Raw genomic sequence first — 55624 nt, forward strand, 5'->3', positions numbered from 1 at the left:
ACATCAGACCAGAGAGCCGCATGCCTCGATGACTGGACACATCGATACAACTTCCATCGACCCCATGGCGGCATTAAATATCAAACACCCATCAGTCGCCTCGCCCTCGCCGGGGACAACCTGTTGAGAGTCCACACCTAGTGCTCCACTTTCCGCCAGATGCGCTTGTAGGAGAACCAGAGCAGGATCGTCAGGATGCCGAGATAGACCATCGTGGCAAGGCCGACTTCCTTGCGGGCTTTCAGCTTCGGATCACCGGCCCAGGCCAGGAACTGCGCCACATCGTGCGCCATCTGCTCGACCGTCGCTTCGGTGCCGTCGGTAAACTCGACGCGTCCCGGCGTCAGCTGCGGACCCATGGCGAGGAAGCCGCCCGGCGGCGCGTGACGCGGATCGCCGAGATAGTTCGGCTTCGTGTCACCGGCCATGAAGGGGTTGTAGTACTGGCCAGCCGGCTGGATCAGGTAAGCGGGGCCGTGATGCGGCATGTCTTCGCCGAGCTTCTCAAACTTCGCCATGTCGATGACCGTCTGATAGACGGTTTCGCCGTCCTCCTCGATCACGCGGTCTTCGTACATTTCGAAGTCCGGATAGCCGGTCAGCAGGCTGTAGACATAAGAGGCGCCGCCAGGGCGGGCTTTGGTGATCACCGACAGGTCCGGCGGCAGGGCGCCGCCATTGGCTGCCCGGGCCGCTGCGTCATTCGGGAACGGCGAGCGGAAACGGTCCGCCGGCGTCGCCGTGCGCAGATCGTATTCACCCGCATCGTTCGGCGTCGGGCTGACGATCTCGTTTTCAGCCGCCAGCGCTTTCACGAACGGGTTGTCGTTCGGGTTCGGATAGGCCGGATCGTAGAACGGGCCGCCCTTTTCGCCGAGATTGCGGTAGCTGAGCAGCTTCATCGAGTGGCAGCTCGAGCAGACCTGCTTGTAGACTTGGTAGCCGCGCTGGACCGAGGCCAGGTCGTACTGGCCGGTTGCGCCTTCGAACGGCCAACCGCCTTCTGGCTCATGCGGATGCTTTGCGCCGCCAGCGGCCTGGGCGAGACCCGCAAAAGCGAGCCCGGCGAGACTGATGGCGAGGATGCGGAAGGTTTTCATCGAGTCTGTCCTCTCCAGTCTCATTCGGCCGGAACGGCGGTGCCGGTCTGCGGCTTGTGGGCCCGCAGCACGGATTTGTGGATCGACTCCGGCAGGGGCTTGGTCTTCTCGCCGAGGCCGATGAAGAACAGCATCACGAAGTAGCCGAAGTACATGAAGGTCAGGATCAGCGACAGGTGCCGGAACTGGAAGGTCGGCGCCGGGACAGCCTCAAGGCTCGGTGCCGCAGAAGCCGGCAGCGATTCCATGAAGGCCTTGGCCGCTTCGAAGGCTTCGTCACCGCCCTTGTAGGTCGACGTCGCAAGCGCGCCGTCCGCCGTGTAGCTGACCACCAGGCTCGATTCGCCCTGCAGCGACTTGATCACAGCGTCGTCCGGGTTGGCCGCGCCGCACCAGCCGAGCATTAGGCAGACTGCGACAAAGCCGAGGAAGAACTGACGGGCGACCGGACGGTAGCGCATCGACTTCACTTTCGACGTGTCGAGCCAGGGAAGCACGAACAGGATGGCGATGGCGGCGAACATGAATATCACGCCCAGCAGCTTCGCATCGATCGGGCCGAGGTCGAACGTGATGGCCCGCAGGATGGCGTAGAAGGGCAGCATGTACCACTCGGGCACGATGTGCGCCGGCGTCACCAGCGGGTTGGCCTCGATCGACTGGTCCGCGTGGCCCAGCGCGTTAGGCGCGTAGAACACGAAGTAGGCGAACAGGATCAGGAAGACCGCGATCGCGAAGCCGTCCTTGATCGTGTAGTAGGGGTGGAAGGGCACGGTGTCCTTTTCCACGTCCTGGACTTCAACCCCGGTCGGGTTGTTGTTGCCCGGCACGTGCAGCGCCCAGATGTGCAGGATCACCACACCGGCGATCACGAAGGGCAGCAGGTAGTGCAGCGAGAAGAAGCGCTGGAGCGTCTGGTTGCCGATCGACGGGCCGCCGAGCAGCCAGGTCTGGAGGCTTTCACCAACCAGCGGGATGGCGCCGAACAGCGACGTGATCACGTTCGCGCCGTGATACGACATCTGACCCCAGGGCAGCATGTAGCCCAGGAAGGCGGTGGCAATCATCAGCAGGAAGATCACGCAGCCCAGGATCCACAGCACTTCGCGCGGGGCCTTGTACGATCCGTAGTAAAGACCGCGGAACATGTGAATGTAGACCGCGAAGAAGAACATCGAGGCGCCGTTGGCGTGGATGTTGCGAAGCAGCCAGCCATACGGCACGTCGCGCATAATGCGCTCGACCGACGCGAAGGCGCCAGTGACGCTCGGCTCATAGTGCATCGCGAGGATGACGCCGGTCAGGATCTGCACGACGAGGCAGACCGCGAGGATGCCGCCGAAGACGTACCAGTAGTTCAGGTTTTTCGGCGTCGGGAAATTGATCGCCGTGTCGTTGGCAAACCGGATGATCGGCAGGCGCTTGTCGAGCCAGCGTTCGAAAGCCGAGTTCGGCGTGTAGGAGGATTCATGTCCGCTCATTTAAAGGTATCCTTCTCAGAGGGAGATGTTGACGACCGAGTCGGAGACCCAGCGATAATTGGGAACGGGCAGGTTGCGCGGCGCGGGACCCTTCCGGATGCGGCCCGACGTGTCATAGTGCGAGCCGTGGCAGGGGCAGAACCAGCCGCCAAAGTCGCCGGTATTGCCCTGCGACGGGCCGACCGGGACGCAGCCGAGGTGGGTGCACGAACCGGAGGTGACCAGGATGGCCCTGTTCAGCGTGCCGTCTGCGCGGGGGCGAAGGCGCGAATCATCGGTTTCCGGATCGCGCAGCGTGTCGACGTTGACCGCTTCGGCCGACGCAATTTCTGCCTCAGTGCGGTGGCGGATGAAGAACGGCTTGCCGCCGATCAGCACGCGAATCTCGCCGCCCAGAGGGACTTTCGACACGTCGACTTCCAGCGAGGAGGCCGCTTTCGTGTCCGCAGCCGGGTTCCACTGGTCCACAGCAGCCCAGGCAAACATGCCCGCCCCGCCGAGTGCCACAGCACCGGTCGCGATGTGAATGAAATTGCGACGGTCGTCATCGACCGTCTCTGTATTCGGATGTGTGGTCTCAGCGGTCACGCGTGACTCCGTCCCTGATGTCGAGGCGATTAGCGCCTGTCTTTACTAAAGCTGCCCTGCCCGCACATTGCGGCAAGTAGGCGCGGGCGCGGCAATTCTTGCGCGCGCGAGCCTCCCCGTTGCGCCAGCGCGTTAGCCTGCTCTGACGCATGTGACAACAGCCCTCTTGCGAGACCCGCTCGCGCCGGTCCAGTGTCCGGGGATGACAAGCACCGCAAAAACACCGCCCCTGACCGATCATCAAGCCCGCGCCAGCGCGTGGTTCCGGGCCTTGCAGGCCGATATCTGTGCTCGGTTCGAGGCGCTGGAAGACGCGGCCGGCCCGCCACTTTATCGCGGCCCGGCCGGGCGATTCGTGCTGACAGAATGGTCACGCGGCGATGGCAGCGAAGACCTCGGCGGCGGCCGGATGGGTCTGATGCGAGGAAAGGTCTTCGAAAAAGTCGGCGTGCATTTCTCGATGGTGCACGGCACGTTTTCGGAAGCTTTCGCTGCCCAGATCCCCGGCGCGGACAAATCCGAAGGCCGATTCTGGGCGAGCGGCGTGTCGCTGATCGCGCATCCGCGCAATCCGCGCGTGCCGGCGGCGCACATGAACACGCGCATGCTGGTCACAAGCGAGGCCTGGTTCGGCGGCGGCGGTGACCTCAATCCCCTGCTCGAATACCAGCGCGATCAGGCGTTCGAGGACACGGTCGACTTCCACGCGGCCATGAAAGCCGCGTGCGATACCCATGACGGGGTCGATCATGCCGAACTGAAGGACCATTGCGACACCTATTTCCATCTCGCCCATCGCAATGAACCACGCGGCACCGGAGGCATCTTCTACGACCGGTTCAACACCGGCGACTGGGAGAAGGATTTCGCGTTCACCCAGGAGGTGGGCCGGCAATTCGCCTCGATTTACCCGCAACTCGTGGCGCGGCGGATGAACGAACCCTGGAGCGAGGCCGAGCGCGAGGAACAGCTGATCCGGCGCGGCCGGTATGTGGAATACAACCTGCTCTATGACCGGGGCACGACCTTCGGCCTGAAAACCGGCGGCAATGTCGAGAGCATCCTCTCGTCGATGCCACCGGTGGTCAAATGGCCCTGAACCCGTCCACAAACTGTCCACACGGGCGTGTGGACGTATCAGACGATTCAGGCGTCATTGGGCGTCGAATTTTCGCGGAGCCAGAGGGCACAGGCGTCGTCTGATATCTCACTTGCCGCGAGAGCAATCGTCTTCAGGGTCGCGTCGGCTTCTCCCGCCCGCAAAGTGAACCCGTTAATCTCAAGGAACACTGCGGCGGCGAGAAAGCCGGTTCGCTTGTTACCATCGACGAAGGGATGGTTCTTCACGATGCCGGCAGCGTAGACGCCTGCGAGATCGAAGATATCCGGCTCGCCGTAAGCAAACAGGTTCTCAGGCCGGGCGAGCGCGCTTTCGAGCAGCCCTGGATCCCGAATGCCAATAGCGCCACCATGCTCGGCGAGGCTTTCGTCATGCAGGATCAGGATTGCTTCGCGCCTCAGCCACTTGGGCGGCTTTTGCAAACTCATTTAGCCAGTTCACGCAAGGTATTGCGGTAACGACGTGCCACTTCGCGGCCGGCTTCGACTTGCTCGGCAACAGCTTCGTCATAAACGTCGAGTCTGAAGCCTTCAGGCGTATCACTGAGGATGAGCGTATCGCCTTGCACGACCTTGTGGCGAGCGAGCGCGTCGGCGGGCAGCACCACGCCGAGGGAGTTGCCGATCTTGCGGATTTTCAGACGGGTCATGGGCGGACTCCTGTAGCTACGCATGTTATAACATGGGCGGCCGCATTGCGGAAGATGGATGCTCCGATGCTGCTTGTTTGCACCTCACCGCGCCTTCATCAGGCGGGTTTGGCGTTGAATCGCCTTTGATTGAAGGGGCTGCAGGGCGTATTCTGCCCCGATGGGGACGACATGGCGAAACGTGGACTGGCCGGGGGCAGCCCTGGTCACGGCGGCGACGCTGGGCGCGCTGGCGCTCGGCGCCTGGCTCAGCCCCGGCAGTGACGATCCTTGGTATGCGGCCCTCGACAAGGCGCCGCTCAACCCGCCCGATATCGCCTTCGCCATCATCTGGCCGGTCCTGTTCGCCCTGATGCTGGCGGGCGCATTGATGGTGCTGAACGATGCCGGCAATTTCAAACGCGCCAGCGCGGCCATGGGTCTCTACTTCACCATGCTGGCCGCAAATGTCTGCTGGAGCCTGTTCTTCTTCGGCTTCCGGGACCCGGCGGTCGCGCTGGGCGTGCTCGCCGCGCTCTGGCTGCTGATCGTCACCATGATGCTGCGCTTCGCCATCCACTCGCCGCGCGCTGCGATGCTGCAGCTGCCCTATCTCGGCTGGGTCAGCTTTGCTGCCTACCTGAACTTCCACGTCTGGGCGTTCAATTGAATGTGTTGAGCTTTGAAACGAGCGTGCGCCGGTCGAGGGTGAAGCCGGAGCCGATCCAGTCTTCTTCCAGTGCGGCGAGCGCCGTCCCGATTCCGGGGCCTTCCAGCCCTGCGGCAAGGGCGTCGGCGCCGCCGACCGGAAATTTCGGGCGTTGCCAGACGGCCGCCCGGCTGGCCAGCGCGGCAAGATCGCCCGCCGCGCCCTCGGCGGCTTCGATTGCAGCACGGTCGACCACGGCGGCGGGACCGTGGCGATAGAAGGCTTCGGCCATCGCCGCATCCCCCGCCCCCAGGACATGCGGCAAGGCCGGTGCGGCCCAACTGGCGAGGCGGCCGGATTCCTCGTTCGAGAGTTTCAGACGGGCCGCCAGCTCGCCCGCCTCACGCAGACGGCGCGGCACCATCGCCATTAGGCGGCGCATCGGATCGGCCGTCAGGCCTGCGCTGGTTTCGGCGGCAACCAGCGCCGGCAGCAGCGATATGCTGGCGCCGGGCAGCACTTCGGCCAGTACACCCGCCTCATCCATCGCCTCCATTGCGGGCGCCGGATCCGGCGCAGCGAGCGTGCGTTTCAGTTCCTTCCAGATCCGCTCGGCCGCGATCCGCCGGAGGCCTTCGCGCTGGCGGGCGCAGGCATCCTGTCCCTCTGCGTCGATGCCCGCGCCGTACCAGGCATTGAACCGGTAGAAGCGCAGGATGCGCAGATAGTCTTCGCGCAGGCGCTGGTCCGCATCCCCGATGAAGATCACGCGGCCGGCATGGGCGTCGTCGATCGAGCCGGGGATGACCTCGTGGAGCACGCCGTCCGGGCCGGCATAGATGGCGTTGAGGCGGAAATCGCGGCGGCTCGCATCCTCGGCCCAGTCTTCGGTGAAGGCGACAACCGCTCGGCGGCCATCGGTTTCGACATCGCGGCGCAGGGTCGTGATCTCCACCGGCTGGCTTTCGAAGACGGCGGTGACGGTGCCGTGCTCGATGCCGGTGGGCACGGCGCGCACGCCTGCAGCCTTCAGCGCGGCGATCACGTCGGGGGGCGTCAGCTGCGTGGCGACGTCAAAATCGTCTGAAGGCAGGCCGCGCAGCGTGTTGCGCACGCAGCCGCCGACATAGCGCGACCCGCCGGGGCGGGCGGCGTCGAGCGCGTTCATCACCGCGCGATTGGCCGGTGCGTTGAGCCAGGCCGCCTTCAGCCGGTCAGGCGGGGTCATCGGCGGGCGCCGTTTCGCGCGGCCGGGGCACACCCACATCGGCCGGATTGTGCTCGCAAGGATAGGTGCGGGCCGGGATCACCACGCCATTCTCGACACGCTCCGGCTCGATACAGGTGCCCCGGTCGCGCGGCTCCAGCGCGATCATCACGAACCATGCCGCGGTCGCCAGCCCGATCCCGATGAGGAACAGGAGCTGGATCGGCCATTTACGCTTGCCCGCCTCCTCGGCGGACTGGGTCGCCAGTAGGAACAGGCCGAACACGAGGAACGGAAGGGAAAAGATGACGAGTTCGAGGAGAAGGCGTCCAGCCACGCGCGCACAGTCCTGTTCTGGTTACGGGCTGATCCGGTGGAAGCCCCTGTTCCTACATAAGGGCCTGCAGGCCCTTGAGGAACCCTGAATGCACCTGTTCCGGGCCGTCGCGGCTCAATCGCTCTCGTACAGCGTCTGGTAGAGGCGGCGGATGATGCCGGCGGTGACGCCCCAGATGCGGTAGCCGTTGTGGGGCATCTCGTAATAGCGCCGGTGCTTGCCCTTGTAGAATGTCTCGGCGGCGGTGTGGTTTGCCGTGTTCATCAGGAACTCGAGCGGCGTTTCGAACACGGCCGCGACTTCACCGGGCTCCGGTACGGGCACGAAATCGTGCGGCAGGAGGCCGACCACCGGCGTGATCCGGTAGCGCGTGCCGGTCACGTAAGGCGCGCCCTTGCCGAGCACATCGACATCTTGGGGCGCGATGCCGACCTCCTCATGCGCCTCGCGCAGGGCGGCGGCGACCTCGTCGAGGTCCAGCGGATCGACCTTGCCGCCGGGCAGTGCCACCTGGCCGGCATGGTCCGACATTGTTTCCGGGCGAAGCGTCAGCAGCGCAGTCGCCCCTTCCCGGCGCGGGATGACCCCGAACAGGACCGCCGCCGGGCGGATGATCGCCACTTCGTCCGGCGTCAGGAAATCCATGTCGCCGCCTTCCGCGAGACGGGCATCGCCCGCCGGCGGATCAAGCCGGTCGTGCACGCGCGCAATGAAGTCGTCGAGACCTTGCCAGGACATGCGGTTCCTCAGTCGGCCGGACCGAGCGGGAAGAATACACCCTTGCTCCAGACACCGAGACGGTTCGTACCGTCCTCGGCAGGAACCGCAAGTTCCACAAGCTCATAAAAGGCCGGCCGGGTGAGTTTCGCTTCAAGGCGCCCGCGCACCAGCACATAGGGCGCCGGTTCACCCGTCTCGACGTCCGTTTCGACGCGGATGGGCGCCTGCGGGCCGGCGGCGGTCTCGTAGCCCAGATTGGTGGCGAAGGTGAGCACCTGATCAGGCCCCGGCTTGCCCGACCGGTCAACGCGCACGGCCAGGAACGGTGCGTCTTCGACGTGAACGAGGACCTTCTCATAGGGTGTGACGAGCCAGGTCGAGCCGTCCTCATCCTTGCGCAGGATGCGGGAGAAGAGCTTCACCAGCCGTTCCCGGTTGATCCGCCCTCCTTCGTGCCACCAGCTGCCATCGGCGCGGATTTCCATGCCGATATCGCCGCATTTCTCCGGATTCCAGAGATGCACCGGCGGAAGCGGCCCCGCGAACTTGCCTTCCGGCAGGATGGCCTTAAGCGTGTCTTCAAGGCCAAAACTGCTGTCGGGGCTGGATGTCACATCTATCTCCGCCAAATTCACGCCTTACAAATAGGCTTGTAAACCACTCAGGTGAAGCCGGAGAACCGAGGCAACATGGCCGACACGACGACAAGACCCGAAACCGTGGTTGCAGATGCCGAGGCGGCAACCGAAGCCCTCGCCCAGGTTAAGGCCGAGATCGGCCGGGCCATCTTCGGCCAGGAACGGGTGATCGAACTGGCGCTGGCGGCGGTTCTGGCGGGAGGCCACGCGCTGCTGATCGGCGCGCCGGGCCTTGCCAAAACCCGTCTCGTGGAAGCGATGGGCACCGCGCTCGGCCTCGCCAACCAGCGTATCCAGTTCACGCCGGACCTGATGCCGTCCGACATCCTCGGCTCCGAGGTTCTGGATGAAACGCCCGGCGGACAGCGCTCGTTCCGCTTCCTCAAGGGGCCGGTCTTCACGCAACTGCTGATGGCCGACGAGATCAACCGCGCCAGCCCGCGCACGCAATCGGCCCTCCTGCAAGCGATGCAGGAAAAGCATGTGACCGTGGCCGGCGTGCGCCATGACCTGCCGGCGCCGTTCCATGTGCTGGCGACGCAGAACCCGATCGAGCAGGAAGGCACCTATCCGCTGCCGGAAGCCCAGCTCGACCGTTTCCTGCTCAAGATCGATGTCGGCTATCCGGACCTCGACACCGAACGCCGCATCCTGATCGAGACAACGCGCGGCGCCGATGCGCCGGTGCGCCCGGCGCTGGATGCGGGGCGGCTGATGGCAATCCAGGCGCTGGTGCGCCAGATGCCGGTCGGCGAGAAGATCGTGGCCGCGATCCTGAACCTGATCCGCGAAGCGCGGCCGGAACAGACGAGCGATGCGCGCGTCAGGCGGCTGGTCGACTGGGGCCCCTCCCCGCGCGCCGGTCAAGCCCTGATGCTGGCCGCCCGCTCGCGCGCCCTGCTGCGCGGGCGCCTTGCCCCGTCGATGGAAGATGTCGAGGCGCTGGCCGAGCCCTGCCTCGGTCACAGGATGGCGATGCGCTATGACCCGACGGGCGAGGCGCCGATGCTCAGTGACCTGATCAATGACCTTGCACGGAAGGTGGCGTAAGCCGCGAAGACCGAACGGATGACCCCCGCCGCAGATCTTCGCGCTGAAGCCGAACGCCTTGCCCGGCAGTTGCCGGGGCTGAGCTTCAAGGCCGAAGCCTCCGAAGCGGCGCATATCGGGTCGGCCGGACGCCGGCGTGCCGGGAATGGCGAAACCTTCTGGCAGTACCGGCGCTATGCGCAGGAAGACGATGCCGCGCGGATTGACTGGCGCCGCTCGGCCAAGGGCAACGACCTCTATGTGCGCGAGACCGAACTCGAGACCGCGCGCACGGTGTTGTTCTGGGCCGACGACCATCCCGGCTTCCGTTGGAAGGGCGAGGGCGACCTGCGCACCAAGGCCGAAGAAGCAATCCTCCTGATGCTGACGATGGCGATTCCGATGTCGCGCGAAGGCGAGCGGATCGGATCGCTGGGGTCCGGGCGCCGGCCGAGTTTCGGCAAACGGGCGGTCGACCGCCTGGCCACGGACCTGCTGCGCGGAACGGGCAGGCAGTTTCCCGCCCCGCCGCGCGCCGCCGCGACGCTGATCGTCGCCTCTGATTTCTATGATCCGATCCCGGAATGGACGGCGCGGCTCGCGCCGCTCGCCGCGAAATGCCCAGAAGGCGTGCTGCTGGCCGTGTCGGCCCCGGTCGAACTCGATTTTCCCTTCCAGGGCCGCGTGAAATTCTCCCGGCCCGGCGCCGCGATTGACCGGATCCTCGGCCGCGCTGAAACGATGCGCGAAGAATACCAGCAGCGCTTCACGGCGCAGCGCGCCGGCCTCGAAACGCTGGCGCGGCGCATGGGCTGGGGCTTTGCCACGCATGTGACGGGCGCCCCTGCCCTCCAGAGCGCCGCCCGGCTCAAGGCCGAGCTGGAACAGTTCGGAGCGGCGCGGTGACTGCTTTCGGTCCGTTCCTTCTGGGTGCCCCCTGGGCGCTCGCCGCGCTTGTGGCGCTGCCGATCATCTGGTGGGTGCTGCGCGCCACGCCGCCCGTGCCGAAGGCGGCGGAGCTGCCGTCGCTGCGATTGCTGGACGGCGCACAGCCGCGTGAGGAGACCCCGGCCCGCACGCCCTGGTGGGTGTGGCTGATCCGGACGCTCGCCGTGCTCGCCGCCATCGTCGGCCTGTCGCAACCTGTCTATGCGCCCGGCGCGCAGAGCACGGAGGCCGGCGAACAGGGACCGGTGTTGATCGTCATCGACAATGGCTGGCCGTCGGCGCCGCGCTGGAATGAACTGACCAACGCGGCCAGCGCAACGTTGGATGCCGGCAGCCGCGATACGCCGGTGCACCTTCTACTGACGGCGCCGCAGCAACTGAACGCCGATCCGGCTGAGCGCTTGTCCAAGTCTGATCTTGGCAAGCGGATCAGTACGCTGCAGCCCCAACCCTGGAACACGGACCGCGCCGACGCGCTGCAGCGGCTGGACGAGTCCGGGCTGAAACCGGCGCGCATCTTCTGGGCCAGCGACGGCATGGAATCTGTCGCCGGCACCGCCTTTGCGGCCGATCTTGGCGCCCGCGCGCCGCTGACCGTGTTTGCCGCGCCGGCCATCGGGCCCGCTGCGATCACCGGCCTTTCCGCCGAAACCGATGCGGTCACCGTGCGCCTTGCGCGCGCGGATCCGAGCGGCGAAGCCCGCGCCTTCGTCTCCGCCCAGACGCGCGACGGCTCCGCCATCGGCTCAGCGGAGGCAACCTTCGCGGCTGGCGAGCTGACGACGACCGCCGAATTCAAGATTCCCGCCGCCGCGCTAGCCCGCGTCGCGCGGTTCAATGTGACCGGACGTTCGGGGGCCGGCACCGTCTGGCTCTGGGACTCGGTGGACCGCACGCGCCGCGTCAGCCTCGTCGATTCCGGCACTGAGGCGCAGCCTCTGCTCTCGGACATGCATTATATCCGCAAGGCGCTCGAACCCTTCGCGTCGATCTCCACCGGCGACATCGACACGGTGGTGGCGACCTCGCCCGACGCGATCATCCTGTCCGATGTCGGACAGATCCCGGCGGCCGAAGTCGAGACGCTGACCAAATGGGTTGAGGAAGGCGGCGCGCTGATCCGGTTTGCCGGACCGCGCCTCGCCGCGCAGGGCGACGAGCTGTTGCCGGTTGGCCTGCGCCGCTCGTCGCGCGCGCTCGGCGGCACGCTGGCCTGGGAAGAGCCGCAAGGCCTGGCCGCTTTTCCTGAAACCTCGCCCTTCTCCGGCCTGCCGGTTCCGAAGGACATCAAGGTGCGCCAGCAGGTTCTCGCCCGTCCGGACCCGGAGCTTTCGCACAAGACCTGGGCGCGGCTCGATGACGGCTCGCCGCTGGTGACCGCCGACGCGCGCGGCGCCGGCATGCTGATCTTGTTCCATGTCACAGCGGGACCGGACTGGGCAGACCTTGCCTATTCGGGCCTGTTCGAACAGATGCTGCGCCGGGCCATCACGGCCGGGCGCGGCGAAGCCATCGAAGACACCGAAGGCACCTACACGCCCCAGCTTACGCTGGACGGTTTCGGCCGGTTGTCCGGCGCGAGCACCAATGCCGCGCCGATCAAGGCGACGGAGTTTGCCACGACGGTGCCGTCGGAAATCCATCCGCCCGGCCTCTATCAAGGCCCGGCCGGCACACGCGCGCTGAATGCCGGCGCCGGCGCGAAGCCGGAACTGATCCGCGATTGGCCGCCAGCGGCGCGCCTTCTGGGCGACGCCGAAGCGCGCTCGCTGCGCCTGGCCGGCCCCCTGCTCGCCCTCGCCGCAGGCTTGCTCGCGCTGGACCTCTTCATCGCCTTGTTCGTAGCCGGACGGTTGCGGATGTTCATGCCCCGGCCGAAGACGGCGAACCTGGCGGCCGCCTTCGCAGCTCTGGCTGCCTTTGCGCTGATGACCCCCGAGCGGGCGCTGGCGCAGTATGACTACCAGCTCATGCCCGATGGCAGCTACCGGGCAGTGTCCACCGAATCGCGCGTGGTGCCCCTGCCCGGCAATGATACGCCCCAGAAGCAGATCGACGCCGCCCTCGAAATGCGCCTCGGCTATGTCGAGACTTCGGACAGCGCGCTGAACGCCCGCACCCGCGCCGGGCTGATTGGTCTGTCCAACATCCTCCTGATGCGGACGTCTGTCGAGCCAGCCGAACCGCACGCGCTGGACCTCGAAGCAGACGCGCTGGAACTCTACCCGCTGATCTATTTCAACGTGCCCGGCAATGCCTCGCCACTGTCGGACAAAGCCGTGCAGCGGCTCAACGCCTACCTGCGCTCCGGCGGCGCGCTGCTGATCGACACGCGTGCAGGCGAAACCGTCGGGACGCAGACCGATGTCACGCCTCTTGAGACACTTCTGGAAGGCCTTGATGTGCCGCCGCTTCAGCCGGTGCCCCCGAACCATGTTCTCTCGCGCAGCTTCTACTTGATCAACGACTTTCCCGGCCGCTTCGCCGGGCGGCGGCTCTGGATCGAGCAGGCTGGCCAGCCGGGCGCGCCGCGCGGGGATGGCGTGTCCCGCCTGTTCATTGGTGACGCGGACTGGGCCTCGGCCTGGGCGGTCGACAAGAACGGACGCGATCTTTACTCCGTCGACGGAGGCGCCGAGCAGCGCGAGACGGCCCGCCGGTTCGGCGTGAACCTCGTGATGTACGTGCTGACCGGCAGCTACAAGGACGATCAGGTCCACGTTCCCGCGTTGCTGGAGCGTCTGGGCGAACGCGATGACGGCACGCGAGACCCGCGTCTGCCGGACACGGAAGGCGCCCCGGAATGAACGAGGCTGTCCGACTGAGTTTCGAGCCGTTCCTCGGCTGGCCACTGTTCTGGGCGCTTGCTGGCCTGACGGCGGCGGCCTGGATCGCCTACATCGCCCTGCGCGGACGCGCCTGGCTGACCCGCGCGCTAGGTCTGCTGCTGCTTTGCGCCGCGCTACTGAACCCGTCGCTGGTGCATGAGGAGCGCGAGCCCCTTCCCTCCGTGGCAGCCGTGATCCTTGACCGGTCCGAAAGCATGCAGTTCGGCGACCGGCAGAAAGCCGCCCAAGCGGCCTACAATGCGCTCACCGCCAAACTGGCGGAAGACAAGACGCTGGAAGTGCGTACGCTGGAAACCAATCCCGGCGATGACGGCACCTACCTCCACGGCGCGCTGGAAGGCTTGATGTCGGATGTCCCGCGCGACCGGATCGCCGGCGCGATCTTCATCACCGATGGCCAGATCCACGATCTTCCGGACCCGGAACAGACCGACTCCCTGATCGGCCCCCTGCACGGCCTCATCGCGGGCGATGAAGACCGCGGCGACCGCAGCGTGCGCATCGTCAACGCCCCGAATTTCGGCATCGTCGGCGAAGGCGCAGACCTCGTCGTGCGCGTGGAAGATCCGCGTGGCGGCGATGTGGACCTCGACGTCTCCGTAAACGGCGGCACGCCGGAGCGCGTGCGCGTGAAGGCCGGCGAAGACACCACACTGCCGATCGAGATCGAGCGGCGCGGCGAAAACATGGTGGTGATCGAAGCGCCGCCCGGGCCCGAAGAACTGACCCTCGCCAACAACCGCACCGCGATGACCATCGCCGGCGTGCGCGACCGTCTGCGAGTGTTGCTGGTAACCGGCAAGCCGAACCAGGCCGGGCGTGTCTGGCGCGACCTTCTGAAATCCGACCCGTCGGTTGATCTCGTCCACTTCACCATCCTGCGCCCGCCTTTCAAGACCGACTATGCTCGGCCCGAAGAACTGGCCCTGATCGCCTTCCCGACCGAGGAATTGTTCGAAGAGAAGCTGACCGAATTCGACCTGATCATCTTCGACCAGTATGAACGTCAGGGCGTCATCACGCAGGCCTATCTCGCCAACATGTCACGCTATGTGGCCGATGGCGGCGCGCTGCTGATCGTGGCGGGCGAACAATTCGCCGGGCCGGCCAGCCTTGCGCGTTCCCCGCTCGCATCGGTCCTGCCCGCAACGCCTACAGGCGTGATCCGTACCGGGAGCTTCAAGCCGAAACTGACTGGCCCAGGCAAACGCCATTCCGTCACCGCACCGCTGGACGACAGCCATTGGGGCGAATGGATGCGCTATATCGAAGCCGACGCCGTGGCCGGCGATGTGCTGATCAGCGGCCCGGAAGACCGCCCGCTGCTGATCGTCGACCGCGTCGACAAGGGCCGTGTCGGCATGCTGATGTCGGACCAGATCTGGCTATGGGCGAGCGGCCATGATGGCGGCGGCCCCTTTGCCGAACTGATCCGGCGCATGGTGCACTGGATGATGAAGGAACCCGAACTGGAAGAGCGGCGGCTGTCGATCCAGGCAGACAGCGGCAAGGCCAGCGTGGAACTGCGCACCCTGCTCGATACCGCGCCGCCGCTGGAAATCCAGACACCGGAAGGCGACGTCATCAAGCCGCGCTGGACCAATCGCAGCCCCGGCGTATTCACCGCCGAAACGCCCATCGACCAGCTCGGCATCTACCGCGCACGTTCCGGCGGGCTGGAAGCGATTGCCCTGAACGGGCCTGCAAATCCGAAGGAATATGCGGACCTCACCTCTACGGCAGACGTGCTCGAACCGGTTGCCAAAGCGACCGGTGGCGGTGTGTTCAGGCTCAATGAGGCGGGTACGAACCTTCCGGAGATCCGGCGCATCGGAAACCAGCGCACCGCTTCGGGCAGTGGCTGGCTCGGCCTGCGCGAACGCAATGCCTATGCGGTACGCTCGTCCACCAGCCAGCCACTCCTGCCAGGCATCCTGGCGGCCGCTGCGCTGATCCTGATGCTGCTGCTTGCCTGGCGGCGCGAAGGCCGCTGAAACGCTATTCGCCGAGCACGTCGACCGGATCGACCAGCTGAACATCGCTCAGCTGGTCCAGATAGGCCTCGTAATGGACCTTGTGCGAGGCGCCGACCACATTGAGCACGCGCGCGCCCGGATGGTTGGCCATGGCCGCGCGGATGTTCGAGACCATGCGCAGGTTGCGCGTCTCGTACCAGGCCACGTATTGCCGGCCGAAGTAATCCGGCCCGCCCAGCGTGAGCGCGCGGCGGAAATCGTTCTCCACGAACGCGCGCGCGGTGGCGGGCGTATTCATCAGCCGGTAATAGGCCAGCAGGTCGTCGCCCGTGGTGATCGACTTCTCCAGCGCTTCGAGCGCAGCCATTTCCGGAATGTCGGCCGCGCGCGCTTCCTCCCAAATCCCGAGGATCGCGGCATCGAACCCCTCGCCTGTGCCTCCAAAGACGATGTCCGATGTGTGGTCATCCACCGCGTAGACGCGCTGCAGCCCGAGGCGCGCCGCGAGCACGGCGGCCACGTCATAGCTTTCGTTGGAATACTTCCGTGTACGGTTGAGTACGCCGAGCATCCAGTCATCGACGCCGTCCCCCTTGGTCCGCTCGGCGTCCGGCAATTGCAGCCACTGGACCATGGCCGAAGCGCGGTCACCGCTGGCAACAAACAGGGAGGCCAGACGCCGCCGCTCGGCGGCCGACGGCTCATCCGGCCAATCGGCCAGCATTTGCTCCGCCGCAGCCCGCGCCGCCGGCTGATCGAGCCCCGCGGATGCGGCCGCCTCGGTCAGGTCGATGCAATAATCGTTGAAGACGCTGCCATAGGTGTCCGGATTGATCCGGATCAATTCGCACTGCTCGCCGCTCAGGCCTTCATGAGTGATGATGTCCGGACCGAATGCCGCCAGCCGCGCGAGCAGTGGCTCCAGCAGCGTGCGGTCGAACCCTTCCCCGAGCCCGGAGAGATGCGTGCTGGCGAGCACAAAGACCTGCGTCTTCGGGCCCGCCACATTCTCGCGCCAGGCGCTGGGCAGGAAGGTCGCGCCATAGGCGGCTTTTTCCGCGACAATCGGATCTGCGGGGGTAATGTCGGGCGTCGCGGCGCAGCTTGCGAGCGCGATCAGGCTCAAGCCGGCGAAAAGTTTCTGCATCATGTGAAGGCTCCGCAGCGGTGTGGACGGTGCCGGACGCGGAATACACCGCCGCCGGCCCAGGCTGCTGCCTCAAGACGACGAGGGCCTACCCGCTGTCAAGGCGCGGTGACGAGGCCTTCCAGCGCACTGGCATCGCCCGCAAGATCGCGCACCATCACCCGGCCCTGATCCTGCGGACCTGGAAAGGTCAGCTTGTTGCGCGGCGCCACGACGAAGCCGGCCTTGCCGAACAGGCTGTGCGCACCGATCAGTATGGCCGCTGGCCAGCCCGCCTGCTTGCCCGCCTCAAGCGCCGCCTCGGTGATGCGAAGGCTGAGGAAATTGCCGCGGTGTGCGGGATCGACCGCGACGGGGCCGCAGAAAAGCGCCGGCCGGCGCGCCTCCCCTACAACCAGCGGCCAGACGCGGCACACGCCGACGACCTTCCCGTCTTCGACCGCAACGCGATTGATGTACGGCAGCGACGCCGAAAACTCGCGCAGGCGCTCGGCCGTCTTGGCAAAGTGGCCCGGGCCGAACGTGCGGTCGAAGAGGTCTTCGATCGCATCGGCATGCAGCGCAGGGGTTTCGGGGACAATCTCGATCATGGCGGGCGCCTCTAGGGCGCATTCGGCGCGCCTGCAAGGGCCGCCCCTCCGCCGCGGGCCTTCAGGGCGCGAAATTCGCGTCGGGATCAGTCAGCAGGGCATAGGAGACATGGTGCTTGAGCTTCTCGGTGACCGTCGCCGGCTCGCCTTGCAGCCGGTCGGGATGGATCATCTCGCCGAAGGTCATGCGGATCTTCGAGCCGCGCTTGTTCAAGAGTTCATGGAACAGCGTGATGTCGCGCAGCTCGTTCGAGAGATCGCAGAAGAGGTAATATAGCGCCGAATTGCGTGCATCGAGGTTCAGCGGCACGACCGGGGCGGCCTGTTTGCGGGCGAGCCCCACAACCGTCGGGAACCAGTCCTTCTCTTCCATCTGGCCGCCTACCTTCCGGGCGAGACGCCCGGACGGGAAAATCACAACGCACTTCTCCTGGGCGAACGCCTCGGCCGCGCGCTTCAGGGTCTCGCGGGCCTTGGCCGGCGACCGCTTGGCCACAACCCATTCCACCGGAATGATCACGTCCTCGAAGCGCGGGTTCACCCGGATCGCATCTGCGTTCGCAAAAAAGACGATGTCGTCACGCTTTTTCTTCAGCAGGTCCCAGACGGCCACGCCGTCCGCCAGGCCCGTCGGGTGATTCGCGGCCACGACGCAGCGGCCCGTCTCCGGCAGCCGGTCGAGGCCGGAGACCGTCATGTCGAAGGACAGCTGCCGGGACAGGCGGTCAAACGACTCGCGCCCCGTCAGCTCGACGAGTTCATCCGCCATGGCCCGGGCCTTGCCATAGCCCAGGATCGCGTAAAGCAGCGGCCGGGCCACGGGCCAGGCGGGGCTGGCGCGCAGCTTCGGGCAGCGCTCCTCGATCAGGACGTCCACGATATGGGCGTCCGTGCGCTCCTCGGCTGGAAGGAAGGCGTCCAGTGAACGGCTCTTGGCTGGCGGAACGACCGTATCGTCAGTCATTGTGGCCTCTTTTCCCTCCCGAATGCCCGTCTCGCGGGCTTCAGGGAAGCATAAGCTGGCCCCGGCGGGCTGCATAGGGACCCCCGCAGACCGGCCGCGCCAAAAAAGTTCGATTCAGGGCCATTTTAAAGACTTCGGAAAGTTTCGATTTACCAAGGCGCAAGACGCGCGTGGCATGGTGAACCCATCACGGGCCCCGGCTTAACGCTTCCGGCCCGCCAGCCAGTTCCTAGACGGGGTAGATGTATATGAAAGTTCTGTGGGTTGAGGATCATGAGCCGGTGCGCGACATGCTGGCGATTGCTGCCGACAAGGCAGCGCGCGCACGCGTTCAGGTTGACCTCGTGATGGCGCCGACACTGATGGCGGCCGAGATGCGCCTGCGCCTGGAGCGTTTCGACCTCGTCGTGCTCGACCTCGGCCTGCCTGACAGCATGGACCCCGACATGACGATCGCCCGCGTGGCCAATATGGGCAAATACCGCATTGCCGTCGTCTCCTCGATGGAAAATCGCGACCAGGCCGTCGCGTCGGCGGTCCGCTGCGGCGCCAACATCCACCCGCAGGCCGTGTTCAAGGCCAACCTGCCCTTCAACCGGTTCATCCAGCGCCCGGAGTCTTTCGAGGACTTCTTCATGGAACTGATGCCCGCCGCCGGCATTGCTGCCCCGACCGGACGTCCGGCACGCGCCGCCTGATCGCGCGCGCTTGCCGCCACCTGCCTCTGATTGCTAAGCCGCCCGGGAGACTGCTTCCGGGCGGCTTGCCGTTCCGGCCCACACACCCCAAGGTATCTTGATGGACAGCCTCCTCGCTTCGCCCGTGACCCTGGGCCTCCTGGCATTGAACATCGCTGCCAGCCTGATCGCATTCTCCAATCCGGTCTTCATGCAGCAGAACATCCTCTGGGTGGGCCCGATGCAGAAGAAGGGCGAATGGTACCGCGCGCTCAGCTCGGGCTTCCTGCACGTCAATGGTCCGCACCTGCTGCTCAACATGTACGGCCTCTGGCTGTTCGGACCGATCTGCGAATACGTGCTGGGCGGGGTCGGCTTTGCGATCGTCTACATCGCATCCCTTCTGGGCGGCAGCGCCTGGGCCTATCTGCATAACCAGAACGCCCCGGAATACCGCGCCGCCGGCGCGTCCGGCGCCTTGTCCGGCATGATCCTCGCTTTCTGCCTGTTCAAGCCGTTCGCGATCCTGCTCGCCTTCTTCGTGATTCCGATGTGGGGCATCGTGTTCGGCATTCTCTACATCACGCTCAGCTATTTCTTCGCGATGCGGGCCGACCGGATCATCGGCCACGAAGCCCACCTGGGCGGCGCCGTGGCCGGGGTGATTGCCACGCTGCTGGTGCGTCCGGAAACCTGGAGTGATTTCACCACGCAGCTGGCCGACAAGATCGCAATGTACGTGGGCTGAGCATCAGATGGGCGGGGTACGGGCGCGCTATGACGAACGGGTGGCCAGCGGCGCGCTGACGGGCGATCCCGCACAGGCCGCCGCCGCCGACCGTCTCGACCAGCTCGCCGCCGCCCTCGCCATTCCCCGCAAACGCAGCCTGTTCGGCAAGCCGCCCGACCCGGTGCGCGGTCTCTATCTCTGGGGCGGCGTCGGGCGAGGCAAGTCCATGCTGATGGACCTGTTCTTTGCCGAGGCGAAGACCTCGCCGAAGCGGCGCGTTCACTTCCACGAGTTCATGGCCGAAGTGCATGAGCGCCTCGATGTCTGGCGCAAGATGGGTGAGGCCGACCGCAAGCGCTCGCCCTGGCGCGTCAAGGGTGCGGGCGACGACCCGATTGCGCCGGTGGCCAAACAGGTGGCCAGCGAAGCCGCGCTTCTCTGTTTCGACGAATTCCAGGTGTCGCAGATTGCCGATGCCATGATCCTCGGCCGCCTGTTCGACGCGGTGTTCGCGCATGGCGTGACCGTGGTGGCGACCTCCAACCGGAGGCCAGATGATCTGTATAAGGACGGGATCAACCGCCAGCTCTTCCTCCCCTTCATCAGCCACCTGAAGCAGCGCTGCGATGTGGCAGAGCTTGCCTCGGCCAAGGATTACCGCCTCGACCGGCTGGTCGAAGCGCCCGTCTGGTACACGCCGCTCGGCACCAGCAGCGACAACGCGCTAGACAAGGCCTGGACGCGCCTGACGCTGGGCGCCGAGCCGCAGCACTGCGTGCTGACCGTAAAGGGCCGCAAGCTGGAAGTCGCCCGCGAGGCCGCCGGTGTCGCGCGCTTCACCTTTGAGGAACTCTGCGCCCGCCCCCTCGGCCCGCTCGACTATCTGACGATCGCGGCGACTTTCCACACGGTGATCCTCGACTCGATCCCCCTTCTCACCCCGGACCGGCGCAATGAGGCGGCCCGCTTCGTCGCCCTCATCGATGCACTGTACGAAGCGCGTGTGAAACTGGTGGCGAGCGCCGCTGCCGAGCCCGACCGGCTCTATCCTGACGGCGACGGGGCTTTCGAGTTCCAGCGCACCGCCAGCCGGCTTCACGAAATGCGCTCGGCTTCCTATATGGCTGAAGAGCGCCGCATTGTGGAAAGTTGAGGGCGCCCCAAGCGGATGTCCGGAAGCAAAATTTCCGGTCTCCGTTTTGTAATGCCCACTTCCCGAACTTCGCCGCATTTCCTATTTATGCAGAAGCGCGATGAATGAATTGCGCTGACCCGGCGGCGACGTTGCTGCCATGCAGGACTAAGGTGCCGGGGAAGATCCAGTAGGAAGAGGTGGGCCGCCGCAAACGGGACCCGCCCTGAACAGGAGGACGAGACATGGCGAATACGCCGACCAAAGCAGGCTCAATTGCACTCAGTCCAGAACAGGGACTCAGCCGGTATCTCAGCGAGATCCGCAAGTTTCCGATGCTTGAGAAGAACGAGGAATTCATGCTCGCCCGCCAGTGGCGCGACCATGAAGACACCGAGGCTGCCGAAAAGATGGTGACCTCGCACCTTCGCCTCGTGGCGAAGATCGCCATGGGCTATCGCGGCTACGGCCTGCCGATGGCCGAAGTGATCTCGGAAGGCAACGTGGGCCTGATGCAGGCCGTCAAGAAATTCGACCCCGAAAAGGGCTTCCGCCTCGCCACCTATGCGATGTGGTGGATCCGCGCCGCGATCCAGGAATACATCCTGCGCAGCTGGAGCCTGGTGAAACTGGGCACCACCGCTGCGCAGAAGAAACTGTTCTTCAACCTGCGCCGCCTGAAGGGCGAAATGCAGGCGCTCGACGAAGGCGACCTGAAACCCGAACAGGCCCGCCTGATCGCCGAAAAGCTCAACGTCACCGAAGACGAAGTCTATTCGATGAACGGGCGAATGTCCGGCTCGGATGCTTCGCTCAACGTGCCCATGGGCGCAGATGGCGACATGGAATGGCAAGACTGGCTGGCCGATGACGAACTCGGCACCGCCGAGACCTTCGCCAACCGCCAGGAACTCGACAGCCGCATGGAATTGCTGACCCGCGCGATGGAAGACCTGTCCGAACGCGAGCGCCACATTCTGACCGAGCGCCGCCTGATCGACGAGCCGAAAACGCTCGAAGAGCTGTCCGACCAGTACAGCGTCAGCCGCGAACGAATCCGCCAGATCGAGGTGCGCGCCTTCGAGAAGCTGCAGAAAGCCATGAAACGCATGGCCAAGGAACAAGGCCTGCCGGTTGGCGACTGATCCTGCGTCCTTTATCCCGATTACCGAAAGCCGCGATCCCCGGGTCGCGGCTTTTGCGTCCATCCGGGAGCGCGACTTGACCAACGGCCATGGCGGCCGTTTCATCGTCGAGGGCAAGGTGACTTTGGAAACGCTGCTGACGCGCGGCCGGTTCGAGGTCGAGAGCCTGTTCCTGTGCGAGACGCGGCTGGCGCCCTTGTCCGGACTGCTCTCGAAAGTGCCGGAGGACGTGCCGGTCTACGTCGCGGCGCAGGACGTTATGGACGAGATTGCAGGTTTTCCCATGCACCGGGGCGTGCTCGCCTGCGGCCGGAAAGGCCCGCCGGCAACGGCCCGCGATGTGCTGTCGACGAACGGACGGTCAACTGCCCTGTTGCTCGCCGGCCTCTCGAACCATGACAATGTCGGCGCCTGTTTCCGCAACGCGGCCGCTTTCGGCGCGAATGCCGTGCTGCTGGATGAGACATCCTGCGATCCGCTCTACCGCAAGGCGATCCGCGTCGCCTCCGGCGCCTCGCTCTGGCTGCCCTTTGCCCACGGCGGCAGCGGCGGCTCACTGATCGAGGCGGCGGAGGCCGCCGGGCACGAAGTCTGGGCGCTGACCCCGCGCGCCGACGCAGAGCCCCTTCCCTCAATCCGTGTGCCGGAACGTGTGGCCCTGCTGATGGGTGCCGAAGGTCCCGGCCTGCCGGCCGAGCTGATCGCCCGCGCGCGCCCGGTGCGGATCCCCATGACGGCGGGTTTCGACAGCGTGAACGTGGCGACTGCCGCCGCTCTCGCCCTGTCGCATGTCTTCAATGCGCGGTCCTGACCCCAAAGAAGAAAACGCCCTCCCCGCGAGGAGAGGGCGACCGGGTATATGCGGTGTGATGCCCCCGGGAAACTGGTTCTAGAACACGCGCGGGCGTTCGTTGCGCTCGACGTGCAGGCCGCACTCGGTCTTGTCCTGACCAGCCCAGCGGCCGGCGCGCGGATTGTTCGGATCATCCGCCGGCTGCGTGCAGGGCCAGCAGCCGATCGACGGATAGCCTTGGGCGACCAGCGGATGGCGTGGCAGGTTGCGCTGCTCCATGAACAGGTCGACATCGTCCTGGTTCCAGCCGGCGAGCGGGTTCACCTTGTAGCGGCCAGCAGCGAATTCAAACACCGGCAGGGTCATGCGGGCGCCGCCATGGAACCGCTTGCGGCCCGTGATCCAGGCCGAGAAGCCTTCCAGCGCCGGATCGAGCGGACGCACCTTGCGCAGGTCGCAGCAGGCATCCGGATTGGAATTCCAGAGGGCATTCTTTGGATCTTCGGCGCGCCGCTCGGTCTCGTTCGGCACGAGGGTGCGCACGCCGGTCAGGCCGAGGCGTTCGATCAGCTCGTCACGATAGTCGAGCGTCTGGGGGAAATGCATGCCGGTGTCGATAAACTGGATCGGCAGCGAAGGATCGACATCGGCGATCAGTGCCAGCATCACAGCGCTCTCGGCGCCGAAGCTCGAAACATAGGTCAGGTCGCCCACCCACTCGCGCACGATGGCCGCACGCAGGATGGTCTGGGCCGACGCCTGACGCAGCTCGCCGTTGAGGCGGGCCAGGCGAACGGAGGGATCCGTTGCCGGTTTCTCGATCAGGCTGTCGAAGGGCATTAGGCCTCAGGCTCCGTGTCGCTTGCGGAAGACCGCTGCCGGGCTGGACGCTGCAGGCTGGTAAGCCACAGTGAACTCGGCAAGAGCTTCCAGTACCTGAGATACGGTCGCGCGGGCGGTTTCGTAAGCGTCGAACCCTGAACGGTGCATGTAGAATATCTGATCCCGAAGGACGTGGCCGACCGCACGCAGCTCCCCGGAATAGCCGAGACGCCGCCGCAGCAGCTGGGCCTGGCTGTAGCCGCGCCCGTCCGTGTACTTGGGAAAGGCCACCTCGATCAGGCTCAATCCGGCGAGATAAGGCTCCAGCGCCGCCGGATCGTCCTCCGGCGAGAGGCGCACTCCTTTGGGGCCGGGCTCGTTGCCCTGTGCCGCCTTGAGCGCCAGGAAGCGCCCCACCGACACCGTCACCTTGGTATGGTCCGGCAGCGCGCTGCCATCGGCCACGAACATCCAGTCATTGGCGATCTCTTCGCCGTTCTTAATCAGCGGCATAGAGGGCATCCTGGAAGGGTTGGTGGCCAAGGCGTTCCAGCGTGTCGATGAATTTCTCCGCCGGCGAGGTGCGCTGCGCACGGTAATACTCGACCACCCGGTGGATGGCGCCGGGCACGTCATCGGCCCTGAGGCCCGGGCCGACGATCTCGCCAAGCGCCGCCTTCTCGTCCGCGCGCCCGCCGAGAAGGATCTGGTAGAACTCCTCCCCTTTCCGGTCGACGCCGAGAATGCCGATATGGCCGACATGGTGGTGCCCGCAGGCATTGATGCAGCCCGACACGTTGATGTGCAGCTTGCCGATATCTTCCTCATAGGCCGGGTCGGCGAAGATCTTCTGCACTTCCAGCGCCACCGGAATCGAGCGCGCATTCGCGAGGTTGCAGAAATCGAGGCCAGGGCAGACGATCATGTCGGTGATCCGGCTCTCATTGGCCGCGCCGAGGCCTGCCGCATCGAGCGCCGCATACACGGCCGGCAGGTCGTCCAGCGCCACGTGCGGCAGGATCAGGTTCTGCGCATGGCTGACACGGATATCTCCGTACCCGTACTGTTCGGCCAGATCAGCGACCACCTCCATCTGCGCATCGGTCGCATCACCCGGCGCCACGCCCAGCGGCTTCAGGCTGACAGTCACCGAGGCATAGCCCGGCGTCTTGTGCGGATGCAGGTTGGTCCGGGTCCAGCGCGCGAAGGCCGGATCGGCCACCTTGGCCGCGTCCAGCAGCTTCGAGCCGGCCGACTTTTCCGCCAGCGGCGGCGGTGCGAAATAGGCATGGATCCGCGCAATCTCTTCGGCCGGCAGATCGATCTTCTCGTCCGGGCGCTGGGCCGCGAACTCTTCCTCGACCTGACGGATGTATTCCGCCTCGCCCAACTCCGAAACCAGGATCTTGATGCGCGCCTTGTACTTGTTGTCCCGGCGGCCATAGCGGTTGTAGACGCGCATGATCGCCTCGAGGTAATCGAGGATCCGGTCTTCCGGCACGAAGGGATTTACCAGCGCCGCGATATGCGGTGTGCGCCCCTGCCCGCCGCCGACATGCACTTCAAAGCCCACCTCATCGCCGCGCTTGCGGATATGGAGACCGACATCATGCACACGGATCGCCGCCCGGTCATGCTCGGCCGCCGTCACGGCGATCTTGAACTTGCGCGGCAGGAAGGCAAATTCCGGATGGAAGGTCGACCATTGCCGTATGATCTCGCACCAGGCGCGCGGGTCCAGCACTTCGTCCTGCGCCGCGCCGGCATAATGATCCGTGGTCGTATTGCGGATACAGTTGCCCGAGGTCTGGATGGCATGCATCTCGACCTCTGCCAGTTTCTCCAGAACGTCCGGAATGTCCTTCAGCGCCACCCAGTTGAACTGGATGTTCTGGCGCGTCGTGAAATGGCCATAGCCCTTGTCATAGTCGCGCGCGATCTCGGCGAGGCGCCGCAGCTGGCGCGGCGAAAGCTGGCCATATGGAATGGCGATGCGCAGCATGTAGGCATGCAGCTGCAGGTACACGCCGTTCTGCAGGCGCAGCGGCTTGAACTCGTCCTCCAACAGATCGCCGGACAGGCGGCGCGCCACCTGCCCCCGGAACTGCGCGACGCGCTCGCGCACGATCTGCGCATCGAACTGGTCGTATCTATACATCGGTTGCCTCGTGAAAATGTGGCAGGCCAAGCTCGCGTTCGCAGCGCGCGACCCAGGCATGCACCGCCGGGAACTCGCCGAGATCGAAGCCGCCTTCGTGGGCCAGGCGCGTATAGGCCAGCAGCGAAATATCGGCGAGCGTCAACGACGCGCCGCCGGCGATGAAATCACTCGAGATCAGGGCCATTTCCATCCGGCCGAGCGCGCGGCGCCCCCTGGCCATCAGGTCGGTATCGATCGCGTCATCGGATTTCTTCAGATAGTGTTTCTGGAACCGGCGCACCGCGATGGTCGGCTCGTGGGAATACTGCTCCCAGAACATCCACTCGAACATCTTGGCGCGCTCGAAAGCGGCGTCCGGGATCAGGTCCGATCCTTCGGCAAGATGCAGGATGATCGCGTTGGACTGCGACAGCGTCCGTCCGTCATCGAACTGGATCACCGGCACCTGCCCGAACGGGTTCAGCGCGAGGAAGGCATCGGTGCGCGTCTCGCCCTTCAGGATGTCGATCTCGATCCATTCGTGCGCGACGCCCAGACGCGCCGCGACCCATTTCACCTTCAGGCAATTGCCCGAGATACTGTCGCCGAAAATGCGGATCATGCCGCACCGCCATGCGCGAGCGACGGATTAGCCCGCATCGATTCGCGCAATGTTTCGCGGCCGGTAATCTCCCCGGTTTCGGTCACTTCCATGAAATAGGGATCGGTCACCACCCCCTCCTGTTTCATCGACGCGGCAAGGCGCGCCTCGGCTTCGTCGCCGATGAACACGGCAAGCTGCCGGGCATCCTCCGTCCACGATCCATCGGCGGCGAGCCAGACCGACCTTCCGGTCGCGGTGGCCCAGCCCGTGATGGCCTTGGGGGTTTCGGGCTTGAGCTTGGGTCGCACGGAGGTCATGGCAGACTAATCCTCAAGGGCCAGGGCATCGAACGGAGCAGCGCCCGCAAGCTCCGGCGGTAGGAACTGGCGAAGCTGCGATCCGTCGAGCGGCAGGCTGGCGACCTCGCCGATGATCACCAAGGCGGGCCCGCCAATACCTTCTTCCTCGATCAGGAACGGCAGTTCGGACAGCTCACCGAACACGCGCACCTCGTCGACACGCGTTCCGTTCTCGATGATCGCAATCGGCGTCCGGGCGTCGCGGCCAGCGCCAATCAGGCGCTCGGCGATGATTGCGGCGGTCTCGACCCCCATGAACACGACCACGGTCTGGCCAGGCCGCGCCAGCGCCGTCCAGTCGAGATCCGGCACACCGCCGGACTTGGCATGGCCCGTCACGAAGGTCAGCGTCTGGGCATGATCGCGGTGGGTCAGCGGAATGCCCGCCGACGCCGCACATCCGAGGGCGGACGAAATGCCCGGCACCACATGCACGGCAATGCCTTCCGCGCGCACCGCTTCCAGTTCCTCGCCGCCGCGTCCGAAGATGAACGGGTCGCCGCCCTTTAGGCGCACGACGCGCAGCCCTTCCCGGGCAGAGGCCACGAGGCGGTGCTGGATCTCCGCCTGCGGAACAGAATGATCGCCCTTCGATTTGCCGACCGGCACCCGTGCCGCATCCCGGCGCACCAGCGCCAGGATCTCCGGGCTGACGAGCCGGTCGTAATAGACAACGTCCGCTTCCTGGATCACACGCAGGGCTTTTAGCGTGAGCAGTTCCGGATCGCCCGGCCCTGCCCCAACTATGTGCACCACGCCGGCCGAACGGCCCGTGGATTTCGCCGCCGACCGCAGCAGCGCTTCGGCCTTGTCAAGATCGCCGGCATAGGCGGCCTCGGCCGCGGGTCCGGCCAGCGCGCGCTCCCAGAACCGGCGGCGGGCGGCGGTGTCGGGAATGGCGTCTGCCACGACCGGGCGCAGGCGGCGGGCCAGCGCGGCCAGGTCTCCGATCCGGCTCGGCAGAAGGGTTTCAAGTTTGGCGCGGATGGCTTTCGCCAGCACCGGCGCAGCGCCGCCCGACCCGATCGCCGCAACAATCTCGTCCCGGTCGAGGATCGAGGGCACGGTGAAATCACAGTCTTCCGGATGGTCGACCACATTGACCGGAATGGACCGCGCGCGGACCGCGCTGAGCGCTTCGGCGCGGCGCGCCGCTTCCGGTTCGGCGATGATGGCCAGACGGGCGCCTTCAAGCGCCTGTTCGCGCGCGCTACGGTCCACCACCGTCACTCGGCTGGCAAACTCGCGGGCGAGCGCCCCGTCGGCAAATCCGCCCACCAGAACCAGCTCGGCCGGCGACGAAACCAGCAGCCGCAGCTTCCGGGCAGCTTCCTCGCCATCCCCGAACACCACGATGCGGGCGCCTTCGAGATTAAAAAACGCTGGAAACTGGCGCATGGGGCGCAACTCTCTTGTTTAGATGTTCTGGAGGGACATATGCACACAACCTCCTTGACGCCTCGGCAGCAACGGGCAACCCCTAAGGTAATCTTTTAGAGAAACTATCCATGTCCGACTCCTCAGATCGCCTGCCCCCGCTGAACGCCCTGCGTGCCTTCGAGGCCGCGGCGCGCCGCCTGTCCTTCACACAGGCCGCCGAAGAACTGAACGTTACGCCGGGCGCTATTTCACAGCAAATCCGCCAGCTGGAAGACTTTGCCGGCACGCCGCTGTTCAAGCGTACGGGGCGTTCCGTTCTGCTCACCGATGCCGCCCAGGCCAGCCTGCCGCTGGTACGCGAGGCCTTTGAGCGGATTTCGGAAGCCGGCCGCATCATGCAGGCCCCTGCTCGCAAGGGCCGGGTGATGGTGTCCTGCGCGCCGTCCTTTGCCGCCAAATGGCTGGCGCCGCGGCTCGAGAAGTTCAACCAGGCCAATGAAGGCGTCGAAGCCTGGATCTCGGCCGACATGTCGCTGACCGATTTCAACACCGCCGATGCCGATCTCGCGATCCGCTACGGGCGCGGCAGTTATGAGGGGCTGAAATCCGAAAAGCTGCTCGACGAGACGGTGTTGCCCGTCTGCTCGCCGCGCATGCTCGAAGGCCCGGATGCGATCCGCAAGCCGGAAGACCTGAAGAACCACACCCTGCTGCATGATGAGAGTTCCGAGAACGACCCGTCTTGTCCGGACTGGTCCAGTTGGCTGCGGGCGCACGGCGTCTCCGGCGTCGATGGCAGCCGGGGTCCGCGCTTCAACCAAGGTATCCTGGTGATCGAGTCCGCCGCCGCCGGCCGGGGCGTTGCCCTCGCCAAGCAGGCCATCGCCGCCAATGACATCGCGGCCGGCCGCCTGGTCGCCCCGTTCGCCAACGGCTCGATCCCGATCGATTTCGGCTACTGGCTCGTCTGGCCCAAAGGCCGCCACCTGACGCCCGACGTGCGCGCCTTCATCAAATGGATCAAGGACGAAGCCGCCGCCAGCGAAATCGTCGGCGTCTGAGACCACCCGTTTCATTGCACAAGTTCGCGCTTGTGCAATGAAACGGGCCGACTTTCCCACCCTCTCCGTCTGTCAATCCCGGCGAAGGCCGCCACTCATGCCGGCTTGCGCCGGGATGAGCGGAACCCAAGACAAAAAGGAAAAGCAAAAGCGGCCAGCCATCGCTGCGTCCGGACGCCGGTGCTACAGCGCGGCGTCGACCAGCAGGAAAGCGGCCAGCCGCGCGCTGGCATTGCGGCTGGTGCTCTGCGTCTGCTCCAGCGCGGCGAGCGCATCGGACTCTTCCAGCATCGCGAACTGGCGCGCCATGTCCATCAGCTTGTTGTCGCCGCGCAGGCGGTGCGACACGCGCTCGACTTCCTTGCCGGCCTGTTCCCGGATGGCCTGGCGGCGGGGCTCTTCGCCCTTCTGGCTGGCCGTGGCGATCCGCTTTTTGGACCGTGGACGGAAGATCTCGCCCAGCGGAATGCCGGAGGTTTGCAGCCGGTTGACCAGCGCTTCAGCAATCTCCTCGCGATCGAGCGTGGCATGGCCGGACTCTTCGCGGGAAATGTCGGAAATGATGTTGCGCAGCGCCGATCCATTGGCCGATGCCGGCGGCGCCAGCTGGTCGCTCGCACGGCGGCGCGGGGTTTCCGGCGCTTGCGGCGGGGCATCGTCATGACGGCGGCGCAGCATCAGTGGCTCGCCTTCGCGCGAGGTGACATCGCGGCCCAGCACCAGGGGCTGCTCCGGCGGCGTCTTCGTCGTGCTCGCGGCAATCACCGCGTCGACGCTGGCATCGAACAGGTCATCATCCATCGTCGCGCGCGAGGCGGTCATCCGGCCTGCACCATTACCATTGCTGGCGGCGTGGCCATTGCCGCTTCCATTGCCATTCGTGTAGCCGGCTGCATGGCCGTTGCCATTGGCCGAATGTCCGTTGGCGGAGTGTCCATTGGCATATGGCTGCTGCGGCGCAGACAGGCTGGGGCGGACCGGCGGCGCGCTCAGCGGCGGGGCAGGTTCGGGGGCCTTGATGCCAGTGGTGCGCTCAAGATTCTCGCCCTCGATGCGCGCGGCATAGCTCGCGGTGCGCAGGGCATAGGCCGCCTGCTCGCCTGCTTCGCGCAGGCGGGCGAGCGCGCGGGCGGCTTCTTCGGCGGCGCCGCGCGTGGCGGAATTGATTTCGGCATTGGCCTGGCGCGCGCCTTCAAGCGCCGAAGCAACGGCGCCCTTCAGCGCTTCGCCGGTCGTCGCGGCGGCTGCGGCCGCGACTTCGCTCGCGCGCACGGCGGCGTCCACGGTGCGGCGGGATTGTTCAAGCTTGTCCTCGATCCGCGTGATCGAGAAGGTCAGGGCTTCGGTCCGTGTCGCCGCTTCGCGGGCCAGCCCGTCGAGCGCATCGAGCCGGCGGCCGAGATCTTCGCCGGCGCGGGTCATCGAGCCGAGCCGGTTCTCCAGCGCGGTATCGGCGCGGCCGACTTCCTCGCTTGCCTGACGCGCCGCCGTGATCATCATCTGGGCCTGGCGCGGAATGGCCTCGCTCATCGTGCTGATCTGGCTGCGCAATTCGCGCGCCAACGCCTCGAGCGCCTGACGCTCGGCGGCAAGGCGCGTGGCCAGATCGCGGGCATTGTCGGAGGTGGCGTAGGAAACCGATTCAAGACGCAGGCGCTCATCGCCGATTTCGCTCGCCATGGCTTTCATCGCGACGAGCGCGTGACCCATCGCCTTGTCGACCTCGGCGGCGGCCTGCTTCATCTGTTCGGCGAAGGCGATGCCTTCCGTGCCGGCTTCGCGGGCCGGGGCCATCAGGCGCGAGGTCGCCTCCAGCACCAGCGCATTGGCGGCAGCCGCGCGGCGGCTGGAGCGCCCCATGAATCCGGCCATGATGATGAGGAAAGCCGGAATGATGGCGGCAATACCGCCTGCGGCCAGAAGCTGGGGCGCAACGGTATCGTTCAGCGACAGGCCGCCCATTCCGAGGAATCCGAGGGCAACGCCTGCAAGCCAGAGCAAGGCGACGATGATCGAAACCGCGACCATCCATCCGCCACCATGCTGGGCCATCTCGAAATTCTGAGAGGCCTGGTGACGCACGAAGTCGTCCCGGCCCGATGGGCGCGCGGAAGATGCTTCAGTCATGTCCAACGTATAACTCGCCTCGCGGGCTGCCGCGAGCGCAGATTGCACGAAGAGTGATTAAGGCTTTGCAGGATTCTTCAGTTGAAGACGGCCAGAATCGAAGAATTTTCCGCCGGCTTGTCGTCCTTGTCCGGCGTGCTCGGGGCAAATTCCAACCCGATCCAGGCGAGAATCGTCGCCAGAACAACGTTGCGGATCATGATCAGAAGGTTCGTCATCGTCCTGTCCCCGGTCTTCGGCGCAAAGTGGAGGAACGCACTTTACACGGCGTCCTTAGCAGAAATGGAGCTTCTCGACAATCGATAAATCGTGAAATTTTTGTGCCGGAGGCATCATTAACAGGATGCTAATGGCCCGCGCGCAGGGTTCCGGGGCACAGGAGACCCACGGATGACCGAACCACGCCCTTCCCTGCCCGTGATGGACCTCGATCATCTCGCCGCAATGACCGGCAACGATACGGACCTCGGCATCGAGGTGATCGAGATCTTCCAGCATCAGGCCCAGCTTTGGTCACGCCTGCTCGATCCGAGGCTGGAGGCGCGGGACTGGTCCGATGCGGCCCACACGCTGAAAGGCGCAAGCCTCGGCATCGGCGCGCTTAAGCTCGCCGCGGCCTGCGAACGGGCCGAAAAGGCCGGGCGCAGCGATGCGGCGCCCAGTCCGGCGCACGCGGCGGTGCTGTTGGGAGAGGTGAAAGACGCCCTCGGCGAAACGCTCGAAGCGGCCGCCCGGGCGATCTACGATTTGACGGCGTCTCGCAAACGCAGGGAATCGTAGCTCTCGAATTCATAGGCGATACAGCGGTCGATCAGCGTGCGCCAGACCGGTTCGGCAATGGCCGGCGACAGGCCATGCCTGGGGCATTCGGCTTTCACCTTGGCCACCACATCCTCGATGCGGGCCCGGTCGTGCACCACATTGCGATCACCCTTGATGCGCGCCGCGGCATCCATGAACGACTGGCGCTCGGCCAGGATTTCCACCAGCAGGCGGTCGATCCGGTCGATCTCATAGCGTACGTCCGCCATCGTTCCGGCTGTCTCAGCCGTGTGTTGGCGCGGGTCGGAAGCATAGGTCGTCATGCGGCCTCTCAGGTTTGTCGCCCGCCCCCTATATGGCCTCCGGGCCGGGCGCAAGGAACGAGGTGTGTCGCCGCACAAACCTTTCAGCGGCGCGGAAGGCCGCATTCCTTGCGCAGCTGCGCGATGAGGTGCGGATTGCGGCCGGTATCGGCGGCGTAGCCCCAAGGCGTCGCCGCCGGGTGCTGCAATTCAGCCAGATGACGGGCCACGCGGTCCTTGTTGATAAAGGTGGTGAACAGAAACGCGAACTGGTTGCGGGCAAAATGCCCCTCCGCCGGACTCAAGGCCGGGCCGGAACCGGCCAGCGAGTGAAACCGGTCGTCCAGCGCCGCCAGGGCCGACTTGAATTCCGGCGTGGCCGCGCGGGCCTTCATCGCCGCCGCCGCGCCGTCTTCGTCGTTCATGCCGCTTTCGTAGAGCCATTCCTCGATGAAGGCGCGCGCCTTCAGGGCGAGAAAAGCGGCGTTGGGCGGATCAGCCGTCATATCGTCGGCCCGCGCGTGCATCTCTTCGACGCTGCCATACCATTTCGGCGCCCAGTAGTTCAGCCGCGCCATCTCGGCCAGCACGTTGGCCTCACCCGTCTGGCGCAGGTCGCGCTCGAACGTTTCGATTCCCTCTTCGCCGGCGGACGTCAGCATCCTGTTGCGGATCCGGAACGCATGCACCGCGCTGTCGCCCGGTGTCGAAGCGGCCGCCTTTTCCAGCACCTCGCTGGCTTTGGCGGCCATCTCGATCATGTCGCGCACCTGCATCTGGCTGGTCTGGTCGGCGACGGCAAAGCCGCGGAGCCGGTGGGCTCAGACATAGCGCAGGCCGCCTTCCACCGCGGCCATCGCAGGATGCTGCGAAACGGGCGGCAACGGCGCGCCGATTTCGGACAACTGGCCCAGCCCATCGATGAAATGGATCCGGTCGGCCGGCGGCAGATCCGCATACAGATTGCCCAGCGCGGCGCCTTGACCGGTCTCGATCAGGCGCAGGCCTTGCGGCGTGAAAGCGTTGCCCTCTGCCGAATCGAAGGCCGGCAGCTTTTTTCTGAACAGACCGAACAAGGTCAGCTTCCCGACTGGGCTTCGAGCTTGTCCTGCGTTTTCGTGTCGAAATCGCTGGCGTCGTGACGCTCTCGCAGCTGGGATTCCGGCTTGCCGAACGTGCGGTTGACCATCTGCCCGCGCTTCACCGCCGGGCGTGCACCGACCTGTTTCATCCAGCGGATGACGTGCGTGTACTCGTGGACCTGCAGGAATTCGCCCGCCTCGTAGACCGCGCCGGTGACCAGCGCGCCATACCAGGGCCAGATTGCCATGTCGGCAATCGAATACTCGTCGCCGGCCATGTAGTCATTCTCCGCAAGGTGGCGGTTCAGCACGTCGAGCTGGCGCTTCACTTCCATCGCATAGCGGTTGATCGGGTATTCGTATTTCTCGGGCGCGTAGGCGTAGAAGTGGCCGAACCCGCCCCCGAGGAAGGGCGCCGACCCCATCTGCCAGAACAGCCAGTTGAGCGCCTGGGTGCGCTTGTTGTGGTCCTTCGGCAGGAAGGCGCCGAACTTGTCGGCGAGATAGAGCAGCATCGAGCCGGATTCGAAGAGGCGCGTCGGCGGCGTGGTGGAATGATCCATCAGCGCCGGGATCTTCGAGTTCGGGTTGATGTCCACGAAGCCCGAGCCGAACTGGTCCCCTGCCCCGATATTGATCAGCCAGGCGTCATACTCGGCGTCCTTGAAGCCTGCGGCGAGCAGCTCCTCGAACATGATGGTGACCTTCACGCCATTGGGCGTGCCGAGCGAGTAGAGCTGGAAGGGATGTTTGCCCACCGGCAATTCCTTATCATGCGTGGGCCCGGCAATCGGCCGGTTGATATTGGCGAACCTTCCGCCGCTTTCCTTGTCCCAGGTCCAGACTTTCGGGGGCGTGTAGGTCGGGTCGGCCATGGCGGGGCTCCATCTCTCGGTTTGGGTCTTGTACTTACGAGACCATAAGCTGAGGTGTCCCCGGCGCCAAGCAAGGCCTGATTTGATCAGGTGACCTCAAGTCTGCGTGAAGCGCAGCCGCCAAAACAAAACGCCCCGACCGTGGCCGGGGCGCCTTGTTCTGTCAGACACGGGCCGATCAGACCTCGAGCAGCATCCGGTCGGGATCTTCCAGCGCTTCCTTGACGCGGACGAGGAAGGTGACCGCTTCCTTGCCGTCGACGATGCGGTGGTCGTAGCTGAGCGCCAGATACATCATCGGGCGGATCACGATCTGGCCGCCGCGCACGATCGGGCGGTCCTCGATCCGGTGCATGCCGAGCACGCCGGACTGCGGCGGGTTGAGGATCGGGGTGGACATCAGCGAGCCATAGATGCCGCCATTCGAGATCGTGAACGTGCCGCCCTGCAGGTCGCCGATGGTCAGCGCGCCGTCGCGGGCTTTCTTGCCGAGCGCAGCGATGGCCTTCTCGATATCGGCCAGCGACATCTCATCGGCGTTGCGCACGACCGGGACCACGAGGCCCTTGTCCGTGCCGACGGCGACGCCGATGTCGTAATAGTTCTTGTAGATCAGGTCCTGGCCATCGATTTCGGCATTGACGGCGGGCACTTCCTTCAGCGCGCTGGTCACGGCCTTCACGAAGAAGCTCATGAAGCCGAGCTTGATGCCATGGCGCGCGACGAACGCATCCTGGTGTTTCTTGCGCAGGTCCATCACGGCGGACATGTCGACGTCGTTGAACGTCGTCAGCATCGCGGCCGTATCCTGCGCTTCCTTCAGGCGGCGGGCGATGGTCTGCCGCAGACGCGTCATCCGTACACGTTCTTCACGCGGACCGGTTTCGCGAGGGGGGCGGGCCTGGGTATCGGGCATTGCGGGGACTTTCGGTTGGTTCACGTAAGCAAGGGCATCAGCTTTGGTGGCGCGGCCATCGCGGCCCGTGCCGGGAATGTCAGCCGGCGAGACATCGGCTTCGGCGGCGATGCGGCGCACCGAAGGCGCCACCGGACGTTCGCCGGTCGCGGGCGTGGATGTGGTCTTCGCCGGCGCCGGCTCGGCGGCGGCCTTGGCGGGCGCTGCGCCCGAGGCACCGATGCGCGCGATCACGGCGCCCGGCGTCACGCTGGCGCCTTCCTTGACGAGGATCTCGACGATGACGCCATCGGCCGGCGACGGCACTTCCAGCGCCACCTTGTCGGTCTCGATCTCGGCGATCGTCTCGTCCTTCTTGACCGTGTCGCCCACCTTCTTGCTGAAACCTGCAAGCGTGCCTTCGGCGACGCTTTCACCCATCACCGGCACTTTCACATCGGTCGTGCCGCCGGAGGCCGCTGCCGCCGGCTGGGGCGCGGCTTTCTCGGGCTCTGCGGCAGCCGGTGCAGCAGCCGGCTTGGCGGCGGGCTTCGACGCGGCGCCGCCAGCATTGATGCGTCCAAGGACGGCTCCGATGCCGACGGTTTCGCCTTCGGCCACGGAAATGTCGTCCAGCACGCCGTCTTCGCTGGCGGAGACTTCGACCGATACCTTGTCGGTTTCCAGCTCGACCAGGACGTCGTCCTTCTTCACCGCCTCACCTTTCGACTTCAGCCAGCGGCCGACCGTCGCTTCCGTGACGCTTTCGCCGAGAGTAGGCACAACAATGTCTGTCATAGGTTTTTGGTCCGAAGGGTAAGAGGCAGGAAATCAGGGGGCGAGGATGCGGTCATCCACGGGGTCCGGCGAAAGGGCAGTCTTGATCAGCGCAGCCTGTTCAGCCTGGTGTTTCGAGAGCAGGCCCGTTGCAGTGGCGGCGCTTGGCGGACGGCCCGAATATTTCGGGCGCGGCTGCTTGTAACCGGCCTGGCCGGCGCACCATTCGATCTCGTCACGGATGAAGGTCCAGCCGCCCATGTTGCGCGGCTCTTCCTGGCACCAGACGATCTCGGCCTGTGTGAAGCGCTTCAGCTCTGTGACCATCGACTTGCGCGGCACCGGGTAGAACTGCTCGACGCGCAGAAGGTAGACGTCATCGATTCCGGCGGCTTCGCGGGCTTCGAACAGGTCATAGTAGACCTTGCCCGAGCACATCACGACACGGCGGATCTTCTTGTCATCAACCAATTTCACCTTGGCTTCGCGGCCCGGCGTTTCCGCATCGTCCCAGAGGATACGGTGGAAGGTCGACTTCGCATTCATGTCGTCGATGGTCGACGTGGCCAGCTTGTGGCGCAGCAGCGATTTCGGCGTCATGATGACGAGCGGCTTGCGGAACTCGCGGTGGATCTGGCGGCGCAGGGCGTGGAAATAGTTCGCCGGGGTCGTCAGGTTGCACACCTGCATGTTGTCTTCCGCGCACATCTGCAGGAAGCGTTCGAGGCGGGCCGAGGAATGCTCCGGACCCTGACCTTCATAGCCATGCGGCAGCAGCATCACGAGACCCGACATGCGCAGCCATTTGCGCTCGGCGCTGGAGATGAACTGGTCGAAATAGACCTGCGCACCGTTGCTGAAGTCGCCGAACTGGGCTTCCCACAGCGTCAGCGTGTTCGGATCGGCGAGTGAATAGCCATACTCGTAGCCGAGCACCGCTTCCTCGGAGAGGAGCGAGTCGATCACTTCATAGGGCGCCTGCTTGTCGCTGATATGATTGAGCGCCGTGTAGCGCTCGCCGGTCGTCTGGTCGACGAGGTGGCTGTGGCGCTGCACGAAGGTGCCGCGGCCGCAATCCTGGCCGGATAGGCGCACGGGGAAGCCTTCGTCGAGCAGGCTCGCAAAGGCGAGGTGTTCGGCGCCGCCCCAGTCGATGTCCTTGCCGCTCTCATAGCTTTCACGGCGGCGCGCGATCACCCGCTCGACCGTCTTGTGCACGTCGAGGCCTTCCGGCACGGTGGTGATCGCCTGGCCGAGTTCCTTGAGCCTGGCTTTCGCCACACCGGTCTTGCCGCGGCGATCATCGTCGATCGGCAGGCTGAAGCCGGACCAATGGCCTTCCAGCCAGTCGGCCTTGTTTGTCTTCAGGTCTTTCGCGTCGGTGAAGGCCTTCTCCAGGTAGTCCTCGAATTCCTTCACCTGCGCATCGACCTGTTCGGCCGTCAGCAGGCCTTCGGCGACGAGGCGCTTGGCGTAGATCTCGCGGGTGGAGGGCTGGTCGCGGATGACCCGGTACATCACCGGCTGGGTCATCGTCGGATCGTCGCCCTCGTTGTGACCGAAGCGGCGATAGCAGAACATGTCGATGACCACGTCCTTGGCAAACCGCTGGCGGTATTCGGTGGCGACCTTGGCGGCGTAGACGACCGCTTCCGGATCGGCGCCGTTGACGTGGAAGATCGGCGCCTGGACCATCAGCGCCACATCCGACGGATAGGGCGAGGAGCGCGAATACATCGGGCTCGTGGTGAAACCGATCTGATTGTTGACGATGAAGTGGATCGTGCCGCCAGTACGGTAGCCCTGCAGGCCCGACAGCGCGAAGCACTCGGCCACGACGCCCTGCCCTGCGAAGGCGGCATCGCCGTGCAACAGCAGCGGCATCTTCTTGGACCGGTCGAGTTTGCCGGTCTCGCGCGACTCGGTGAACTGTTTCGCGCGCGTGCGGCCCAGCACGACCGGGTTCACCGCCTCGAGGTGCGAGGGGTTCGCGTTCATGGTGAGGTGGACGGTGTTGCCGTCGAACTCGCGGTCGGACGAAGCGCCGAGGTGGTATTTCACGTCGCCGGAGCCGAAGGTGCCCGCGCCCTGCGTCGAGCCGCCCTGGAACTCGTGGAAGATCTTGTCATAGCCCTTGCCCATCACGGCCGCGAGCATGTTGAGGCGGCCGCGGTGGGGCATGCCGACGATGATCTCGTTCACGCCGAGGGCGCCGCCGCGCTTGATGATCTGCTCCAGCGCCGGAACGGCCGCTTCGCCGCCATCCAGGCCGAAACGCTTGGTGCCCGGGAAACGCTTGTGGAGGAAGCGTTCAAAGGTTTCCGCCTCAATCAGCTTGCGCAGGATGGCAAACTTGCCCTCGCGCGTGAACGCGACGCCCTTGTCGGGACCTTCGATACGTTCCTGCAGCCAGGCTTTTTCGGCCGGGTCGGAAATGTGCATGAACTCGATGCCGAGCGTCGAACAATAGGTCCGCTTCAGGACGTCGAGCATCTGGTTGATGGTCGCGCGCTCCATGCCGAGCACGTTGTCGATGAAGATCGGGCGCTCGCGGTCGTCGGGGCCGAAGCCGTAGGTCGCCGGATCGAGTTCCGGCTGTTCGCCGAAGCCGTTGAGGCGCAGCGGGTCGAGCTGGGCGGCGAAGTGGCCGCGGATACGGTAGGCGCGGATCATCATCAGCGCACGGATCGAATCGGTCACGGCCTGCGAAATATCGGCCGGGGCCGCTGCCGGCAGGGCGGCCCTGATCTTCTTCTCGAGCTTCGGCTCCAGCAGCGCCCAGTTGCCATCGAAGGCGGCCGTCTGCTCATCGGGCTTGGCGGCTGGCCAGCCATCGCGCTTCCAGCTGGCGCCTTCGGCATTCCGGGCGGCGCTCGCGCTGTCATCGCCGAGTTCGGCAAAGAAGCTGCGCCAGCTTTCCGGAACCGACGACGGGTCCTTCGCGTATGCGGCCTGCATCTGCTCGATCCAGAGCGCCGAGCCCCCATACAGGAACGCGGTTTCCAGCATCGCGGCATTGCCGGAGCTGCGCGGACCGTTCACCGGGCTGCCATCGTCTGCCATTGAAAATCATCCTTCCAGAGCTGCCGCCCCCGGCGAGCATATGGGGGCGGATGATGCCGCCTGCAGGTCACGGGCTGCAGAGCCCCGCTTGCGGCCGCCGGTCCTTCGGGTCCGGCGCCCACAGGCAAACCTAACGGGTCTTCTAACCCTTTAGCACTTCGACGAGTGTCGTACCAAGGCGTGCCGGAGACGGGCTTACACGGATTCCCGCCGCTTCCATCGCTGCAATCTTGGATTCTGCATCGCCCTTCCCGCCCGACACGATCGCGCCAGCGTGGCCCATCGTGCGGCCCTTCGGAGCCGTGCGGCCGGCAATGAAGCCCGCCATCGGCTTCTTGCGGCCGCGCTTGGCCTCGTCGATCAGGAACTGGGCGGCGTCTTCCTCGGCCGAGCCGCCGATCTCGCCGATCATGATGATCGACTTGGTCTCGTCGTCCGCCAGGAACATCTCGAGGATGTCGATGAATTCGGTACCCTTGACCGGGTCGCCGCCGATACCGACGGCCGTCGTCTGGCCGAGGCCGGCATTGGTGGTCTGGAACACGGCTTCGTAGGTCAGCGTGCCCGAGCGCGAGACGATGCCGACCGAGCCCTTCTTGAAGATGGAGCCCGGCATGATGCCGATCTTGCACTCGTTGGCCGTGATGAGGCCCGGGCAGTTCGGCCCGATCAGGCGCGACTTGGACTTGGCGAGTTTCGCCTTGACGCGGACCATATCCATGACCGGCACGCCTTCGGTGATGCAGACGATCAGCGGGATTTCCGCGTCGATGGCTTCCTCGATGGCGGCCGCAGCGCCGGCCGGCGGTACGTAGACCACCGACGCGGTCGCGCCGGTCTTGGCCTTGCCTTCGGCGACCGAGGCGAAGATCGGCAGTTCCTTGCCGTTCGCAGCCGTCCACATCTCACCGCCCTTCTTGGGGTGGATGCCGCCGACCATCTGGGTGCCGTAATAGTCGAGCGCTTGGCTGGTATGGAACGAGCCGGTATTGCCGGTCATGCCCTGGGTCAGGACTTTCGTGTTCTTGTCGATCAGAATGGACATGACGATTAACCCCGCACCGCTTTGACAATTTTCTGGGCCGCATCGTCGAGATCGTCTGCGGAGATGACGTTCAGGCCGCTTTCGCGGATGATCTTCTTGCCGAGCTCGACGTTCGTGCCTTCAAGGCGCACGACCAGCGGAACCGACAGGTTGGTCTCTTTCACGGCTGCGATCACGCCTTCGGCGATGACATCGCATTTCATGATGCCGCCGAAGATGTTCACGAGGATACCCTTCACGTTCGGGTCCTTCATGATGATTTTGAAGGCCGCCGCCACCTTCTCCTTGCCGGCGCCGCCGCCGACATCGCAGAAGTTCGCAGGCTCTTCGCCGTAGAGCTTGATGATGTCCATCGTCGCCATGGCGAGGCCGGCGCCGTTGACCATGCAGCCGATCGTGCCGTCGAGCGCGATATAGGCGAGGTCCCATTCAGCGGCTTCGAGTTCCTTGGCGTCCTGTTCGGTTTCGTCCTTCAGCGCCTGCACGTCCGGATGGCGGAACAGGGCGTTGCCGTCGAACGACACTTTCGCGTCGAGCACGCGCAGATGGCCGTTCTTCATGACGATGAGGGGGTTCACCTCCAGCATCGACATGTCCTTCTCGGTGAAGGCCTTGTAGAGGATCGGCCAGAGTCTCAGGCCATCTTCGGCGGCCGAACCAGTGAGGTTCAGCGCGGCGTTGATCTTCTCGCCATCCGCCTTGGTCACGCCCGTCAGCGGGTCGATCTGGACCGTGAGGATCTTGTCCGGCGTGTCATGGGCGACCGCCTCGATGTCCATACCGCCTTCGGTCGAGACCACGAACGCGACTTTCGAAGTCGCGCGGTCGACGAGGATCGACAGGTAAAGTTCCTTCTCGATGTCCGCGCCGTCTTCGATGTAGAGGCGGTTCACCTGCTTGCCGGCGGCAGAGGTCTGCGCGGTCACGAGGTGTTTGCCGAGCATCGCCTCGGCGTGCTTCATCACATCTTCCTTGGAGAAAGCGAGGCGAACGCCGCCCTTCTCGCCGGCTTCCTTCTCGATGAACTTGCCTTTGCCGCGTCCGCCAGCATGGATCTGGCTCTTCACGACCCAGAGCGGGCCCGGCAGCGTGTCGACTGCTTTCTGCACATCTGCCAGCGACAAGACCGGCACGCCTTCGGCTACCGGCGCACCGAACGACTTCAGCAGCGCCTTGGCCTGATATTCATGAATGTTCATGGAGTTTTCCCTTTGCGGCCGCAGGTCTTGGTCGCCCTTCGCCAGCCCATCAGCCCTATGGTTCGCGCCGCTGTATACCAACACTGAGGCAGGCCGCAACCGGCTGGGTAGCATATCGTGGACTGAGGTGTCCGGATTGCCGCGCCGTCAAGGCGCGCCGGCCCTATCCGGGGCGGCGGGGTCGAGCGGCACGATCTCGACACTCGCCAATGGGGACGGCAGCATCGCGCCGCGCTCGCCTTTGGGGGTAAGGTCCGCCGAGGGTCGCAGCCGGGTGCGCACCAGCATGTAAAACGTCATCGCGCCGAGGCAGCCGCCCGCGAGGCCGAACAGGCCGAATCCGCCCGCCAGCGTCATCGCCACGCCGGAGAGAAGCGGCCCGAAGATCGAGCCTGCCGCCCACACGAACAGCAGGCCGGAGGTGACCTGCGCCACCTGACCGCCGGGCGTGCGATCAATCGCGTGGGCAACGCAAATGCCGTAAAAACAAAGGGCACCCGCACCCCAGATGGCCAAGAGGGCGATGATGCCTGTTTCACCCAGCACCGGGCCCAGAAGCGCGATCAGCAGGGCCGCCGCTGCGGCAACACCGCATAGGCCGGCCACGATCAGGCGCCGGTCGATGAAATCCGAGATCCGCCCGGCCGGCCATTGCAGGATCAGCCCGCCCAGCCAGGCGGCCGCAGCGCCGATCGCCGCGGCCGTCGTCCCTCCCCCGCCGAGGTCGAACGTGTCGAAATAGACCGGCAGCAGGGCCAGCGTGCCCGTGTTCACAATTCCGGCACCGGCCACGCCGATGACCGCCGCGGGCGCAATCGCGAACAGCTGCGACAGCGGCATGGCCTTGCGGTCGGGCGCGGGGGGCTGCTGCATCCGGGTGACGCAGACCGGCACGATGGCGAGCGCCAGGAACAGGCCGGCCCAGATATAGGCCCGGCTGTCGAGCGGCGAGAGACCGGCCACGAAAAACGGGCCGAGCATCAGCGAGACCTTGCCGGTCGTGTGGTAGATCCCCATCACGTTGCCGCGCGCCTTGGCCGGCACGGCTTCGCCGAGCCAGCTTTCGATACTGGTGAACATGAAGGCGAAACTGGCCCCCTGCAGCACCCGGATCAGCGCCCAGAAGGGCGGCGCCTGTATCAGCGCGAGGCTGAGGAACCCGGCAGCCGTGACCGCAGCAGCGGCAGCAAACAGGCGGATGTTTCCTACGGCGGCCAGCACGCGCGGCGACACCCAGGCCCCGGCCATGAAGCCGGCTGCATGCAGCGCGGCGACAAAGCCGATCAGCATGGCCGGAACGTCCATCGCCTCAAGGCCCAGCGGCGTCAGCACACCGGTCAGCCCGCCCGCCATCTGCAGGATCATCACCGCCAGGATGAGGGACAGGACTTTGCGGGTTTCAGCCATTGCGCAACGTTGCCGCTCCCTTCAGGGTTCGATTGTCCGGGTCAGCGAAACCGCGTCCTGGTCTCCCGCACCGTCTCGCCCGTTTCGGACTTCACCTCAAGGCTCACCGTACCGGCGGCCCAGTCGATGCCGATGGCGCCGTAATTGGCGGGCGGGTAGCCTTCGCCGGTCTGGGCGCTGTCCATCTCGGTCGTCGTCGTCGCGAAGCTGACGTTCACGGACGATGCGGTGATCTCGGAGACCGGATAGGGCAAGGCGGTCTTGTCCTCATAGAGGAATGCCGTGTGCCGGTCGCCCGAAACGAAAACGACACCCGTGGCTTCCGTCTCGCGGATCAGCCGGTAAAGGCGCTGCTGTTCCAGCGGCAACGTGTGCCAGGCCTCGAAGCCATGGGCGTCGGTCGGCAGGACCTGGATCGACGAGATGATCAGGCGGACATCGGCCGGGTCCTGCAGCCGGTTCTCCAGCCAGGTCCACTGGTCATTACCCAGCATGTCCTGGGCCGGATCGGCGGAGGGGATATAGCGCTCCTTGCCTTTCTTGCCCCATTCGTCGGTCGGCGTCAGCGCCGAGCGGAAGAAGCGCGTGTCGAGCATGATGACCTGCGTGCGCTGGCCCGGTGGGCCAAACGCGCGGGCGTAGTAGGTGCCGGGATAGGCGCCGACGTCTTGGTTCTCGAGGCCCCAGAACCGCTCATGGATCCGCTCGGCGAGGCGCTTGAACGGGAATTCTTTGCCGGCGTCATTGGCGCCCATGTCATGGTCGTCCCACGCCACCATCATCGGGAACTTGGCGCGCACAGCCTTGAAGTCGTCGCGGGCCGCGAGGTCTCGGAAGCTCTCGCGCAATTCGTCGAGGTCGGCCTGGTTGTTGCGATAGGCGGCGCCGTCCTTGTCGCCGTAGACATTGTCCCCGATCATCAGGAACAGGTCCGCGTCTTCCCCGGCCACCGACCGCATGACCGGACTCTCGCCGAGCTCTTCATCGAAGCAGGACGCCACCAGGATACGCGAGAGCGCCTTGTCGGACGCCGGCAGCGCCACGCCCTGAGGCGCGCGCGGATAGAATTCGTCGGGCAGCGACCGGTAATAGGGCTCCAGCGCTTCCTCGGCCGATTTCGGCGCGAAGACATCCCCGATCAGCGGCAGCTTGCTGGCAGACTGGCAGCCCGCCAGTACGGAAATCGCGGCAAACAGTGCGAATTTCTTCATGATGTCCTCCTCAGCGCCTTTTGACTCTGAGGAGGTTCTAGACGGGTTCGGTAACGGTCGTAAGACTCCAATCCGCTCAGACCGCGAAGAACAGGTGCCACATCAGGCGGCCCGGCAGGAAGCTGAACAGGCCCGCCACCAGCATCCCGCCGAAGAACATGCCGGTCATCTCCTTGCGGTGCTTGGCGATGTCACGGCGCCGCGCTGCGGCGAGGCCCATCGGCAGCACGATCAGGGTCCAGCCCGACAGGAGGTGGATCAGGCTGTAGCTGTGTCCGTTGAGGCCGGTGATGAACAGTGAGCTGATCGCGGTCACGGCCATCGCCGCGACCCAGGCATAGCCGAGCGTGCGGTGGAAGGTGCGCCCCTTCACGCCGATCAGCAGCGCCGTGCCGATCAGGAACGACGCGGTCGCCCCGGCAATATGCGCCTGCAGGACCGGCGAGACCTCCAGCAGCGGCGAAAGGTCGACCCGGAAGCGCACCGCCGGGGCGCCCTGCCCCTCCAGGATGACACGCGACAGCCAGGCAAACCCGGCCGCAGCGGCCAGCACGACCAGTGTATTCTTGCAGCGCTTCCAGAGGCGGCGGAGCGAAAAGGCGGGACGGACGGGCTGAATGGCAAGATCGATCATCGGGCAGGACTCCAGAGGGGGGTGTGGACAGTTTGTGGACGGCTTCCCGTCCGGCCCGGCCAACTTCGCCGCGCCCTTCCCCGCTCGCCACCGCATCTACGTGCAGCGGCTGGAATCCTTCGCGAAATGCGGCCAATACGGTTCACGAAGCGCGAAATGCAGGAGCCTGATCCCCATCATGACCCTCGACTGGCCCCGGCGTCTCAGGGAGTTCGGCGTTTTTGGCGCGGCGGGCCTCTTCCTGGCCTTCATCAATCCCTTCAATTCTACCGGCAGCGCCGATTTCTGGCTGCGCGCGCTCTACTGGATCGGGCTGGTGATGTTGGGCAGCTATTCCGCCGAGGCGGCCCGCGCGCTACTCGACCGGCTGCGGCCCGGCAGCCACCTCATGGTGATCCTTGCGGTCACCTCGATTTCGGCTGCGATCGGCGTCACGGCCGCGCTGATGCTGATCGAACTCGGCCTGAACGGCCGGGCGCTGCCACTTCGCTATCTGCCGAGGCTGTTCGGGCCCGTGCTGGTCATTTCCATTGCAATGACCGGAATCGGCTACATGGCCGACCGGTCGATCCTCGCGCCGCCGCCGACCGACGCGCCGGAAGGCGCCGGCCCCGTGGAGACCTTCCTCTCCCGGCTGCCGCTCAAATTCCGGCAGGCGGACCTCTACGCGGTCTCCTCCGAGGACCATTATCTGCGGATACATACCAGCCTCGGCGAAGAACTGATCCTGATGCGGCTGGCCGACGCGTTGCGCGAGCTGGAGACAGCGGGGGGGCTGCAGGTACACCGGTCCTGGTGGGTGTCGAAAGCGGCGATCCGCGACGTGAAACGCAGCGGCGGCAAGGTGTTCCTGGTGCTGGCCTCGGGCAAGGAAGTGCCGGTTTCGCGCACCTATCAGGCCGAGGCGAAGGCGGCCGGCCTGATCTAGGCGACTGTCGCCGGCTTCGGCGATGCGCCGAGCAGCTGTTTTACGAACTCGACATGACTGCGCAGCCTGTAGAGGTCATCGGTATAGGATAGCGGCACATCGAGCCCGCCGATGTCCGCCTGCAGGCGTTCCAGTCGGCTGAGCACCGAAGTGCGCGCCTCACCGGCGGGGGTCGCGCGGCCTTCTTCTTCCAGCGCACGCAGGTCCTTGTACCAAATGTAGATCCGTCGCCGCACGCGCCAACGATAGATCGGTGGGGCCGCCCGCACGAGCGGGAAGGCCAGCGTCAGCAGCGGAATCGCCAGAACCCAGGCCCGGTCCAGGAAGTTCGCGACACTGAACGGAAAGTACCGTCTCAGGAATGATGGCCCGTCGCGGTAGAACCGGGTCGTCTGGCGGCTGACCGGCAGGTCGGCATTCGTCAGGTTCGGGAACCGGCCGGACGGTGAGAAGATGCTCGGCTCGGCATGGATGGCGCTGGCAGCATCAAGCAGGACTGCCTCAATGGCCGGGTGGATATCTTTGCGGACCACGAGCTGGGACACTGCCGCAACAAGCGGAACGTCGCGTTCCGGGATATCGGCGCCGATGTCGGTGATGCCGCGCAGCAGGACGACCGCTGAAAGGCCGTCATCGCGCCGGGCAATCGCTTCGGCCCGGTCGAAAGGCAGCAGGTAGACGCCGTCGCTGTGCAGCAGGGTCTGCACATAGGAGGCGTCCGGTGAGGCGGCGAAGGCGGCGGCGTCCACGTCGCCGGCCTTGAGGGCCGCAATTGCCTCCGCCGTCGGCATCGACAGGCGGGCGGTATCAGGCCAGTCGCCGCCATAATTGGTCTGGAGTGCAGTCGCCAGCGCCCGTGTACCGGACCCGTCCGGGCCGATCGTGACCCGCAGCGACCTCAGGTCGCCGAAATCAGCCGCCTTCACGCCGCCCCGCACGAAGACCCAGAACGGCTCCTCGAACAGGCCGCCCAGCGAGCGCAGGTCTTCCTTTTCCGTTGGCCCGGTCAGGCCGCCTTGCACGAGCGCCACATCGATGAAGTCTTCTTCCAGCAGGCGCAGGTTGTCGATCGAGCCGGCTGTGTCGACGAGTTCAACATTGACCCCCTGCTCGGCCAACAGGCGCTGATAGCGCTCGGCATAGACGTGGTAGGCCCCGCCCGGCGCGCCGGCGCCGAACCGTACCGTCTTCGGCGGCGCCGGATCCATGACAAAAAAGGCCACGAGGAAGCCCGCCAGCGCCAGCGCGATGACCGGCCCGTAAATGCGCCACATGTCCCGGCTTTTCATCGATCCCACTCCAGCGAACGATCCGCCCGTTCCCGGGGTCATCCTTAAAGCGCGTGCCCCCTGTCCGGCAACCTCGCACAATGACGCCGCCTGAAGTGATCCAAGCGTGCGGCGGAGCGTAAACAGGGCCAGATGAGGCCACTGCAGTCGGCGGTGCTTCTCGGGGCTCCAGGTCTTCCCCCCTCCTCCAGATACTGGAGCCCCCTCTTTTTCCTGTCAGGTCAGGCTTTGTGGTAGGGGGTTCCAGCGAGGATGGTCATCGCGCGGTAGACCTGTTCGGCGAGCATGGCGCGCACGAGCCGGTGCGGCCAGGTCTGGGCGCCGAAGGCGAGCGTCCTCGGGACCGCTCGGCGGACATCGGCCGAAAAGCCTTCGGCCCCACCAATCAGGAACACCGTGTCGCGCAGCCCGTCATCGCGCCAGGCCGCCAGCCGGTGGGCGAGTTCGGTGGAGCTGAGGTTTTCGCCGGCCTCATCGAGGCGCAGGCAGTTCGCGCCGTCTGGAATCCGCGCCAGAAGCCGCGCGCCTTCGGCCTCAAGGCCGCCGCCGCTGGCGACTTCATGTTCATCACAGGCGCGGAAACCCAGCTGGCGGGCCAACGGCAACGTGCGGCTGACATAATCGTCGGTCAGGCTGCGCTCAGGGCCATCCTTGAGGCGCCCCACACCTACGATCTGCAGGCGCACGGGATCAGGTCGCGTTCATCCGGTGGTTCGACCGGTCCGACATCCAGATTTTCTCGAGATTGTAGAACTCGCGCACTTCCGGGCGGAAGAGGTGGACAATCACGTCGCCAGTATCGATCAGCACCCAGTCGGCATTCGCCATGCCTTCGACACTGGCCGGGCGGCCGGTCAGGCGTTTGGCCTCCTGTGCCACATGCTCTGCAAGCGCAGAAACGTGCCGTCCGGAACGGCCGGACGCAATGATCATGAAATCGGCGAGGGAGGACTTGCCCTGAAGATCTATGAAGGCGAGGTCTTCGGCCTTGTCGTCTTCGAGGACTTTCGAGAGGGCCTCGGCCAGCAGCCTTATATCTGCGAGCGAGACATTCTTGGGGGGCTCAACCCGGTTTTTGGCGGATGACAGGGCGACGATTCCTTCTTCTTGGCTTGGGATAAGGTAACACGACGGGCCAGCTGCAACCAGTAAAAAGGCGCAGCCTGCCCCAAACCCCCTTTGATTCACTTTCTATACAGGGTTTCATTTGGAGAATGTCCGAATTTCGCCCTATCTAGGTTGTAATGAGGAGGGCTCCCTCATGACTCTCAGGAATGTACCCATGCGTGCTGTGCTTGCGCTTCCCTGCCTACTCGCTGCGTTGTCGGTTTCAGGCTGCGCGGTTGCCGTTCTCGGCACCGCCGGCGTGGTCGGCCTCACCTCCGTTCAGGAAAAGACGATGGGCGAGGCGCTCGACGACGCGACCGCCTCGAACGAGATCAAGGCCAAACTGCTGACCGAAAGCGGCGCGAAATTCGCCGAAGTCGATGTCGAGGTCGCGAATGGCCTGGTTTTGCTGTCCGGCCGCGTCAACGAACCGGCCGACCGCACCTACGCCGAGGGCATCGCCTGGAGCTCGTCACGCACGCGCGATGTCGCCAACGAGATCCGGATCGAGCCGCCGGGCGGATTCATGGCCAACGTGTCGGACGAGATCATCACCGGCCGTGTGCGCGCCCGCCTGATCGGGTCGAGCAAGGTCAAGAGCGTCAATTACAACATCGAGACCTATGACGGCGTCGTCTACCTGATGGGCATTGCCCGCAGCACCGAAGAGCTCCGCCGCGCCGCCGAAGAGGCGAGCGTCGTGGGCGGCGTGAAGCAGGTTGTCTCCTATGTGCGCTTGCGTGAGGCCGTTAATCGCACCCCTGCGCCCGTGACGACGGAAGCGCCGCCGCCGCCAGCCACTTATCAACAAGCCCCAGACGCTTCATATACAACGGAGCCGATGCCGGAGCTGACCGGCGCGAATTACGAACCAGGAAGCCGCTGACCTCCGCGTGCCTTCCGCAATGACGGGGGCACCGAGCGCGTGACACTGCGAATAGCCATTCAGATGGACCCGCTGGAGCGGGTCAACATTGACGGCGACACGACCTTTGCCCTCGCCGAGACGGCTCAGGCGCGTGGGCACCAGATTTTCGTCTATGGCGTGGCCGACCTGGCCTGGACCGAAGGCAGGGTCACCGCGCGGGCCCGTCCGGCCCGGGTGCAGCGCGTGCGCGAGACGCCGGGCCTGTTCGGGGAAGCTGTGACGCTGGACCTCGCCCGGGACACCGATGTCGTGCTGATGCGCCAGGATCCGCCCTTCGACATGGGCTACATCACCGCCTGCCACCTGCTGGAGGAAGTGGTCGGCGAGACCCTGGTGCTGAACGATCCGGCCGGTGTGCGCTCCAGCCCGGAGAAGATTTTCCCGCTGATGTTCCCGGACATAATGCCGCCCACGCTGGTGACGCGCAGCCGCGCCGCCATCGATGCCTTCCGCGACACCCATCGCGACATCATCGTCAAACCCCTCTACGGCCATGGCGGCGCCGGCGTCTTCCGCATTGCGCCCGACGATTCGAACCTGGATTCGCTGCTGGAGCTGTTCTTCAGCAAGAATTCCGAACCCGTGATGGTGCAGGCCTTCCTTCCGGCCGTGTCCGAGGGGGACAAGCGGATCATTCTCATCGACGGCGAAGCGGTGGGGGCGATCAACCGCAGGCCGAAAGCGGGGCAAGTGCGCTCGAACCTGGTGGTGGGCGGCACCGCGGAAGCGACCGAGCTCAGCGCCTCTGACAAGAAAATCTGCGAGCGGATCGGGCCCGAACTGAAGCGCCGGGGGTTGGTGCTGACTGGCATTGACGTGATCGGCGGACGCCTGACGGAAGTGAACGTCACCTCCCCGACCGGCCTTCAGGCCCTGAAACGCCTGTCGGGCATTGATGCAACTGTCAAATTCTGGGACGTTGTGGAGAGGAAGCTTGCAGCCCGCGGGTTATAGCGTCATGCTTGAGGAATGCTGATGAAACCGATCACTGCCCTGCTCCTGATTTCGATGGCCGCCGTGGGTACGGCCTGTTCCGACCCGGTCGCCAAGGCGTCCGATTCCGTGCCCGTGGAAACCGCGTCGGCTGAGCCCGAGATCCAGGGCACGCTCAACCTCAATATAGGCCAGGCGCCCGCATCGAGCGGCGGGCTCAACCTGGGAACAGCGTCGACCAGCAGTTCAGGCGGCCTGATCGTGGCGCCGGGATCGACCGGCGCCAGTTTCGAGGATGTCGGCGATCTCGGCATCGACATCGAGGTGACGCCGGATTCGGTCCTCGACCAGAAGCCCGCCTCGGACGAGGACGAGATCGTCCGCCTTCCCGAGAAAAAGTAACGGTCAGCCCGAAAGGGCTTCCGCCTGCATCCAATCCGAACACGCCTTGACCGCCTGCGGCAGCAGGTCCGGGCGTTCGATATAATAGTGGTCCGCACCCTGAATGTCCTGGTAGGCCTTGCGGCCATGCCCGACCGCCTCGAACAGGCGCCGGGCATGGCTGGGCGTGCAGGCCAGATCAGCCGTGTTGTTGATGACCAGAACCGGGCAGGAAATGCGCGAGGCATTGCCGAGCCCGTCCGCGTTGGTCGTGTCATAACCCCATTGTGAGAGCCACGAGCGCAGCGTGGTGAACCGGGCCAAGCCGACCGGTCCGTCATTGGCGATCCGGGGCTCGCCGAGATAGCAGGTATAGGGCCGCCGGTCGGACGGCTCCTGCGTGGGATCCGTCCAGCACACATTGGCCATCGTTCCGTGCACGGTGAAGGCGCGCTCTGCATTGACGTCGCCGGCCTTGCGCAACTCCTCCAGCGTGCCTTTCACCCAGTCGGTGATGCGCCGGTTGCGGGCCAGCTGTGCTGCGCGGAACTTCGTCACGAAAGCGTCCGTATAAGGAGGCTGGTCCGGACAGGCAGGATCGTAGATGTTGAGGGCGGGATCGCGGACGAAGGGCTTCGTTTCGTCAGTGATCGACGGATCCATCCATTCGGTGAGCGTGATCGCCCGGCTGACATGCGCCGCCAGCAGCATGATACCATCGGCCGGCGGCATGGCTTTCCTGGTCAGGTCATACGGATCGCCGGCAGGTGTGTGCGTGATGGTGGGGCGTTCCGCCTGGTCCTGGTAGAACAGGGACAGCGAGCCGCCGCCGGACCAGCCGCCGAGGATGACGCGCTTGTAGCCGAGCTTGCTGCGGGCGTGGTCCACGCAGGCGCCGAGATCGGCCGCACACTTTTCCATGATCAGGGCGGTGTCGTTTCCGCGGTAGCGGGTGTTGCAGTAGATCACATGCTGACCGCCCCGGGCGAGCGCCGAGACGAGCGGCAGGAACGCGCCGCCGCCAATGGGGTGTGAGAAGATGACGACACTCTCGGCCGTGGTGCCTGCCGGATAGATCCGCATGCATTCGGCTACGACATTGTCCCCTGCCCCGCCATAGACATCCTTGAAGCTCGCCGGATCCTTGTGGATCACGAGATAGGGCTCCCGGACGATTTCCCTTGCGACACTCACCCAGCGTTCCTCCTTGTCGCTTTTGATTATGGGGTGCACATTATTGACGAGAACGGCCCTGTCCATGTGGCCGCAACGTCAAGGGAGGAAAGCGCCATGATCAAAGCGAATGGCATCCATCACATCGCAATCATGGCGGCGGACATCCGCGAGCACATCGCCTATTTCTCTGACGTGATGGGTTTCCAGCTTTCGGCCCTGTTCGACATGCACGGTGTGCCGGGCGGCGTGCACGCCTTCCTGCACATGGACGATCATTCCTATTTCTCTGTTGTGCAGCTGCCAGCGGTGAAGGACATTCCGATCCAGATCGGCATCACGCATGCGGGCACGGGCGCCGGACCTTCCGCACCGGGAACGATGCAGCACCTGGCCTTCCGGGTCGATACGCTGGACGACCTGCTGGCGATCCGCGACCGTATCCGCACCAAGGGCATCAACGTGATCGGCCCGCTCGACCATGCGATGTGCCACTCGATCTATTTTGCCGGGCCGGACCAGCTGACGCTGGAAGTTGCCTGTTCGACCGCACCGATCGACCCGCGCGCCTGGATCGACCCTGCCGTGGTCGAGAGAGTGGGCATCACGCCGGCTGAACTGGCGGAATTTACCAATCCGGACGATTATTCCGGCGAGGGCGGCACGGTCAAACAACCGCCCTATGATCCGTCCAAACCGCATCAGGCCTATCCCGAGGCGATGTACAAGGCGATGATCGCGGCGCCCGATGACGCCATCCTGAAAGCGACGAAGTTCGAGCCGCCGGTCAAGGTTACCGCCTGAACCTGCGCGACGTCACCGCAGGATTCGCGTCAGGGTCGTATCTGGCCTGAGGGTTGCATGAAGAGGCCGCTGGCCCGGATTGTCAGCGCCGGAGACTGCGACCATGGCGAAAGCCGAGACATCCCCCGCGCATGAAGCGCGCAAACCGACCGACGCCGACCGCTTTGTGGGTCAGCGCCTGCGTCAGGGACGCCGCGAAATGGGCCTGACCCAGGAAGGCCTGGCCATGCTGCTGGGCGTGACCTTCCAGCAGATCCAGAAATATGAAGCCGGCCATAGCCGCATGTCGGCGGGTCGCCTGTTGGAGATCGCGGTTGCTCTCGGCAAGCCGATCGGCTGGTTCTACGAACCGTTCGAGATCGCTGAATCGGTCGAAGGTGGGCGCGGACGCGAAGTCCAGACCTATGACCTTAAACGCGATGCCCGGCGCCTGGTTGAGGAAATCGGCGATCTTGAAAGCCTGCAGGCGGCTGTTCACATCCTGAACGCGCTGGCGCACCGCCCGCGCTGAACGCGCCGCTCAAGCTTCGCCTTTGCCGAGCGCCTTCAACTCATAAAGCATCTGCAAAGCGTCACGCGGGGTGAGTGCATCGGGATCGATTGCGTCCAGCCGCGCGAGAACCGCGGCCGCTTCCGGGGTCAATTCAGGTTCAGCTTCGGTCGGCACCGCGGCAAACAGCGGCAGGCTTTCCGCCGCCGACGGACCAGCTTCCAGTTGCTTCAGGATCTGCGCGGCGCGCGCGACCGCACTGCGCGGCAGACCGGCCAGACGCGCCACCTGTACACCGTAGGACCGGTCGGCGGGGCCGGGATGGACTTCGTGCAGGAAGATCAGGTCCTGCTTCCATTCGCGCGCCTTGAGACTGGCATTCGCCGCGCCCGGCAGTTCGGAAGCAAGCGCCGTCAGCTCGTGATAGTGCGTTGCGAAGATGGCGCGGCAGCGCGTCTGCTCGTGCAGGTGTTCGACCGCTGCCCAGGCAATCGCGAGACCGTCCCACGTCGCCGTGCCGCGTCCGACTTCATCGAGGATGACGAAACTCTGGTCCGTCGCCTGGTTCAGGATTGCAGCGGTTTCGACCATCTCGACCATGAAAGTGGAGCGACCTCGCGACAGATCGTCGGATGCGCCGACGCGTGAGAAGACACGGTCGGCAAGGCCGAGGCGCATCGAGACGGCGGGCACGAAACAGCCCGCCTGCGCGAGGATCACAGCGAGCGCGGATTGGCGGAGATAGGTCGACTTGCCGGCCATGTTCGGACCGGTGACGAGCAGAAAGCGCGGCGCCGAGCGCCCGGCGGCATCGAGGCTGAGATCATTGGCCGTGAAGCCCTTCCCTTCCTTGCGAAGGGCGGCTTCGACGACCGGGTGGCGCAGGCCCTTGGCCTCGAACACCGGCGCGTCTTCAAGGACGGGTCGCACCGCGCTGGTTTCCGAAGCCCAGACCGCCTGGCCCGCCGCGACATCGACCTCTGCGAGCGCTGCAGCGACCTCGGCAAGCGGCCCGGCCTCGGACATCACTCGCGCACAGAACCGGTCGAACAGGGCGAGTTCGATCGATTTCGATTCTTCCTCGGCCCGGCTGATACGTCCGGCCAGATCGGCGAGCGCGGTGGTCGAGAAGCGCACCGCGCCGGCCATCGTCTGGCGGTGGATGAAATCGTTTGCGAGCGGCGGCTTCAGCATCGGGTCGGCCGCGCGGGCCGGCACCTCGATGAAATAGCCGAGCACGTTGTTGAACTTGATCTTCAGCGCACTGATGCCGGTGATGTCCGCGTAGCGGCCCTGCATTTCGGCGATCACCCGGCGGCTGCCGTCGCGCAGTTTTCTTACATCGTCGAGCGCGGCGTCCCAGCCGGCGGCGATGAACCCGCCCTCGCGGGCGAGCATCGGCGCCGATTCCGATAGCGCAGCGGCAAGATCGGCGGCGAGAGCATCGAGGCCGGCATGGTCAGACAGGCTGAGCGTCTGCGCGGCAGCGGACAGGCGCGGCGGCAAGGCGGCGCCTGACGCACGCAGGCTGGCGGCGGCCTGCTTTCCGGCGGCCAGCGCCTGAGCGAGGGCCTGAAGGTCACGTGGTCCGCCGCGGCCGAGCGCAAGGCGCATGCAGGCGCGCTCTAGATCGGGCGCAGATTTGAGCGCCGCGCGCATTTCCGACAGGACCGTGCGCTCGCCGGCGAAATAGCTGACCGCATCGTATCGCGCCTCGATTTCGGCGCGGTCGCGCGAGGGGCGCGACAAACGCGCGGCGAGAAGGCGCGCGCCGGAGGCCGTGACCGTACGGTCGATGGCTGCGAGCAGGGTTCCGTCGCGGCCACGCGTGAAGGACCGGTCGATCTCGAGACTGGCACGGGTTGCAGGATCGATCAGCAGCGCGCCGCGCTGCTCCGCGCGCTTCGGCACCGAGAGACGGGCCGGGATGCCGGCCTGGGTGAGCTTGACATAGTCGAGCAGCAGGCCGGCGGCGGCGAGTTCCGCTTTCGAGAATTCGCCGAGCCCGTCCAGCGCAGCGACGCTGTAGGCTTCCTTGAGCAGCGCTTCGCCCGACTTGGCGGACGCCGCGCGGGCCGGGCGCTCGGTAACCGGTATCGTCAGGAGGTCGCTCAAGGCGTTGAGCGCCGGACGATCACGGTCGGCCTCGGAAATGACCAGCTCGGACAGTGGCCAGGCCAGCAGCGCATCGCCAATGCGGGCGGGATCCAGCGCGGTGAGTTCGAACAGGCCGGTGGAAACATCGCAGACGGCGAGGGCGGCTTCGCTCTGGCCGGTGACGGCCAGCGCGGCCAGCGCCTGGCCCTGGCGGGCGGGCAGGAGCGTTTCCTCGGTCAGCGTCCCGGGCGTGACGATACGGACGATTTCGCGCCGCACGATGGACTTGGACCCACGCTTCTTCGCCTCGGCCGGGCTTTCGACCTGCTCGCACACAGCCACCCGGCAGCCGGCCTTGATCAGGCGCGCCAGATAGCCCTCAGCCGCATGGTAAGGCACGCCCGCCATCGGGATCGGCGCGCCGTCATGCTCGCCGCGCGAGGTGAGCGTAATGTCGAGAACGCGGGCGGCCGTCACGGCATCCTCGAAGAACAGTTCGTAGAAATCGCCCATACGAAAGAACAGGAGGGCATCCGGATTGGCCGTCTTTATTGACAGGTATTGTGCCATGAACGGCGTGGGTTCACTGGCGGCCTGTCTGACGGGCGGGGATTTGGGGGCGGTATCCGGCATGGCGCGGCACGCTAGCCTTTGACGGAGGGATTCGCAAAGCCGCCCGCCAGCACATGTGCGGATTTGACTGTTGGCAGGCGCATCGCAGCGGCCTAGACGGGTGCCTGTCCCCGCCGAAACGAAACAGAGCCCATATGACTACGCAGCGTCCGAGCATTACCGACCAGGAAGCCCTCGATTTCCACTCGCAGCCCACCGCGGGCAAGATTTCGATGAATCCGACCAAGCCCATGGGAACGCAGCGCGACCTGTCGCTGGCCTACAGCCCGGGCGTTGCCATTCCGGTTCTGGCCATCGCGGAGAATGAAGACCTTGCCTATGACTACACGTCCAAGGGCAACCTCGTCGCGGTGATCTCGAACGGCACGGCCATCCTGGGTCTCGGCAATCTCGGCCCGATGGCGTCCAAGCCGGTGATGGAAGGCAAGGCCGTTCTGTTCAAGCGTTTTGCCGACATCGACAGCTTCGACGTTGAAGTGAACACGCGCGACGCGGAAGACTTCATCCGCACGGTGCGCAACATCGGCGCGACCTGGGGCGGCATCAACCTCGAAGATATCTCGGCGCCGGATTGCTTCATCATCGAAAGCCGCCTGCGCGAGGAACTCGACATTCCGGTGTTCCACGATGACCAGCATGGCACCGCAATCATCGCGGCGGCCGGCCTG

Annotated in this window: 57 protein-coding genes (1 of these 57 cut by a window edge); 21 read left to right on the forward strand and 36 right to left on the reverse strand. The window is 65.4% G+C overall.

Going from position 1 to position 55624, the window contains the following annotated elements; genetic code table 11:
* Positions 1–141: integrase core domain-containing protein (locus GC148_RS04370; protein WP_291069145.1), on the forward strand; the 141-nt coding region annotated here is incomplete at its 5' end.
* Here GC148_RS04370 and GC148_RS04375 read toward each other — a convergent pair.
* The 3 genes from GC148_RS04375 to petA are packed head-to-tail and all read right to left on the reverse strand — an operon-like array spanning position 138 to position 3169.
* Positions 138–1100, reverse strand: coding sequence for a cytochrome c1 (locus GC148_RS04375; protein WP_291069022.1), 963 nt, complete (start codon positions 1098–1100; stop codon positions 138–140). The two genes, GC148_RS04370 and GC148_RS04375, sit on opposite strands and share 4 nt — an antisense overlap.
* 20 nt (positions 1101–1120) lie before the next feature.
* Positions 1121–2581 (reverse strand): cytochrome b N-terminal domain-containing protein, encoded by a 1461-nt coding sequence (locus tag GC148_RS04380; RefSeq protein ID WP_291069023.1) that lies wholly within the window; start codon positions 2579–2581, stop codon positions 1121–1123.
* Positions 2582–2596: 15 nt separating this feature from the next.
* Positions 2597–3169: a ubiquinol-cytochrome c reductase iron-sulfur subunit gene (gene petA, locus GC148_RS04385; protein WP_291069025.1), complete on the reverse strand. Its 573-nt coding sequence runs from the start codon at positions 3167–3169 to the stop codon at positions 2597–2599.
* Positions 3170–3371: 202 nt separating this feature from the next.
* On the opposite strand from petA, the gene hemF reads away from it, so the two are divergent.
* Positions 3372–4268: an oxygen-dependent coproporphyrinogen oxidase gene (gene hemF / locus GC148_RS04390; protein WP_291069027.1), complete on the forward strand. Its 897-nt coding sequence runs from the start codon at positions 3372–3374 to the stop codon at positions 4266–4268.
* Between the two features lie 47 nt (positions 4269–4315).
* Here hemF and GC148_RS04395 read toward each other — a convergent pair whose 3' ends face one another.
* Positions 4316–4717, reverse strand: a complete 402-nt coding sequence (locus tag GC148_RS04395) for a type II toxin-antitoxin system death-on-curing family toxin (RefSeq protein ID WP_291069029.1) — start codon at positions 4715–4717, stop codon at positions 4316–4318.
* A complete protein-coding gene (locus GC148_RS04400) occupies positions 4714–4938 on the reverse strand; it encodes an AbrB/MazE/SpoVT family DNA-binding domain-containing protein (protein ID WP_291069031.1) in 225 nt (74 codons plus the stop codon). The genes GC148_RS04395 and GC148_RS04400 overlap by 4 nt, the downstream gene beginning before the upstream one ends.
* A 160-nt stretch (positions 4939–5098) precedes the next feature.
* On the opposite strand from GC148_RS04400, the gene GC148_RS04405 reads away from it, so the two are divergent.
* Positions 5099–5587: a TspO/MBR family protein gene (locus GC148_RS04405; RefSeq protein WP_291069033.1), complete on the forward strand. Its 489-nt coding sequence runs from the start codon at positions 5099–5101 to the stop codon at positions 5585–5587.
* Here the strand turns inward: GC148_RS04405 and GC148_RS04410 are convergent.
* The 4 genes from GC148_RS04410 to GC148_RS04425 all read right to left on the reverse strand — a co-directional run bounded on the left by GC148_RS04410 (position 5580) and on the right by GC148_RS04425 (position 8444).
* The gene (locus tag GC148_RS04410; RefSeq protein ID WP_291069035.1) at positions 5580–6794 is read right to left on the reverse strand and encodes a CCA tRNA nucleotidyltransferase; all 1215 of its coding nucleotides are present in this window, start codon (positions 6792–6794) and stop codon (positions 5580–5582) included. The two genes, GC148_RS04405 and GC148_RS04410, sit on opposite strands and share 8 nt — an antisense overlap.
* Complete coding sequence (locus GC148_RS04415) at positions 6781–7110, reverse strand: DUF6111 family protein (protein WP_291069037.1); 330 nt, start codon at positions 7108–7110, stop codon at positions 6781–6783. The genes GC148_RS04410 and GC148_RS04415 overlap by 14 nt, the downstream gene beginning before the upstream one ends.
* 114 nt (positions 7111–7224) lie before the next feature.
* Positions 7225–7848 (reverse strand): CoA pyrophosphatase, encoded by a 624-nt coding sequence (locus GC148_RS04420; RefSeq protein ID WP_291069039.1) that lies wholly within the window; start codon positions 7846–7848, stop codon positions 7225–7227.
* Between the two features lie 8 nt (positions 7849–7856).
* On the reverse strand, positions 7857–8444 hold the full coding sequence (locus GC148_RS04425; RefSeq protein WP_291069041.1) for a DUF1285 domain-containing protein: 588 nt from the start codon (positions 8442–8444) through the stop codon (positions 7857–7859).
* A 75-nt stretch (positions 8445–8519) separates the two neighbouring features.
* Between GC148_RS04425 and GC148_RS04430 the strand changes: the two genes are divergently transcribed.
* From GC148_RS04430 to GC148_RS04445, 4 genes are read left to right on the forward strand one after another with little or no spacing between them, the layout of a single operon-like run.
* Positions 8520–9518, forward strand: coding sequence for a MoxR family ATPase (locus tag GC148_RS04430; protein WP_291069043.1), 999 nt, complete (start codon positions 8520–8522; stop codon positions 9516–9518).
* A gap of 18 nt (positions 9519–9536) precedes the next feature.
* Positions 9537–10403, forward strand: a complete 867-nt coding sequence (locus GC148_RS04435; RefSeq protein ID WP_291069045.1) for a DUF58 domain-containing protein — start codon at positions 9537–9539, stop codon at positions 10401–10403.
* On the forward strand, positions 10400–13252 hold the full coding sequence (locus GC148_RS04440) for a DUF4159 domain-containing protein (RefSeq protein WP_291069047.1): 2853 nt from the start codon (positions 10400–10402) through the stop codon (positions 13250–13252). The genes GC148_RS04435 and GC148_RS04440 overlap by 4 nt, the downstream gene beginning before the upstream one ends.
* Positions 13249–15288, forward strand: coding sequence for a hypothetical protein (locus tag GC148_RS04445; RefSeq protein WP_291069048.1), 2040 nt, complete (start codon positions 13249–13251; stop codon positions 15286–15288). The genes GC148_RS04440 and GC148_RS04445 overlap by 4 nt, the downstream gene beginning before the upstream one ends.
* 4 nt (positions 15289–15292) lie before the next feature.
* Here GC148_RS04445 and GC148_RS04450 read toward each other — a convergent pair whose 3' ends face one another.
* The 3 genes from GC148_RS04450 to GC148_RS04460 form a co-directional block, all read right to left on the reverse strand.
* Complete coding sequence (locus GC148_RS04450; RefSeq protein ID WP_291069050.1) at positions 15293–16420, reverse strand: DUF5694 domain-containing protein; 1128 nt, start codon at positions 16418–16420, stop codon at positions 15293–15295.
* A gap of 95 nt (positions 16421–16515) precedes the next feature.
* The gene (locus GC148_RS04455; RefSeq protein ID WP_291069052.1) at positions 16516–17007 is read right to left on the reverse strand and encodes an N-acetyltransferase; all 492 of its coding nucleotides are present in this window, start codon (positions 17005–17007) and stop codon (positions 16516–16518) included.
* 61 nt (positions 17008–17068) lie between these two features.
* Positions 17069–17971: a 1-acyl-sn-glycerol-3-phosphate acyltransferase gene (locus tag GC148_RS04460; RefSeq protein ID WP_291069054.1), complete on the reverse strand. Its 903-nt coding sequence runs from the start codon at positions 17969–17971 to the stop codon at positions 17069–17071.
* A gap of 242 nt (positions 17972–18213) precedes the next feature.
* Here GC148_RS04460 and GC148_RS04465 point away from each other — a divergent pair, with 242 nt between their 5' ends.
* The 5 genes from GC148_RS04465 to GC148_RS04485 all read left to right on the forward strand — a co-directional run bounded on the left by GC148_RS04465 (position 18214) and on the right by GC148_RS04485 (position 22466).
* Positions 18214–18669 carry a response regulator gene (locus GC148_RS04465; protein ID WP_291069056.1) on the forward strand — a complete coding sequence of 152 codons (456 nt, stop codon included), beginning with the start codon at positions 18214–18216 and terminating at the stop codon, positions 18667–18669.
* Positions 18670–18769: 100 nt separating this feature from the next.
* Positions 18770–19396 carry a rhomboid family intramembrane serine protease gene (locus GC148_RS04470; RefSeq protein WP_291069058.1) on the forward strand — a complete coding sequence of 209 codons (627 nt, stop codon included), beginning with the start codon at positions 18770–18772 and terminating at the stop codon, positions 19394–19396.
* A gap of 7 nt (positions 19397–19403) precedes the next feature.
* Positions 19404–20531 (forward strand): cell division protein ZapE, encoded by a 1128-nt coding sequence (gene zapE / locus GC148_RS04475; protein WP_291069060.1) that lies wholly within the window; start codon positions 19404–19406, stop codon positions 20529–20531.
* A gap of 224 nt (positions 20532–20755) precedes the next feature.
* Positions 20756–21655, forward strand: a complete 900-nt coding sequence (gene rpoH / locus GC148_RS04480) for an RNA polymerase sigma factor RpoH (protein WP_291069062.1) — start codon at positions 20756–20758, stop codon at positions 21653–21655.
* Positions 21645–22466, forward strand: coding sequence for an RNA methyltransferase (locus tag GC148_RS04485; RefSeq protein WP_291069064.1), 822 nt, complete (start codon positions 21645–21647; stop codon positions 22464–22466). Before rpoH ends, GC148_RS04485 begins: the two co-directional genes overlap by 11 nt.
* 78 nt (positions 22467–22544) lie before the next feature.
* Here the strand turns inward: GC148_RS04485 and GC148_RS04490 are convergent, their stop codons facing one another.
* The 6 genes from GC148_RS04490 to cysG are packed head-to-tail and all read right to left on the reverse strand — an operon-like array spanning position 22545 to position 27771.
* The gene (locus GC148_RS04490; RefSeq protein WP_291069066.1) at positions 22545–23288 is read right to left on the reverse strand and encodes a phosphoadenylyl-sulfate reductase; all 744 of its coding nucleotides are present in this window, start codon (positions 23286–23288) and stop codon (positions 22545–22547) included.
* A gap of 6 nt (positions 23289–23294) precedes the next feature.
* Positions 23295–23783 carry a DUF934 domain-containing protein gene (locus tag GC148_RS04495; protein WP_291069067.1) on the reverse strand — a complete coding sequence of 163 codons (489 nt, stop codon included), beginning with the start codon at positions 23781–23783 and terminating at the stop codon, positions 23295–23297.
* On the reverse strand, positions 23770–25428 hold the full coding sequence (locus tag GC148_RS04500; RefSeq protein ID WP_291069069.1) for a nitrite/sulfite reductase: 1659 nt from the start codon (positions 25426–25428) through the stop codon (positions 23770–23772). The genes GC148_RS04495 and GC148_RS04500 overlap by 14 nt, the downstream gene beginning before the upstream one ends.
* On the reverse strand, positions 25421–26032 hold the full coding sequence (locus GC148_RS04505) for a glutathione S-transferase family protein (protein ID WP_291069071.1): 612 nt from the start codon (positions 26030–26032) through the stop codon (positions 25421–25423). The genes GC148_RS04500 and GC148_RS04505 overlap by 8 nt, the downstream gene beginning before the upstream one ends.
* The gene (locus tag GC148_RS04510; protein ID WP_291069073.1) at positions 26029–26331 is read right to left on the reverse strand and encodes a DUF2849 domain-containing protein; all 303 of its coding nucleotides are present in this window, start codon (positions 26329–26331) and stop codon (positions 26029–26031) included. The genes GC148_RS04505 and GC148_RS04510 overlap by 4 nt, the downstream gene beginning before the upstream one ends.
* A gap of 6 nt (positions 26332–26337) precedes the next feature.
* The gene (gene cysG / locus GC148_RS04515) at positions 26338–27771 is read right to left on the reverse strand and encodes a siroheme synthase CysG (protein WP_291069075.1); all 1434 of its coding nucleotides are present in this window, start codon (positions 27769–27771) and stop codon (positions 26338–26340) included.
* 110 nt (positions 27772–27881) lie between these two features.
* On the opposite strand from cysG, the gene gcvA reads away from it, so the two are divergent.
* Entirely contained in the window at positions 27882–28814 is a 933-nt protein-coding gene (gcvA, locus tag GC148_RS04520; protein WP_291069077.1) for a transcriptional regulator GcvA, read from the forward strand.
* A gap of 183 nt (positions 28815–28997) precedes the next feature.
* Here gcvA and GC148_RS04525 read toward each other — a convergent pair whose 3' ends face one another.
* Positions 28998–30941 carry a hypothetical protein gene (locus GC148_RS04525; RefSeq protein ID WP_291069079.1) on the reverse strand — a complete coding sequence of 648 codons (1944 nt, stop codon included), beginning with the start codon at positions 30939–30941 and terminating at the stop codon, positions 28998–29000.
* 77 nt (positions 30942–31018) lie between these two features.
* The gene (locus tag GC148_RS04530) at positions 31019–31159 is read right to left on the reverse strand and encodes a hypothetical protein (RefSeq protein ID WP_291069081.1); all 141 of its coding nucleotides are present in this window, start codon (positions 31157–31159) and stop codon (positions 31019–31021) included.
* A gap of 172 nt (positions 31160–31331) precedes the next feature.
* On the opposite strand from GC148_RS04530, the gene GC148_RS04535 reads away from it, so the two are divergent.
* The gene (locus tag GC148_RS04535; RefSeq protein WP_291069083.1) at positions 31332–31721 is read left to right on the forward strand and encodes an Hpt domain-containing protein; all 390 of its coding nucleotides are present in this window, start codon (positions 31332–31334) and stop codon (positions 31719–31721) included.
* On the opposite strand, the gene GC148_RS04540 is transcribed toward GC148_RS04535, so the two are convergent.
* The 11 genes from GC148_RS04540 to GC148_RS04590 all read right to left on the reverse strand — a co-directional run bounded on the left by GC148_RS04540 (position 31682) and on the right by GC148_RS04590 (position 44193).
* Positions 31682–32026 (reverse strand): chorismate mutase, encoded by a 345-nt coding sequence (locus GC148_RS04540; RefSeq protein ID WP_291069085.1) that lies wholly within the window; start codon positions 32024–32026, stop codon positions 31682–31684. The genes GC148_RS04535 and GC148_RS04540 overlap by 40 nt on opposite strands.
* 83 nt (positions 32027–32109) lie before the next feature.
* Entirely contained in the window at positions 32110–32781 is a 672-nt protein-coding gene (locus GC148_RS04545) for a hypothetical protein (protein ID WP_291069087.1), read from the reverse strand.
* Positions 32782–32826: 45 nt separating this feature from the next.
* Positions 32827–33081: a hypothetical protein gene (locus tag GC148_RS04550; protein ID WP_291069089.1), complete on the reverse strand. Its 255-nt coding sequence runs from the start codon at positions 33079–33081 to the stop codon at positions 32827–32829.
* A 2-nt stretch (positions 33082–33083) separates the two neighbouring features.
* Positions 33084–33962 carry a glutathione-dependent disulfide-bond oxidoreductase gene (yghU, locus tag GC148_RS04555; RefSeq protein WP_291069091.1) on the reverse strand — a complete coding sequence of 293 codons (879 nt, stop codon included), beginning with the start codon at positions 33960–33962 and terminating at the stop codon, positions 33084–33086.
* Between the two features lie 178 nt (positions 33963–34140).
* Entirely contained in the window at positions 34141–35655 is a 1515-nt protein-coding gene (gene odhB, locus GC148_RS04560; RefSeq protein ID WP_291069093.1) for a 2-oxoglutarate dehydrogenase complex dihydrolipoyllysine-residue succinyltransferase, read from the reverse strand.
* Positions 35656–35688: 33 nt separating this feature from the next.
* Positions 35689–38697, reverse strand: coding sequence for a 2-oxoglutarate dehydrogenase E1 component (locus tag GC148_RS04565; protein WP_291069095.1), 3009 nt, complete (start codon positions 38695–38697; stop codon positions 35689–35691).
* A gap of 142 nt (positions 38698–38839) precedes the next feature.
* Complete coding sequence (gene sucD / locus GC148_RS04570) at positions 38840–39742, reverse strand: succinate--CoA ligase subunit alpha (RefSeq protein ID WP_291069097.1); 903 nt, start codon at positions 39740–39742, stop codon at positions 38840–38842.
* A 5-nt stretch (positions 39743–39747) separates the two neighbouring features.
* Complete coding sequence (sucC, locus tag GC148_RS04575) at positions 39748–40941, reverse strand: ADP-forming succinate--CoA ligase subunit beta (RefSeq protein WP_291069099.1); 1194 nt, start codon at positions 40939–40941, stop codon at positions 39748–39750.
* 147 nt (positions 40942–41088) lie between these two features.
* Positions 41089–42348, reverse strand: coding sequence for an MFS transporter (locus GC148_RS04580; protein ID WP_291069101.1), 1260 nt, complete (start codon positions 42346–42348; stop codon positions 41089–41091).
* A gap of 41 nt (positions 42349–42389) precedes the next feature.
* Positions 42390–43559: an alkaline phosphatase D family protein gene (locus GC148_RS04585; protein ID WP_291069103.1), complete on the reverse strand. Its 1170-nt coding sequence runs from the start codon at positions 43557–43559 to the stop codon at positions 42390–42392.
* Between the two features lie 76 nt (positions 43560–43635).
* Entirely contained in the window at positions 43636–44193 is a 558-nt protein-coding gene (locus GC148_RS04590; protein WP_291069105.1) for a DUF2306 domain-containing protein, read from the reverse strand.
* Positions 44194–44371: 178 nt separating this feature from the next.
* Here GC148_RS04590 and GC148_RS04595 point away from each other — a divergent pair, with 178 nt between their 5' ends.
* Positions 44372–45121, forward strand: coding sequence for a LytTR family DNA-binding domain-containing protein (locus GC148_RS04595; protein WP_291069107.1), 750 nt, complete (start codon positions 44372–44374; stop codon positions 45119–45121).
* Here GC148_RS04595 and GC148_RS04600 read toward each other — a convergent pair.
* The 3 genes from GC148_RS04600 to rsfS form a co-directional block, all read right to left on the reverse strand.
* Positions 45118–46410, reverse strand: coding sequence for a TAXI family TRAP transporter solute-binding subunit (locus GC148_RS04600; RefSeq protein ID WP_291069109.1), 1293 nt, complete (start codon positions 46408–46410; stop codon positions 45118–45120). The two genes, GC148_RS04595 and GC148_RS04600, sit on opposite strands and share 4 nt — an antisense overlap.
* Positions 46411–46631: 221 nt before the next feature.
* A complete protein-coding gene (locus GC148_RS04605) occupies positions 46632–47096 on the reverse strand; it encodes a 23S rRNA (pseudouridine(1915)-N(3))-methyltransferase RlmH (protein ID WP_291069111.1) in 465 nt (154 codons plus the stop codon).
* A gap of 4 nt (positions 47097–47100) precedes the next feature.
* Positions 47101–47598, reverse strand: a complete 498-nt coding sequence (gene rsfS / locus GC148_RS04610; RefSeq protein ID WP_366063120.1) for a ribosome silencing factor — start codon at positions 47596–47598, stop codon at positions 47101–47103.
* 94 nt (positions 47599–47692) lie between these two features.
* On the opposite strand from rsfS, the gene GC148_RS04615 reads away from it, so the two are divergent.
* Genes GC148_RS04615 through GC148_RS04625 form a run of 3 tightly spaced genes read left to right on the forward strand, consistent with a single transcriptional unit; the run spans position 47693 to position 49780 of the window.
* A complete protein-coding gene (locus GC148_RS04615) occupies positions 47693–48403 on the forward strand; it encodes a BON domain-containing protein (RefSeq protein ID WP_291069113.1) in 711 nt (236 codons plus the stop codon).
* Between the two features lie 39 nt (positions 48404–48442).
* A complete protein-coding gene (gene gshB, locus GC148_RS04620) occupies positions 48443–49399 on the forward strand; it encodes a glutathione synthase (protein ID WP_291069114.1) in 957 nt (318 codons plus the stop codon).
* 21 nt (positions 49400–49420) lie between these two features.
* Positions 49421–49780 carry a hypothetical protein gene (locus tag GC148_RS04625; protein ID WP_291069116.1) on the forward strand — a complete coding sequence of 120 codons (360 nt, stop codon included), beginning with the start codon at positions 49421–49423 and terminating at the stop codon, positions 49778–49780.
* Between the two features lie 3 nt (positions 49781–49783).
* On the opposite strand, the gene GC148_RS04630 is transcribed toward GC148_RS04625, so the two are convergent.
* The gene (locus GC148_RS04630; RefSeq protein ID WP_291069118.1) at positions 49784–50953 is read right to left on the reverse strand and encodes an alpha/beta hydrolase; all 1170 of its coding nucleotides are present in this window, start codon (positions 50951–50953) and stop codon (positions 49784–49786) included.
* A 96-nt stretch (positions 50954–51049) separates the two neighbouring features.
* Here GC148_RS04630 and GC148_RS04635 point away from each other — a divergent pair, with 96 nt between their 5' ends.
* The gene (locus GC148_RS04635; RefSeq protein WP_291069120.1) at positions 51050–51736 is read left to right on the forward strand and encodes a VOC family protein; all 687 of its coding nucleotides are present in this window, start codon (positions 51050–51052) and stop codon (positions 51734–51736) included.
* A 103-nt stretch (positions 51737–51839) separates the two neighbouring features.
* The gene (locus GC148_RS04640) at positions 51840–52247 is read left to right on the forward strand and encodes a helix-turn-helix transcriptional regulator (RefSeq protein WP_291069122.1); all 408 of its coding nucleotides are present in this window, start codon (positions 51840–51842) and stop codon (positions 52245–52247) included.
* Between the two features lie 9 nt (positions 52248–52256).
* On the opposite strand, the gene mutS is transcribed toward GC148_RS04640, so the two are convergent.
* Positions 52257–54956, reverse strand: coding sequence for a DNA mismatch repair protein MutS (mutS, locus tag GC148_RS04645; RefSeq protein ID WP_291069124.1), 2700 nt, complete (start codon positions 54954–54956; stop codon positions 52257–52259).
* Between the two features lie 134 nt (positions 54957–55090).
* Here mutS and GC148_RS04650 point away from each other — a divergent pair, with 134 nt between their 5' ends.
* On the forward strand, positions 55091–55624 hold the 5' portion of the coding sequence (locus GC148_RS04650) for an NADP-dependent malic enzyme (RefSeq protein ID WP_291069125.1). It continues 1743 nt past the right edge of the window; the window shows 534 of its 2277 coding nt (coding positions 1–534); it begins with the start codon at positions 55091–55093; the stop codon falls past the right edge of the window.

Origin of the sequence: Hyphomonas sp., assembly GCF_016125515.1 — a bacterium.
Lineage (GTDB): Bacteria > Pseudomonadota > Alphaproteobacteria > Caulobacterales > Hyphomonadaceae > Hyphomonas.

Bases quoted from the DNA above. Each gene is read 5' to 3' on its own strand.
- GC148_RS04505 (WP_291069071.1), bottom strand. From the start codon at position 26,032: ATGATCCGCATTTTCGGCGACAGTATCTCGGGCAATTGCCTGAAGGTG.
- GC148_RS04465 (WP_291069056.1), top strand. From the start codon at position 18,214: ATGTATATGAAAGTTCTGTGGGTTGAGGATCATGAGCCGGTGCGCGAC.
- GC148_RS04595 (WP_291069107.1), top strand. From the start codon at position 44,372: ATGACCCTCGACTGGCCCCGGCGTCTCAGGGAGTTCGGCGTTTTTGGC.
- GC148_RS04530 (WP_291069081.1), bottom strand. From the start codon at position 31,159: ATGACGAACCTTCTGATCATGATCCGCAACGTTGTTCTGGCGACGATT.
- GC148_RS04600 (WP_291069109.1), bottom strand. From the start codon at position 46,410: ATGAAAAGCCGGGACATGTGGCGCATTTACGGGCCGGTCATCGCGCTG.
- GC148_RS04545 (WP_291069087.1), bottom strand. From the start codon at position 32,781: ATGCAGGTGCGCGACATGATCGAGATGGCCGCCAAAGCCAGCGAGGTG.
- GC148_RS04430 (WP_291069043.1), top strand. From the start codon at position 8,520: ATGGCCGACACGACGACAAGACCCGAAACCGTGGTTGCAGATGCCGAG.
- GC148_RS04535 (WP_291069083.1), top strand. From the start codon at position 31,332: ATGACCGAACCACGCCCTTCCCTGCCCGTGATGGACCTCGATCATCTC.
- GC148_RS04470 (WP_291069058.1), top strand. From the start codon at position 18,770: ATGGACAGCCTCCTCGCTTCGCCCGTGACCCTGGGCCTCCTGGCATTG.
- GC148_RS04615 (WP_291069113.1), top strand. From the start codon at position 47,693: ATGCGTGCTGTGCTTGCGCTTCCCTGCCTACTCGCTGCGTTGTCGGTT.
- zapE (WP_291069060.1), top strand. From the start codon at position 19,404: ATGGGCGGGGTACGGGCGCGCTATGACGAACGGGTGGCCAGCGGCGCG.
- GC148_RS04590 (WP_291069105.1), bottom strand. From the start codon at position 44,193: ATGATCGATCTTGCCATTCAGCCCGTCCGTCCCGCCTTTTCGCTCCGC.
- GC148_RS04565 (WP_291069095.1), bottom strand. From the start codon at position 38,697: ATGGCAGACGATGGCAGCCCGGTGAACGGTCCGCGCAGCTCCGGCAAT.
- GC148_RS04410 (WP_291069035.1), bottom strand. From the start codon at position 6,794: ATGACCCCGCCTGACCGGCTGAAGGCGGCCTGGCTCAACGCACCGGCC.
- odhB (WP_291069093.1), bottom strand. From the start codon at position 35,655: ATGACAGACATTGTTGTGCCTACTCTCGGCGAAAGCGTCACGGAAGCG.
- sucC (WP_291069099.1), bottom strand. From the start codon at position 40,941: ATGAACATTCATGAATATCAGGCCAAGGCGCTGCTGAAGTCGTTCGGT.
- GC148_RS04450 (WP_291069050.1), bottom strand. From the start codon at position 16,420: ATGATGCAGAAACTTTTCGCCGGCTTGAGCCTGATCGCGCTCGCAAGC.
- GC148_RS04420 (WP_291069039.1), bottom strand. From the start codon at position 7,848: ATGTCCTGGCAAGGTCTCGACGACTTCATTGCGCGCGTGCACGACCGG.
- GC148_RS04435 (WP_291069045.1), top strand. From the start codon at position 9,537: ATGACCCCCGCCGCAGATCTTCGCGCTGAAGCCGAACGCCTTGCCCGG.
- cysG (WP_291069075.1), bottom strand. From the start codon at position 27,771: ATGCGCCAGTTTCCAGCGTTTTTTAATCTCGAAGGCGCCCGCATCGTG.
- GC148_RS04640 (WP_291069122.1), top strand. From the start codon at position 51,840: ATGGCGAAAGCCGAGACATCCCCCGCGCATGAAGCGCGCAAACCGACC.
- GC148_RS04445 (WP_291069048.1), top strand. From the start codon at position 13,249: ATGAACGAGGCTGTCCGACTGAGTTTCGAGCCGTTCCTCGGCTGGCCA.
- GC148_RS04460 (WP_291069054.1), bottom strand. From the start codon at position 17,971: ATGACTGACGATACGGTCGTTCCGCCAGCCAAGAGCCGTTCACTGGAC.
- GC148_RS04635 (WP_291069120.1), top strand. From the start codon at position 51,050: ATGATCAAAGCGAATGGCATCCATCACATCGCAATCATGGCGGCGGAC.
- GC148_RS04525 (WP_291069079.1), bottom strand. From the start codon at position 30,941: ATGACTGAAGCATCTTCCGCGCGCCCATCGGGCCGGGACGACTTCGTG.
- GC148_RS04405 (WP_291069033.1), top strand. From the start codon at position 5,099: ATGGGGACGACATGGCGAAACGTGGACTGGCCGGGGGCAGCCCTGGTC.
- GC148_RS04490 (WP_291069066.1), bottom strand. From the start codon at position 23,288: ATGCCCTTCGACAGCCTGATCGAGAAACCGGCAACGGATCCCTCCGTT.
- mutS (WP_291069124.1), bottom strand. From the start codon at position 54,956: ATGCCGGATACCGCCCCCAAATCCCCGCCCGTCAGACAGGCCGCCAGT.
- yghU (WP_291069091.1), bottom strand. From the start codon at position 33,962: ATGGCCGACCCGACCTACACGCCCCCGAAAGTCTGGACCTGGGACAAG.
- GC148_RS04495 (WP_291069067.1), bottom strand. From the start codon at position 23,783: ATGCCGCTGATTAAGAACGGCGAAGAGATCGCCAATGACTGGATGTTC.
- sucD (WP_291069097.1), bottom strand. From the start codon at position 39,742: ATGTCCATTCTGATCGACAAGAACACGAAAGTCCTGACCCAGGGCATG.
- rpoH (WP_291069062.1), top strand. From the start codon at position 20,756: ATGGCGAATACGCCGACCAAAGCAGGCTCAATTGCACTCAGTCCAGAA.
- GC148_RS04380 (WP_291069023.1), bottom strand. From the start codon at position 2,581: ATGAGCGGACATGAATCCTCCTACACGCCGAACTCGGCTTTCGAACGC.
- GC148_RS04375 (WP_291069022.1), bottom strand. From the start codon at position 1,100: ATGAAAACCTTCCGCATCCTCGCCATCAGTCTCGCCGGGCTCGCTTTT.
- GC148_RS04455 (WP_291069052.1), bottom strand. From the start codon at position 17,007: ATGATCGAGATTGTCCCCGAAACCCCTGCGCTGCATGCCGATGCGATC.
- GC148_RS04395 (WP_291069029.1), bottom strand. From the start codon at position 4,717: ATGAGTTTGCAAAAGCCGCCCAAGTGGCTGAGGCGCGAAGCAATCCTG.
- GC148_RS04580 (WP_291069101.1), bottom strand. From the start codon at position 42,348: ATGGCTGAAACCCGCAAAGTCCTGTCCCTCATCCTGGCGGTGATGATC.
- gcvA (WP_291069077.1), top strand. From the start codon at position 27,882: ATGTCCGACTCCTCAGATCGCCTGCCCCCGCTGAACGCCCTGCGTGCC.
- GC148_RS04500 (WP_291069069.1), bottom strand. From the start codon at position 25,428: ATGTATAGATACGACCAGTTCGATGCGCAGATCGTGCGCGAGCGCGTC.
- GC148_RS04540 (WP_291069085.1), bottom strand. From the start codon at position 32,026: ATGACGACCTATGCTTCCGACCCGCGCCAACACACGGCTGAGACAGCC.
- GC148_RS04585 (WP_291069103.1), bottom strand. From the start codon at position 43,559: ATGAAGAAATTCGCACTGTTTGCCGCGATTTCCGTACTGGCGGGCTGC.
- hemF (WP_291069027.1), top strand. From the start codon at position 3,372: ATGACAAGCACCGCAAAAACACCGCCCCTGACCGATCATCAAGCCCGC.
- GC148_RS04400 (WP_291069031.1), bottom strand. From the start codon at position 4,938: ATGACCCGTCTGAAAATCCGCAAGATCGGCAACTCCCTCGGCGTGGTG.
- GC148_RS04510 (WP_291069073.1), bottom strand. From the start codon at position 26,331: ATGACCTCCGTGCGACCCAAGCTCAAGCCCGAAACCCCCAAGGCCATC.
- GC148_RS04625 (WP_291069116.1), top strand. From the start codon at position 49,421: ATGAAACCGATCACTGCCCTGCTCCTGATTTCGATGGCCGCCGTGGGT.